The sequence below is a fragment of the Rhizobium sp. NPDC092011 genome (genome assembly GCF_044756305.1).
GTDB lineage: Bacteria > Pseudomonadota > Alphaproteobacteria > Rhizobiales > Rhizobiaceae > Rhizobium.
The window spans coordinates 1-57671 of sequence record NZ_JBIVSO010000010.1; the positions used below are offsets into that span (position 1 = coordinate 1).

General features: G+C 58.4%; 53 protein-coding genes, 1 tRNA gene and 2 pseudogenes (1 of these 56 running past the window's edge). 40 read left to right on the forward strand and 16 right to left on the reverse strand.

Going from position 1 to position 57671, the window contains the following annotated elements; all coding sequences use genetic code 11:
• From ACIQJ2_RS28405 to ACIQJ2_RS28450, 10 genes are all read left to right on the forward strand, one after another.
• A partial coding sequence (locus tag ACIQJ2_RS28405; protein ID WP_400672208.1) for a hypothetical protein occupies positions 1–195 on the forward strand: 195 nt, incomplete at its 5' end.
• Between the two features lie 436 nt (positions 196–631).
• Complete coding sequence (locus tag ACIQJ2_RS28410; protein ID WP_400672211.1) at positions 632–1546, forward strand: LysR family transcriptional regulator; 915 nt, start codon at positions 632–634, stop codon at positions 1544–1546.
• Between the two features lie 164 nt (positions 1547–1710).
• Positions 1711–2655 (forward strand): ABC transporter permease, encoded by a 945-nt coding sequence (locus ACIQJ2_RS28415; protein ID WP_400672213.1) that lies wholly within the window; start codon positions 1711–1713, stop codon positions 2653–2655.
• A complete protein-coding gene (locus ACIQJ2_RS28420) occupies positions 2652–3470 on the forward strand; it encodes an ABC transporter permease (RefSeq protein ID WP_400672216.1) in 819 nt (272 codons plus the stop codon). The genes ACIQJ2_RS28415 and ACIQJ2_RS28420 overlap by 4 nt, the downstream gene beginning before the upstream one ends.
• On the forward strand, positions 3467–5107 hold the full coding sequence (locus ACIQJ2_RS28425) for a dipeptide ABC transporter ATP-binding protein (RefSeq protein ID WP_400672220.1): 1641 nt from the start codon (positions 3467–3469) through the stop codon (positions 5105–5107). The genes ACIQJ2_RS28420 and ACIQJ2_RS28425 overlap by 4 nt, the downstream gene beginning before the upstream one ends.
• Before the next feature lies 1 nt (position 5108).
• Complete coding sequence (locus ACIQJ2_RS28430; protein WP_400672223.1) at positions 5109–5972, forward strand: serine hydrolase; 864 nt, start codon at positions 5109–5111, stop codon at positions 5970–5972.
• Between the two features lie 29 nt (positions 5973–6001).
• On the forward strand, positions 6002–7543 hold the full coding sequence (locus ACIQJ2_RS28435; protein ID WP_400672226.1) for an ABC transporter substrate-binding protein: 1542 nt from the start codon (positions 6002–6004) through the stop codon (positions 7541–7543).
• A gap of 126 nt (positions 7544–7669) precedes the next feature.
• On the forward strand, positions 7670–9109 hold the full coding sequence (locus ACIQJ2_RS28440) for a M20 family metallopeptidase (protein ID WP_400672229.1): 1440 nt from the start codon (positions 7670–7672) through the stop codon (positions 9107–9109).
• A 677-nt stretch (positions 9110–9786) separates the two neighbouring features.
• Positions 9787–11967, forward strand: coding sequence for a GAF domain-containing protein (locus tag ACIQJ2_RS28445; protein ID WP_400672231.1), 2181 nt, complete (start codon positions 9787–9789; stop codon positions 11965–11967).
• Positions 11968–12401: 434 nt separating this feature from the next.
• Positions 12402–12536 carry a hypothetical protein gene (locus ACIQJ2_RS28450; protein WP_400672234.1) on the forward strand — a complete coding sequence of 45 codons (135 nt, stop codon included), beginning with the start codon at positions 12402–12404 and terminating at the stop codon, positions 12534–12536.
• A 122-nt stretch (positions 12537–12658) separates the two neighbouring features.
• Here ACIQJ2_RS28450 and ACIQJ2_RS28455 read toward each other — a convergent pair whose 3' ends face one another.
• Together ACIQJ2_RS28455 and ACIQJ2_RS28460 are read right to left on the reverse strand one after the other, a co-directional pair.
• The gene (locus tag ACIQJ2_RS28455; RefSeq protein WP_199143290.1) at positions 12659–13561 is read right to left on the reverse strand and encodes a hypothetical protein; all 903 of its coding nucleotides are present in this window, start codon (positions 13559–13561) and stop codon (positions 12659–12661) included.
• A 9-nt stretch (positions 13562–13570) separates the two neighbouring features.
• Positions 13571–14062, reverse strand: coding sequence for a hypothetical protein (locus ACIQJ2_RS28460; RefSeq protein ID WP_400672237.1), 492 nt, complete (start codon positions 14060–14062; stop codon positions 13571–13573).
• Positions 14063–14077: 15 nt separating this feature from the next.
• On the opposite strand from ACIQJ2_RS28460, the gene ACIQJ2_RS28465 reads away from it, so the two are divergent.
• Positions 14078–14980, forward strand: coding sequence for a DNA topoisomerase IB (locus tag ACIQJ2_RS28465; RefSeq protein ID WP_400672239.1), 903 nt, complete (start codon positions 14078–14080; stop codon positions 14978–14980).
• Between the two features lie 512 nt (positions 14981–15492).
• On the opposite strand, the gene ACIQJ2_RS28470 is transcribed toward ACIQJ2_RS28465, so the two are convergent.
• From ACIQJ2_RS28470 to ACIQJ2_RS28480, 3 genes are all read right to left on the reverse strand, one after another.
• Positions 15493–15816 (reverse strand): hypothetical protein, encoded by a 324-nt coding sequence (locus ACIQJ2_RS28470; protein ID WP_400672241.1) that lies wholly within the window; start codon positions 15814–15816, stop codon positions 15493–15495.
• Between the two features lie 560 nt (positions 15817–16376).
• Positions 16377–16622 carry a DUF2934 domain-containing protein gene (locus ACIQJ2_RS28475; RefSeq protein ID WP_400672244.1) on the reverse strand — a complete coding sequence of 82 codons (246 nt, stop codon included), beginning with the start codon at positions 16620–16622 and terminating at the stop codon, positions 16377–16379.
• Positions 16623–17804: 1182 nt separating this feature from the next.
• A complete protein-coding gene (locus ACIQJ2_RS28480; protein ID WP_199143550.1) occupies positions 17805–18056 on the reverse strand; it encodes a glycine zipper domain-containing protein in 252 nt (83 codons plus the stop codon).
• Positions 18057–18504: 448 nt separating this feature from the next.
• On the opposite strand from ACIQJ2_RS28480, the gene ACIQJ2_RS28485 reads away from it, so the two are divergent.
• A complete protein-coding gene (locus ACIQJ2_RS28485) occupies positions 18505–18879 on the forward strand; it encodes a response regulator (protein ID WP_199143300.1) in 375 nt (124 codons plus the stop codon).
• Here ACIQJ2_RS28485 and treZ read toward each other — a convergent pair.
• Complete coding sequence (treZ, locus tag ACIQJ2_RS28490; RefSeq protein WP_400672247.1) at positions 18863–20662, reverse strand: malto-oligosyltrehalose trehalohydrolase; 1800 nt, start codon at positions 20660–20662, stop codon at positions 18863–18865. The two genes, ACIQJ2_RS28485 and treZ, sit on opposite strands and share 17 nt — an antisense overlap.
• 131 nt (positions 20663–20793) lie before the next feature.
• Here treZ and treY point away from each other — a divergent pair, with 131 nt between their 5' ends.
• The 5 genes from treY (at position 20794) to ACIQJ2_RS28515 (ending at position 27757) form a co-directional block, all read left to right on the forward strand.
• Positions 20794–23280: a malto-oligosyltrehalose synthase gene (gene treY / locus ACIQJ2_RS28495; RefSeq protein ID WP_400672249.1), complete on the forward strand. Its 2487-nt coding sequence runs from the start codon at positions 20794–20796 to the stop codon at positions 23278–23280.
• Between the two features lie 86 nt (positions 23281–23366).
• Positions 23367–25442, forward strand: a complete 2076-nt coding sequence (glgX, locus tag ACIQJ2_RS28500; protein WP_400672251.1) for a glycogen debranching protein GlgX — start codon at positions 23367–23369, stop codon at positions 25440–25442.
• A gap of 116 nt (positions 25443–25558) precedes the next feature.
• The gene (locus ACIQJ2_RS28505; RefSeq protein WP_199143308.1) at positions 25559–25933 is read left to right on the forward strand and encodes a hypothetical protein; all 375 of its coding nucleotides are present in this window, start codon (positions 25559–25561) and stop codon (positions 25931–25933) included.
• A 258-nt stretch (positions 25934–26191) separates the two neighbouring features.
• Entirely contained in the window at positions 26192–27355 is a 1164-nt protein-coding gene (locus tag ACIQJ2_RS28510; RefSeq protein ID WP_400672656.1) for an NAD(P)/FAD-dependent oxidoreductase, read from the forward strand.
• Between the two features lie 168 nt (positions 27356–27523).
• Positions 27524–27757, forward strand: coding sequence for a DUF2171 domain-containing protein (locus ACIQJ2_RS28515; protein ID WP_199143310.1), 234 nt, complete (start codon positions 27524–27526; stop codon positions 27755–27757).
• Positions 27758–27956: 199 nt separating this feature from the next.
• Here ACIQJ2_RS28515 and ACIQJ2_RS28520 read toward each other — a convergent pair.
• Positions 27957–28157, reverse strand: a pseudogene (locus ACIQJ2_RS28520) (hypothetical protein); the annotation flags it as partial.
• Positions 28158–28443: 286 nt separating this feature from the next.
• Between ACIQJ2_RS28520 and ACIQJ2_RS28525 the strand changes: the two are divergent.
• The 5 genes from ACIQJ2_RS28525 to ACIQJ2_RS28545 all read left to right on the forward strand — a co-directional run bounded on the left by ACIQJ2_RS28525 (position 28444) and on the right by ACIQJ2_RS28545 (position 35734).
• On the forward strand, positions 28444–28761 hold the full coding sequence (locus ACIQJ2_RS28525) for a PepSY domain-containing protein (RefSeq protein ID WP_400672255.1): 318 nt from the start codon (positions 28444–28446) through the stop codon (positions 28759–28761).
• 45 nt (positions 28762–28806) lie between these two features.
• The gene (locus ACIQJ2_RS28530; protein WP_400672257.1) at positions 28807–29418 is read left to right on the forward strand and encodes a general stress protein; all 612 of its coding nucleotides are present in this window, start codon (positions 28807–28809) and stop codon (positions 29416–29418) included.
• Between the two features lie 680 nt (positions 29419–30098).
• Complete coding sequence (locus ACIQJ2_RS28535; RefSeq protein WP_400672260.1) at positions 30099–32294, forward strand: mechanosensitive ion channel family protein; 2196 nt, start codon at positions 30099–30101, stop codon at positions 32292–32294.
• Between the two features lie 715 nt (positions 32295–33009).
• The gene (locus ACIQJ2_RS28540) at positions 33010–33588 is read left to right on the forward strand and encodes a biliverdin-producing heme oxygenase (RefSeq protein WP_400672262.1); all 579 of its coding nucleotides are present in this window, start codon (positions 33010–33012) and stop codon (positions 33586–33588) included.
• Positions 33578–35734: a histidine kinase dimerization/phosphoacceptor domain -containing protein gene (locus ACIQJ2_RS28545; RefSeq protein WP_400672264.1), complete on the forward strand. Its 2157-nt coding sequence runs from the start codon at positions 33578–33580 to the stop codon at positions 35732–35734. The genes ACIQJ2_RS28540 and ACIQJ2_RS28545 overlap by 11 nt, the downstream gene beginning before the upstream one ends.
• Before the next feature lie 126 nt (positions 35735–35860).
• Here the strand turns inward: ACIQJ2_RS28545 and ACIQJ2_RS28550 are convergent, their stop codons facing one another.
• The 5 genes from ACIQJ2_RS28550 to ACIQJ2_RS28570 form a co-directional block, all read right to left on the reverse strand.
• Complete coding sequence (locus tag ACIQJ2_RS28550; protein WP_199143331.1) at positions 35861–36262, reverse strand: PRC-barrel domain-containing protein; 402 nt, start codon at positions 36260–36262, stop codon at positions 35861–35863.
• A 240-nt stretch (positions 36263–36502) separates the two neighbouring features.
• A complete protein-coding gene (locus tag ACIQJ2_RS28555) occupies positions 36503–36652 on the reverse strand; it encodes a hypothetical protein (protein ID WP_199143333.1) in 150 nt (49 codons plus the stop codon).
• Between the two features lie 138 nt (positions 36653–36790).
• Positions 36791–36952: a DUF1328 domain-containing protein gene (locus tag ACIQJ2_RS28560; RefSeq protein ID WP_199143335.1), complete on the reverse strand. Its 162-nt coding sequence runs from the start codon at positions 36950–36952 to the stop codon at positions 36791–36793.
• A 74-nt stretch (positions 36953–37026) separates the two neighbouring features.
• Positions 37027–37554 (reverse strand): hypothetical protein, encoded by a 528-nt coding sequence (locus ACIQJ2_RS28565; RefSeq protein ID WP_400672267.1) that lies wholly within the window; start codon positions 37552–37554, stop codon positions 37027–37029.
• Positions 37555–37758: 204 nt separating this feature from the next.
• Positions 37759–37974, reverse strand: coding sequence for a hypothetical protein (locus ACIQJ2_RS28570; protein WP_199143337.1), 216 nt, complete (start codon positions 37972–37974; stop codon positions 37759–37761).
• 235 nt (positions 37975–38209) lie between these two features.
• Here ACIQJ2_RS28570 and ACIQJ2_RS28575 point away from each other — a divergent pair, with 235 nt between their 5' ends.
• The 4 genes and pseudogenes from ACIQJ2_RS28575 to ACIQJ2_RS28590 all read left to right on the forward strand — a co-directional run bounded on the left by ACIQJ2_RS28575 (position 38210) and on the right by ACIQJ2_RS28590 (position 40866).
• Positions 38210–39508, forward strand: a complete 1299-nt coding sequence (locus ACIQJ2_RS28575) for a divalent metal cation transporter (protein WP_246761636.1) — start codon at positions 38210–38212, stop codon at positions 39506–39508.
• Between the two features lie 96 nt (positions 39509–39604).
• Positions 39605–40105, forward strand: coding sequence for a hypothetical protein (locus ACIQJ2_RS28580; RefSeq protein ID WP_199143579.1), 501 nt, complete (start codon positions 39605–39607; stop codon positions 40103–40105).
• 95 nt (positions 40106–40200) lie between these two features.
• Positions 40201–40434: pseudogene (locus ACIQJ2_RS28585) on the forward strand (response regulator); the annotation flags it as partial.
• An 81-nt stretch (positions 40435–40515) separates the two neighbouring features.
• Positions 40516–40866: an ethanolamine utilization protein gene (locus ACIQJ2_RS28590; RefSeq protein WP_400672659.1), complete on the forward strand. Its 351-nt coding sequence runs from the start codon at positions 40516–40518 to the stop codon at positions 40864–40866.
• A 504-nt stretch (positions 40867–41370) separates the two neighbouring features.
• On the opposite strand, the gene ACIQJ2_RS28595 is transcribed toward ACIQJ2_RS28590, so the two are convergent.
• From ACIQJ2_RS28595 to ACIQJ2_RS28610, 4 genes are all read right to left on the reverse strand, one after another.
• Positions 41371–41446 (reverse strand) — tRNA-Lys (locus tag ACIQJ2_RS28595).
• Positions 41447–41554: 108 nt separating this feature from the next.
• Positions 41555–42298, reverse strand: a complete 744-nt coding sequence (locus tag ACIQJ2_RS28600; RefSeq protein ID WP_400672271.1) for an AcvB/VirJ family lysyl-phosphatidylglycerol hydrolase — start codon at positions 42296–42298, stop codon at positions 41555–41557.
• A gap of 223 nt (positions 42299–42521) precedes the next feature.
• Positions 42522–43301 carry a pyrroline-5-carboxylate reductase gene (locus tag ACIQJ2_RS28605; protein WP_400672273.1) on the reverse strand — a complete coding sequence of 260 codons (780 nt, stop codon included), beginning with the start codon at positions 43299–43301 and terminating at the stop codon, positions 42522–42524.
• Between the two features lie 3 nt (positions 43302–43304).
• The gene (locus tag ACIQJ2_RS28610; protein ID WP_400672275.1) at positions 43305–44024 is read right to left on the reverse strand and encodes a GntR family transcriptional regulator; all 720 of its coding nucleotides are present in this window, start codon (positions 44022–44024) and stop codon (positions 43305–43307) included.
• 197 nt (positions 44025–44221) lie between these two features.
• On the opposite strand from ACIQJ2_RS28610, the gene ACIQJ2_RS28615 reads away from it, so the two are divergent.
• The 14 genes from ACIQJ2_RS28615 to yjfF all read left to right on the forward strand — a co-directional run.
• Entirely contained in the window at positions 44222–45055 is an 834-nt protein-coding gene (locus ACIQJ2_RS28615) for a substrate-binding periplasmic protein (RefSeq protein ID WP_400672278.1), read from the forward strand.
• A 61-nt stretch (positions 45056–45116) separates the two neighbouring features.
• A complete protein-coding gene (locus ACIQJ2_RS28620; protein ID WP_199143347.1) occupies positions 45117–45893 on the forward strand; it encodes an amino acid ABC transporter ATP-binding protein in 777 nt (258 codons plus the stop codon).
• 11 nt (positions 45894–45904) lie between these two features.
• A complete protein-coding gene (locus ACIQJ2_RS28625; protein WP_400672281.1) occupies positions 45905–46567 on the forward strand; it encodes an amino acid ABC transporter permease in 663 nt (220 codons plus the stop codon).
• A 10-nt stretch (positions 46568–46577) separates the two neighbouring features.
• Positions 46578–47243 (forward strand): amino acid ABC transporter permease, encoded by a 666-nt coding sequence (locus ACIQJ2_RS28630; protein ID WP_199143351.1) that lies wholly within the window; start codon positions 46578–46580, stop codon positions 47241–47243.
• A 30-nt stretch (positions 47244–47273) separates the two neighbouring features.
• Positions 47274–48152 carry a 4-hydroxy-tetrahydrodipicolinate synthase gene (dapA, locus tag ACIQJ2_RS28635; RefSeq protein ID WP_400672284.1) on the forward strand — a complete coding sequence of 293 codons (879 nt, stop codon included), beginning with the start codon at positions 47274–47276 and terminating at the stop codon, positions 48150–48152.
• A 62-nt stretch (positions 48153–48214) separates the two neighbouring features.
• Positions 48215–49453 (forward strand): NAD(P)/FAD-dependent oxidoreductase, encoded by a 1239-nt coding sequence (locus ACIQJ2_RS28640; protein WP_400672287.1) that lies wholly within the window; start codon positions 48215–48217, stop codon positions 49451–49453.
• A 34-nt stretch (positions 49454–49487) separates the two neighbouring features.
• Positions 49488–50978 (forward strand): aldehyde dehydrogenase family protein, encoded by a 1491-nt coding sequence (locus ACIQJ2_RS28645; protein WP_400672289.1) that lies wholly within the window; start codon positions 49488–49490, stop codon positions 50976–50978.
• Positions 50975–52009 (forward strand): proline racemase family protein, encoded by a 1035-nt coding sequence (locus ACIQJ2_RS28650; RefSeq protein ID WP_199143359.1) that lies wholly within the window; start codon positions 50975–50977, stop codon positions 52007–52009. The genes ACIQJ2_RS28645 and ACIQJ2_RS28650 overlap by 4 nt, the downstream gene beginning before the upstream one ends.
• Positions 52010–52017: 8 nt before the next feature.
• Positions 52018–52785, forward strand: a complete 768-nt coding sequence (locus tag ACIQJ2_RS28655; protein WP_400672291.1) for an SDR family NAD(P)-dependent oxidoreductase — start codon at positions 52018–52020, stop codon at positions 52783–52785.
• 12 nt (positions 52786–52797) lie between these two features.
• Entirely contained in the window at positions 52798–53553 is a 756-nt protein-coding gene (locus tag ACIQJ2_RS28660) for an SDR family NAD(P)-dependent oxidoreductase (protein ID WP_400672293.1), read from the forward strand.
• A 129-nt stretch (positions 53554–53682) separates the two neighbouring features.
• Entirely contained in the window at positions 53683–54645 is a 963-nt protein-coding gene (gene ytfQ, locus ACIQJ2_RS28665; protein WP_400672295.1) for a galactofuranose ABC transporter, galactofuranose-binding protein YtfQ, read from the forward strand.
• A gap of 128 nt (positions 54646–54773) precedes the next feature.
• Complete coding sequence (gene ytfR, locus ACIQJ2_RS28670; protein WP_400672297.1) at positions 54774–56297, forward strand: galactofuranose ABC transporter, ATP-binding protein YtfR; 1524 nt, start codon at positions 54774–54776, stop codon at positions 56295–56297.
• Positions 56294–57322: an ABC transporter permease gene (locus ACIQJ2_RS28675; protein ID WP_400672300.1), complete on the forward strand. Its 1029-nt coding sequence runs from the start codon at positions 56294–56296 to the stop codon at positions 57320–57322. Before ytfR ends, ACIQJ2_RS28675 begins: the two co-directional genes overlap by 4 nt.
• On the forward strand, positions 57319–57671 hold the start of the coding sequence (gene yjfF / locus ACIQJ2_RS28680) for a galactofuranose ABC transporter, permease protein YjfF (protein ID WP_400672302.1). It continues 616 nt past the right edge of the window; 353 of the gene's 969 nt are visible here — the first part of the coding sequence; its start codon is at positions 57319–57321; its stop codon lies off the right edge, out of view. Before ACIQJ2_RS28675 ends, yjfF begins: the two co-directional genes overlap by 4 nt.

Here is a 57671-nt window from a genome sequence, read left to right on the forward strand (position 1 = left end):
AAGGTGACGCCGAAGCTCGGGGTGACCGGCGGCTTCTCCGGGCTCGACGGCTCGGGCGCCTTCGCGGCCGTCACGGTGGGCATGAGCCTGCAGACGCAGAACTTCTGGATGCTCGATGCCAGCATGCTCTTCAACATCGAGGGCGATGGCCAGAAATCCGTCGGCGCTAAACTCGCTGCAGCCAAGAAGTTCTGAAGCAGCAGACGAAGCTGAGCCCACGCAGCAAAGGCGCCCTCGCATGATCATGCGGGGGCTCTGTTTTCGAAGCGGGATGTGATAATTTCTACCTGATTGTTCATACCCTTATACCGTCATTGTTCGACAGTGGACATTACGTCCCGTCTTGCCGATCCGTATGAGCGAAATGAGCGAAGTTTGCCGATGACGATGCATGTCTGCATCGGGCCCTGCTGCTTGAACGGTGCTGGTGAGCTGGCTAAGTTGTGGTCTGCACTTATCAGGTTACACTCACCGAGCATGGCGATGAATACCTTCCTTGCATTGATGCGATTTATCCTGTTCGAACCAAATCGGTGACTTGTTACCATCGCCGCGATAAAAGCCCCTTTGCCGAAGGCACCTCAGCCTTCTGTCGCGACATCGTCGAGTGACCATTGGAGGGGGACGGTTGATGAATATCAAGCAATTGGAAGTGCTGCGCACGCTGCTTGCCACCGGTTCTACCATTGCAACAGCAAAGGCGATGGGTTTCAGCCAATCCGGCGTGAGCCGCATGTTGCAGCAACTGGAAAGTGATCTCGCCATCACGCTCTTCGTTCGCGACAAGGGGCGATTGATCGCGACGCCGGAGGCGATGGTTCTCTCTCGCGATGCTGAGAACATCCTGCTTGCAGTCGAGCGCATGTCTGGCCATGCTGAAGATTTACGCAACGGCGCCTCGGGGCCAGACATCGTCCGCATTGGCCTGCCGAGCAGCATGTGGGAAAATTTCGCGCCGGCTATGCTGATAGACTACGTGCGTGATTTCCCCGGTGTGCGCATAGAAACCTTCTTTGAATCGACAATGGCCATCAGCAAGCTGGTCGAGGAGCGTGTCATCGATCTCGGTTTCCTCAGAATGGAGGGCGAGATCGGACCGGGCATCGACATCGAAAAGGTCGCCAGTGGCGAAAGCGTGTGTGTCGTTCCCAAGGATCATCCGCTTGCCGAACTCGACGAAATCACGGTCAAGGACCTCCGTAACATTCCCCTTATACTGATCGGTCGGCAGCGGCCGAACCGCATGGTGCTCGATCAGGCCTTTGCCCGCGCCGGGGTCAAGCAGATGGTCAAGGTTGAGACCCACACGAACAGCTCCGCCTGTTCCTATGTGGCGCATGGCCTCGGGGTTACCATTATCAGCAGCTTCTATGCCAACCTCTACCGCCATCTTCCTGTCGTGCATCGTCCCTTTGTGCCGCGTTCCACACAGGCCTTTGGACTGGCCAAGGCTGCCGGTGTTCCGCTCTCCATCGCAGCCCAGGCGTTGAGCAACGCGCTGAAGAAACAGATCCTGCTGTCCCAGAGCGCGAATGGCTCTGCTTGACGCGACGTGCCGGCGTCCGACATTGATGCACAGGCTGCGTCGGAGTCTGCATAAGCCTATGACAGAATCGCATAATATTGCGCCACTTTCCGCAATCCGTCATAGTTACGAATAATGAAATCGATGGTGGCCGACGAAAAGCGACCTCCAATCGTGGGGACAGAATGCTGAGATTTATCCTAAGCCGTCTAGTGATGGCGCTTCCGACAATCGCGCTCGTTGCGGTGACGGTCTTTGCGCTGATCCGTTTCATTCCCGGCGATCCCGCAGCACTCATGCTCGGGGATATGGCACAGCCCGACCAGATTGCCGCGATGCGCACCGAGCTCGGTCTCGACAAATCGATGCCGCAGCAATTCGTCATCTGGGCAGGCAATGTCCTGCATGGCGACTTTGGCAAATCGATCGTCAATGGCGAAGCTGTGTTGCCACTCGTCGCATCGCGTTTTCTGGTCAGTGCTGAAATCGTCGTTGTCGCCGTTTTCCTGGCCAGTCTGATTGCCGTTCCGGCCGGTTTGATCGCGGCGTGGCGCCAAAACAGTTTGACCGATCTGGCATTGGTCGGAACCGCGACCGTGCTGCTTTCCATTCCCACCTTTTGGCTGGGACTACTGCTGCTTCTTCTCTTCGGCCTCAAGCTCGGCTGGCTGCCGGTCTTGGGCTACGTGTCGATCGGCGATAATGTCGTCGGTGGCCTGCTTTATCTCGTCTTGCCCATCATGACGCTTGTCATCCATGAGATGGGTGTGCTGATCCGCATGGCGCGCGCCTCGACGCTGGAAGTGCTGCGGCTCGACTACATCACCCATGCACGGGCCAAGGGGCTTTCTGAGAGCGCAGTCCTTTGGCGCCACGCCTTCAAGAACGCGTTCGGGCCGACCTGGACGATGATTGGTCTTATCCTCGGCAACCTGCTGGGCGGAATTGCTGTGATCGAGACGGTGTTCACCATTCCTGGTCTTGGCCGGTTGATGGTCGATAGCATTTTTGCGCGCGACTACCCGGTCATTCAAGGCTGCCTGCTATTTGTTGCGCTGTCCTACGTTCTGGTCAATGTCGTCGTCGACCTTCTCTATCCCCTGTTTGATCCGCGTGTGGTTGCCGAATGAAGACCCTTACTCTCAACGGCCTGGTTGGCGGCATCCTCGTAGCTATCCTGCTCGTCACCGCCGCGGTCGGATTGTTTTGGACGCCCTTTGATCCGACAAAGCTCTCGTTTACCGCGCGGCTTGTCGCACCGAGCGCCGTCCATCCTCTGGGGACTGACGAGTTTGGCCGCGATGTGCTGAGCCGCCTGATGGTCGGCGCGCGTGCAAGCGTCTGGATCGGTGCGCTCACGGTTGTTTTGGCAACCGTCTTCGGCACCTTGATCGGTCTTGTCAGTGGCTATGTCCGCGGCTGGGCGGACGGCGTGATCATGGCGATCAACAATGCACTCCTGGCCTTTCCGGGCATTCTCCTGGCGCTTGGCCTGCTGGCGGTGTTTGGCGCCAATCAATACGGCATTATCTTTGCGCTTGGCATTGCTTATACGCCGTCGATGGCGCGTGTCGTTCGGGGAGCGGTTCTTTCCCTGCGTGAGCGCGAATTCATCGAAGCCTCGCGAGTGATGGGCAATGGGGAACTCTACACGATGTTCCGTCATGTCTTGCCGAACTGCCTGGCGCCGATAACCGTGCTGGCGACATCGATGTTCGGCTGGGCCATTCTGTCCGAAAGCGCACTGTCCTTCCTCGGCCTCGGCGTGCCGCCGCCGGCTCCAACCTGGGGCAATATGTTGGCGGCCGGACGGCCACTCATTCAGCAGGCCGTTTGGCTTGGTCTCTTCCCTGGTCTCTGCATCGCATTGACGTTGCTCGGCATCAATCTTCTGGGCGATGCCTTGCGTGACAAGCTCGATCCGCGCATGAGGGGTCTGAAATGACATCTGAAACGACAGCGGACACGCTACTCAGCGTCCGTGACCTTGCACTTGAGGTCGTAAGATCAGGCCAAAGGGTCGTCAGGGACGTCAGTTTCGATGTCGCGGCCGGTGAGATCTTCGGCATTGTTGGCGAAAGTGGCTCTGGCAAGACACTTGCGACCCGTGCGCTGATATCGCTTCTGCCACAGGCGATCGGCGTTGCCGGCGGTCGCGTGATCTACAAGGGACGCGACGTCTTCGCGATGAAGAACCGAGAGCTCCGCGATCTGCGCGGCGCGGAAATCGGGGTCGTCTTCCAGGAGCCGATGACATCGCTCAATCCGTCGATGACGATCGGCCGGCAGCTGGAGGAGGGGCTCATTCTCCATACCGAACTGTCGCCCGATGAGCGCCGCATAAGCATTCTCGACATGCTGAATAGGGTTGGGATCCGCGATCCGGAAGGGGCGCTCGTCTCCTATCCGCACGAGTTTTCCGGCGGCATGCGTCAGCGCATCATGCTTGCCTCTATCATGCTCCTGAAGCCGGCGCTTCTGATCGCCGACGAGCCGACCACGGCACTCGACGCAGTCATCCAGCGTGATGTGATGGAACTGATGGTTGACCTCACGCGGGCGGAAGGAACGGCCGTTCTGCTGATCAGTCACGATTTGCCGATGGTGGCACGCTACACGAACCGCATCGTCGTGATGGAAAAGGGCGCGGTCATCGAGCAGGGGCGCACGGAAGATCTCTTAGACGCGCCAAAGCATGCCTATACAAAGAAACTTCTGTCTTCTCTGCCTTTTCGCACCGAGGCGCGCCATATCGATGCATCGCGTGCGCCAATGGTGTCCGCACGCAATGTCGTTGTCGACTACGCCGGCCGCAAATCGCTGATGAAGAGAGGCAAGCCGAAGCGTGCGCTGCATGGCGTCAATGTCGATATTCATGAGGGCGAGGTTGTCGCGCTCGTCGGCGGATCAGGGTCTGGCAAGACGACGCTTGGCCGTACGATTGCCGGTCTCGTCACGGAGAGCGGCGGCGAAATTCTCTTCCAGGGGCGGTCGCGCAAAGAGAATTGGCACGACTATCGCCTGAACTGCCAGATGGTTTTCCAGGATCCTTACTCGTCGCTGGATCCACGAATGACGATCCTCGCGCTTGTCGAAGAGGCGCTCAGGTTTGTCCCTGACCTTGAAGGCGGCGCCAAGCGCAAGCGGACGCTGGAAACGCTGGAGGAAGTCGGACTCGGCGGCGACTATGCAAACCGCTATCCGCATGAACTGTCTGGCGGGCAGCGTCAGCGCGTGGCAATCGCTCGCGCCATTGCCAGACGTCCGCGCTTTCTGATCGCGGATGAGCCGGTTTCCGCGCTTGATGTCACGGTCAGAGCCCAGGTGCTCGACCTCTTCTCCAACCTGCAGAAACGCTACGGCTTCTCGTGCCTGTTCATCAGCCACGACCTCGGCGTCGTCGAACAGGTCGCCGACCGTGTCGTCGTCATGCAGGACGGCCGGATCATTGAAGAGGGCGACCGCGATACGATTTTCGATTATCCGAAGGAGGCCTATACGCGCCGGCTCCTCTCGGCCATTCCCGCCCTTGGTCAAAATGACAAAGGTGGCGTGGCACTCAAATGGCGCCTGGAGAACTGATGTGAGCAATTCTTCCAACTCCGCTTCGGTTGCCGAGCGGCTCGCAGACATCTGCGATGCTCAGCCATTCGTGACCCGCTTTAGCGTCCTCAACCTTCGGACTGGCGAGACGATCGAACGCGGCGCTGACGATGAAACCCCTTCGGCAAGCACCCGCAAAACCTCGATCATGATGGCGGCACTGAAGGCCGCCCAGGACGGACGCCTTGATCTGGACGAGCCCGTCACCTACGAAGCGCGCTTTGCGGAGGAAGTGGCATCTGGCATGTTCCGCTATCTGACGCCTGGCATCGTCATCTCGCTACGCGATGCCATTACCGGCATGATGGTGCTAAGCGACAATGTCTGCACCAAGATGGTGTTCGAACGGCTGACGCTTGAAGAGGTGGGCGGTTATTGCAAGTCGATCGGCCTTGTAGGCACGCACCACCGCTTCCTGATCCCACCACTGGCTCTGTCTCCGGATCACGCACTGAAATCGGTGACGACGACAACCGCGCGAGATCAGGCCGTGCTTCTGCAGATGATCCTCGATGCGCAGACGTCATCGGCCGTGCGAGAAAAGCTCGGCGTCTCCGCCGAACTTTGCGCCTATGCGCTGCAGACACTGAAGAACCAGATCCTGCGCTATGCCATTCCCTCGCGCCTACCGTTCGGCACGGTCGTTGCCCATAAGGGTGGGACCGGCAAGCGTGGGCGAATGAATGCCGGCATCGTCTATCGTGACAGTGCGCCGTACTACATCATATCTGCCTATACGGACGAGGTTCCGCTTGCCATGCCGGACGGTACGCCCGGATATACGATGGCTCTTGAGACCATCGGCAGGCTATCGCGCGCCTGTTGGGACGGTTTCGCATTATGACGAAGAACGACAAAACAGAGGGCACAACAGTGAAAAAGCTTCTTCTCGCAGGGACGATCCTGCTCGCATTGGCGCATGTCGCAGTAGCTCGCGATATCACCGTTGCCCAGAGTTCCGATCTGCGTAGCAACAATCCCGGTGTCAACCGCGACGGCAACACCGACGGTGTCATTCTGCATATTGTCGAGGGGCTCGTTGGCTACAATAACAGCGGAGAGGTCAAGCCGCTGCTTGCCAAGAGCTTTGAGACCTCCGCCGACGGATTGACCTACACATTCAAGCTCAGAACCGATGTCAAGTTTCACAATGGCAAGTCGCTGACGGCGGATGATGTCGTCTGGAACTGGACGCGCTACCTGAAGCCCGAGACAAAGTGGACATGCCTCTCCGATTTCGCCGAAGGCGGTGCCGCGCATGTGACAGGCGTCAAGGCTATCGACGCGTCAACCGTCGAAATCAAGCTCGAAAAGCCGTCCGCAGTTTTCCTCGGCCTGATGTCACGTCCGGAGTGTGGATATACAGGGATGATTTCTCCTGATTCCGTTGGTGCAGACGGCAGCTTCATCAAGCCGATTGGCACCGGTCCCTTCATGTGGGACGAATGGAAGAAGGGCGAATATATACATCTCAAGAAATTCGTCGACTATGTCTCGCCGCCCAACGATGGCAAGCCGGATGGCATGGTCGGCTCCAAGCGACCGCTTGCCGACGGCATCAAGTTCATGGTCATCCCCGATCCTTCAACGGTGAAGGCAGGATTGGAATCGGGTGTCCTCGATACGGCCGAACTCTCGCCTGATCTTATTCCGGAATTCAAGACGAACCCGAAGATGCAGCTCATCGTCGCCCGCAACAACGGCAAGAACCTCTTTTACATCCAGACCCGCGACAAGCTGCTTGGCAAGCCCGGCGTTCGTCGTGCCATCGCGATGGCGCTCGATCTCGACGAACTTGTCGCCGCTGCATCGAATGGGACCGGAGAGGCGAACGGCTCGATGGTATCGCAGGATTCGGTCTATTTCGACGCAACGCAGAAGAAGCGCCTTCCCTATGACGTGGAAGCGGCAAAGAAGGAGCTCGATGCCGCAGGCTATAAGGGCGAGCCGATCTCCATCATCGCCAACAAGCGCGGCAACGTACCGAGCTTTCCTGTTGCGGTGATGGCGCAAGCCATGCTGCAGCAGATCGGGCTTAACGTGCAAATTGAGGTGCTTGACTACGCGACACAGGTCGATCGCCGTCGCTCTGGCAACTATCAGATCATTTCGCAGTCGGTGGCGCCGCGTCTCGATCCGGCACTGATGTACTCCTTCTACGTCGGCGACAAGGACAAGAACGCGTCTCTGATGTGGGATGACCCCAAGGCAATCGAGCTGATGAAAGCGGCCTATGTCGAGGCCGATCAGGCAAAGCGGCAAAAAATCTTCGACGAGTTCCACGAACTGATGCTGAAGGACATGCCCGGCATCTTCCTCTACGACATGGTCGATGTCTGGGGTGCGGCCAAGACGCTGAAGGGGCAGCCGGTCTGGCAATCGAACGCGCGCCTCTGGGAAGTCTCGGTCGACTAGGCCAGCCTTCCGCGCCCTCTATAGGAGCGGTGCTGGAACAATCCTCTTCAGTGTTGTCCGGGGGCTTTCCGCCGGGCGACGCATCACGCCCTGCCGCCGGGTTAAATTGCAATGCAAGGACATGCCATGAACCATGACGCCCTAGTAGCGATCGCTGAGGCGATCGAGGTGATGAAGCCGGACTTTACGAAACTCAGTGACAGCATCTGGGATTTTGCCGAGGTGAAATTCGAGGAGAGGCGCTCTTCGGAACTCCTGGCAAGAACGCTCGAAGATAACGGCTTTGCGGTGCGTCGTGCAGTTGCCGGCATGGATACGGCCTTTATCGGCGACTTTGGCACCGGCAAACCTGTCATCGCCTTCCTCGGGGAATTCGATGCGCTGGCTGGCATGAACCAGGTCGCGAATATTGCTGTCCACGAAGCTTTGACCGAAGGAGCGACAGGACACGGGTGCGGCCACAACCTGCTTGGCGTCGGTTCGCTGATGGCGGCGATTGCGCTCGCCAACGAAATGAAGGCGAACAATCTTCCCGGAACAGTGCGTTATTACGGTTGCCCAGGCGAGGAGGGCGGCTCGGGCAAGACCTTCATGGTGCGGGCTGGTCTGTTCGACGATGTCGACACAGCGCTGACCTGGCATCCGGCACCCTTCAACGGCGTCCGCTCGACAAACAACCTTGCCGTCCTCGAATATTACTATCGCTTCAAGGGGATAGCGTCGCATGCATCAAACGCCGCCCATCTTGGGAGGTCGGCGCTCGATGCAGTCGAGCTTATGAATGTCGGCGTCAACTTCCTGCGCGAGCACATGCCGCAGGACTGCCGCGTGCATTATGCAATCACCGACGCCGGCGGCAAGGCCGCAAACGTCGTCCAAGCCAAGGCCGAGGTTCTCTATCTGATCCGTGCTCCGGAAATGCCGCAGGCCCTCGATCTTGCCAAACGGGTCGAGAAGGTCGCGCGCGGTGCCGCCATGATGACGGAGACAGAGGTCGAGGTCGTCTTCGACACCGCCTCAACCAACCTTCTGCCCAACATCGCTCTCGAGACCGTCATGCACGAGAACATGGTCGCGCTTGGGCCGATCGCGTTCGACGAGGCGGACCTCGCATTTGCGAGGACCATCCAGGAGACCTTTACGGACGAGGCCATAAGGAGCTGCATTCGGCTCTATCAGATCAAGGGCGATGTCTTCTCCAACACCAGGATCGACGGGTCGACGCCGCTGCACCTCGGCTTGCGCGCATTTGAAGGCTATTCGCATTTCCGCGCAGGCTCGACGGATGTCGGTGATGTCAGCTGGGTGACGCCGACGGTGCAGTGCTGGACGCCTGCCTGGGCGATTGGCACTAACCCTCATACCTGGCAGGTCGTCGCGCAAGGGAAAAGTGCGGCGGCTCACAAGGCGATGGCGCATGCCGCAAAGACCCTTGCGGTCACCGGGCTCTCCCTGATGACGTCACCGTCGCTGCTGGCGGAAGCTCGGGCGGAATGGCGGGAGAAAACCGAAGGCAAGCCCTACATATGCCCCATCCCGGAGAATGTCATGCCGGGCAAAGGTTGATCTCGCTGCAAGGCAAGGTGAAGCCACGGCAACGTGTATTCTCCGGGTCTCTACAAATCTTCCTTTGTTCGCAAGATATCAACATTGCAAGCTCTGACTCAGGTTGGTGGCAAAGTGACCAGGCGCTGCTGCTACTTGGAAATTCCAATGTCCTTTCACTGCTCCAGAGAACGCGATTCTTGCCGTCAGCCTGTCCATGGCGCGACAGGCTTTGGCAACTATAGTGCCGGCAAATATGTCTGTGCGCTTCACACCGGGCGCGGACTGCGCAAGCCGTATCGTCGACGCGATCGACGTTACCGGCTCTTTCATAAGGTTCCCCTCGTTTCCAATTACTCATGCTTGGCAGCGAGCAGGGACACGGGCGTCGCAGCGCTTGCTGTTCTCGACAAGACGAATGAGAAGAAATACTCGGCCCGTATTTCTCGCAGCCGCCGCCTTCCCGGTCCGGATCGACAATGAACCGGCGACTGCTGACGACAAGATCTTCTTGTTCAATGGCGAAATGCGATCGGACACCAATACTTTTATGATTTTGCGGCGTGAATGGAACAAAGTAACGTTACATGCGTTAAAGGCAGTCACCGACTGCCATTACACCAGCTTTCCTTAATGACTCCGATCTGCGAAGCTCGCGGACGTCCAGTTAAGGGCGCGTTTCCTGCGAGGATCCAAGTTTGCGTCCAAGAACCCCATCAGAGGCCCTTACCCCTAGCGTCGGTTTTGGGCTCACCAGCGAGCGGGCGTCTGAGGAACTCCGCAGTCGCGAGATATGGTTATCCGGCCAACGGCGAGCGTTCGAACTGGCGCTAGGCGAAGCGCCGCTCGCAGAGCCGCTACAGGTCCTGGTCGAGACTGCGACAGACGTCCTAGCAGGGGAGGCTCAAGCGGCATTTTACCTGACAGCGGCGGATGGCAAAACGCTTCGTCACGTTGTCGGCATGTCCGATGATCACATACGGGCTGTCGACGGCATCGAAATCGGCCTCGAATCCATTACTCGCGATCGCGCACCACATGGCGGTGAGGTCGATCTAACTTCAGTCCTCCCCACCGACTCCCGGCGGGAACCATGGATCTGGATGGCGGAAAAATTCGGATATCGCGGTTGTTGGAGGCTCCCCATCCATACCACGGCCGGAAATTTCGTCGGAGCTTTGGCGCTTTATTGGCCGGAGCCACGCGAGATCTCGGCTGATGACCTTGATCGCGCCGAGTTGATCACCCAGACCGCGGCTATCATCATCGCGCGGTACAAGGAAGCGGAGAGGCGCAAGGCTACTGAGGAGCGGCTCAGGGAAACGCAGTCGCAACTTCAGAAAGAGTTGGAGGACAGCGAGCTTCTCAGGCAGATCAGCGTCGAGCTTGCCGTCGCGGATGATGAGAACGCGCTCTACAGGAAACTGGTGGAGGCTGCCGCCAAGATCATGCACTCGGACGTCTGCACCGTACAGATATTCCACCCGGAACGCGGGCCTGCAGGTGAACTGCAGATGTTGGCGTCCACAGGATTGAACGCCGAGGGCATGCGTTACTGGGAATGGGTCCGTGGCGATTCCGGATGCACCTGCGGCGAGGTGCTGCGGACCGGGCGTCGCGCCATTGCAGAAGATGTCGAGACCTGTTCCTTCATGGCGGGGACACCGGACCGCGAGGTACTGCTCGCGGGAGGAATCCGTGCCGGGCAGAGTACGCCGCTGGTGACGCGCAACGGCAAGCTGGTCGGGATGATTTCGACCCACTGGGGTAAGCCGCATCAACCGTCAAGCCGTGACCTTCGCATGCTGGACATTCTGGCGAGGCCCACTGCGGATCTGATCGAACGCAAGCGCGCGGCAGAAACCCAGCGATTGCTACTCAACGAATTGAACCATCGAGTGAAGAATACACTGGCAGTCGTGCAAGCCATGGCGACCCGTACTCTCTCTCGAACCAGCGATCCGAAAGAGTTTGCCAAAAGCTTCGGTGGACGCGTCCAGGCACTCGCGCGCATCCACGACATGCTGGGCGCAAAAAGCTGGGAGGGCGCGGATCTGCGCGATCTGATCCAGGCGCAAACCTCCTCTGGTTCGGTGGATGAAACCAGATTGACGGCGGTCGGCCCAGACGTGCGCCTGGACCCGCAAATGGCGCTGCACCTCGCGCTCGTCTTTCACGAACTGGGCACCAACGCCATAAAATATGGGGCCTTGTCGATGGCCGCCGGAATGGTAACGGTCGAGTGGACGGTCGACGATGCACTACGTATTTGCTGGACTGAGCGAGGCGGCCCTCACGTCATGTCGTCGTCGTCAAAAGGTTTCGGCAGCATGCTGATCGACCAGAGCATCAAAGGACAAGGAGGCGAAGCGATGATGACTAGCGAACACGAAGGGGTCCGGTGGGACATCACGCTTCCCTATGCTTCAGGCATAGCCGACAGGGATCGGTCGGTTCAGGCCATTGCGTTGCCTCTTAAGACAAGTGGCGATGACTATCCCGGCAGTCTTAAAGGTCGCCGTTTGCTTGTGATCGAGGACGAGCCCTTGATTGGGATGGACATCATTGCCGCGCTTGAAGATGCTGGCGCCGATGTCGAGGGTCCCGTAGCCTCGATTGATGAGGCGTGCGCTCTGATCGAGCGCTTGCGCTTTGACGGCGCGCTGGTCGATGCCAATCTCCGCGGACAGCCGGTCGATGCGATCGCAATTGCATTGTCGGCGCGCAACGTTCCATTTGCTTTCGCCACCGGCTATGGCAAGGACGGTCTTCCACAAGGATTCCGGGATATTCCAATCCTGAGCAAGCCTTTCGGTCCAGAGCAGGTGGTCGCGGCGGCTATCCGTCTTCTCACGCCGGGAATCGCATCGAAGCGCTGAGGCATTATGCCATCGGATCTGAATATGTCGCTCGTCGATCCGGCACCCTAGCCCGCGCGGACCGTGCCGTTGTGGCTGCCTTGCAATTTGCATCAATGGTTGCTGATGCGTAGGGTCTCTATCACAGCAATGAATTTGCATGGCCAGCCGGTTCGCGGCATGAGGGATTTCGTTCGAAGAGCAGCCGCGTCTGGGGCGGACAATCGAAAATGCGACCGCGGCTTCTTCGTGCGTGAACGAACGTCCTTTGATGTTCGCAGCAATTTGAAATTTCGCTATCGGGGAAACTATTGATTTCCGCACGGACGTGAACCCGTCATGCTGTAGCCCTCTTGAGTTGCGTCAAGCAAGGCACATCAAACCAGGCCGCCTTCTGGATAAATTGAGTCTCAACTTCCTCTGGTGATCGATATCCGAGTGCCAGGTGTGGATGCTTGGAATTGCAGATCCGTTCACTGGACCGCGACAGACGCGCGGTGATGTTCGCAAAGATCGCAGGCGGCGTGACAGACGCCTTTAATGTTCCAGGCCTGCGCATCGTAACAAGGGTTGCCAAAGGCATCGTCTAAGTCTTGTCGGCAACCATCATCATCGTGGTGATTGTCGCCTGGTAGGGGGCGGCCTGTTGCGAAATCACGGCCATCGGCCGTGATCTCCTTGTCATGATCAGAAACCTAGAAACGTGCGCCGGTCATGCCCGGACGCGACCGCGGCTCACGGACGCTCCGGTTGCGATCAGGTCCTCGTCCTCGTCACGCTGCGACCCGCCGAGCGCCGCCGCAGCCGACGCGATGAACGCTCCGACAAGCAGCGAGAGCGCGCCTAGCAATGCCGTTGTCGCCGCCGTTTTGCGCGCGGTGTCGGCAGCCTTTTGAGTTGCGATCTTTGCGTCGTCGATGCGCTTTAAGACCGAGTCGACACGTGCTTTGGCGTCGGGTTCAGATAGTCCCGTTCGGGATGCGACGACCGTGGCGATGTAGTTCTTGTCGTCATCAGGCAACTTTCCCTCAACGGCTCCATTGATCAATATGCGCGATATCTCGGCAATTGCTGCGCGGTCATCGCCTGTTGTGCGTTGCTGCCCTTGACCGGGACGCAAAAGTGCATCGGTAAAGTAAGACATTGATCCGTTCATGTCAGAAGACGCGGTTGAGGCGGCAGCCGCGGCCGTAGCACTCACGGCCTTCGAACCGGATGCTGCAAGTGACGTCAACGAGAGCGCGAGGAAGCTCGCGACAACTAGCGTCGCCAGCGCCCAACTGATGAAGCCATGGACAGTATCTCGAAAGAAGACTTCGTCCGTGTGGACTGCGGCCCATTTGGTGCGAAGCCGGCCCGTTAGATAGCCACCGAACGCCGATGACAGCCACTGAACGATGACGAGCCATATTGCCGACGTAACGGCCAGCGACCCGACCGATGCTCCCTGGCCTTGCCAGGGTGACACCATTGTCAATCCCAAACCGCTTCCCAACAACAGAAGGATGAGGCTGATGCCGGTTGCCGCCACGGCACCGCCGATCACAGGCCCCCATGAAAGCGCAGACTGCGAGGATTCAATCGGCATGACGTCCGATGTGCCTGGAACTGACATTGCCGCCTCCTATCGCATGAACAGGACGAGAAGGATGACGATCGGCAATGGAATACCCAACAGCCAAAGAAGAATACCACGACCCATGATTAAAACTCCTCTCGAATTCTTGATTTCATGCGTATCTGCAACGCGGCCGTAAACCTGTTGTTCCTTCCGCCAAGTGCGATTGTTGCGCTCAACCTTCACGATCGCTTCAGTGAGGCTGTTCCGCTTGTCGCCAGATGAGAGCTGCGGATGGATTGCTTGACTTTGGTCAGTGCCGGGCCGGCACGATGGACTGCATTTCCCCGTCATGGCCAAGGAACCCGCACATCGGTGGGGCGTTATCGCGACATGACCAGGTTGATTTCCAAGCAAGATGCGGCCGCTGTTGCAGCACAGGTAAAACTTGCCTGCGGCTTGACTTGGATTGCCGGCCTCGAAACCGGAATCAGTCGAAAAAAAGGGAAAAGAGGGTTTCTCTACTATTCGTCGGATGGCGAAAGGATTGCCGACCAAGTGGAGATTGCACGTTTGAACGCTCTCGCCATCCCACCCGCCTACATCGACGTGGTGATCTCCGAGAATCCTCGCTCTCATCTCCAGGCCGTTGGAACCGACGCACGGGGCCGAAAGCAGTATCGCTATCATCCTGATTGGCATTCAGAACGCGGGCGCGCCAAGTTCGACCGTCTCGTCGAATTCGCCGGGCATATTCCGACGATCCGCCGGCAAGTTGATGCAGATCTCCGATCCCGCGGCCTCACCATGGACAAGGCCTTGGCAACCATCGTCTGGATGCTGGACAATCTCTATATTCGCGTCGGGAATAGGGAATATGCCCAGGAAAACCGATCCTTCGGCCTGACGACGCTTCGAAACCGTCATGTTCGCGTCGATGGAGGGCGCGTCAAGTTCCGTTTCAAGGGCAAGTCCGGAAAGGAATGGAATCTCGTCCACACCGATAGACGGATCGCCAATGTCGTGCGTCGGCTTCAGGAATTGCCGGGGCAGCAGCTCTTTCAATATGTCAGCGAGAACGGCGATTGTCGCCAGATTACCTCGCAGGATGTCAACGCCTATATTCAGGAGACTTGCGGTCGCGATTTCAGTTCGCGTCAGTTCAGAACATGGGGGGCGACCTGCATGGCGGTGTCCGAACTGGCTTCACTTGAAGCCGCTTCATCGCAGAGAGCGGTTGCATGCCAGATCAATGACGCGATTGATGCCGTAGCAGCGACACTTGGCAACACACGTTCGGTCTGCAGGTCGTCCTATATACATCCCGCAGTTTTCGAGGATTTCAAACAAGGGAAACTCGCCGACATTCTGAAATTCAGAACCAGGAGCGCGACGCGCCTTCGCTGGATGGAGCCCGAAGAAATTTGCGTGGAGCGGTGGCTTGCGGAGCGTGCGTCGACGCTCTCGGATCGATGATCGCCGCAAAAAGCCGCTCGGATACATTTAGGCCACAGGTCGCCTCCATTCTGGCCACCCCGATTGTCAAGCCCTTTACGTCAGATCACGGTCAAGATGCGGCCGGAATAACACATGGCCTCACGGAGCCGCCCGAAGCCAACCGTCACGAGGATCTTCACCTTTTTGGCTGATGATCGCTCTGTGTCTCACCGGGCCTGATGACTGGCGTGTCACCAACTCTCGGTGCTGGTTTCTCTATCTGGCTGTCGCCCACTGCGGGTGGCTTTAGTACTCCGGCGCAATCTGACAGCTTTTTGCTCGGGTTGCTTTCTGTTGCTCTCGGAGCTTGATCGTTGCCCTGATGCTTACCGTTACCGTATTGACGCGTGTCCATCACTTTGCAACGGTCGTTGTTTGAGGTTGATTGCGCGAGGGCCAAACTTGATAATGTCGTCACTGACAGCCCGGCTGCCAGCACCATATTGCGGCAAGCCGCCGACAAGGTCAGCCCATTCATAGACAGTTGCCGGTTAAACCTGCGTTGAGATGATCGTATCAACGCTGATCGTGCCCTCAACGACACCGCGTGTCTTATACTCTCTGCTATTGCTCACCTCGATGACCGTATAGAGCTTTTCGTTGCGGAAGACGCTTGCCATATTAGTCGTTTTGTCTTCGGCTGGCGCGGCATCGATTTCCATGAAGTCCAACTCTCGCTCTGACGCCACAATGCGTGCATCGCCGGACGTGCGTGCGGCAACCAGGATTTCGCCATGTGATCTGGCACCGAGCCAATTGGGATCATTGTCGGCGGCAATAGGAACCAGGCGGTACAGCTTGAGGGGATCATCCATCACTTTTGCTCCTTGAAGACTGAAAAAGGCCCCAGATCGGATGGGTAAGAAGCTCGTCTACCATTTCGTTGGTTATGGAGAGAAAGCGGAAAAATCTCCATATTCTTCAGCACCATCGCGTCCGCTTGGCACAATCTGTGACCTCATGAATCCAACGTTTGGTGGCGTAGATTGTTCCTGCCGATCCCATGCCTTGAAGCAACTCGCTGGAACCATAGACATCCACTCCGATTGCTAGCGCATGGGATCTAAACCAAGAAGCATTCTATGCCGACCGGACAACCGAGAAGCAAACGTCCAGCACCGTGGTCATACACGCACGCATCTGTTGACGATCCTGGTCGGCGCCGCTCGCCGCAATTTTATGGGGCGGTCTTGAAGCCGGGCACTACGTGAGACCCGTCATCGTCGGTAGGCTAGGCGGCCAGTCAGCCGCGACGGCCTACAGAACTAACGCGTGCCGACGCGTTTCCCATGGTTTGCGCGTTGTCGTTTGCGTGACAGCCTTGATCTTCGCCGAAATGAGCGAACTTGTGCCACGAGCTTCAAATGACTTTTGATCATCCAAAGCGACGGCTATCGTCGCTCGTGTCCCCGCTGCCATCATGCAAATCGTCTGGCCTGGTGCCCCCTCGTCGCATGACAAGCACCTCTCGCCCGTCTGCGGATGCTTTCGTTCGCTCCTTCATGTCCCATTCCTTGGCGGCCTGTTCCCAGTGAAGTTCGCTTGTTCCTGACGGCCGCCCGGCCGCCTCCCATATCGAGTAGGCTCTCTTGCTGATCCATTCGAACCGTTCGTCGGCCATCGTCTACTCCTTGTTTTGTTGAGTCTTCGAACCGCGGTCATGGGCTAAAGGTCCCCAACGCGGAACAATTTTCCGATCCAGATTTAGGTCCTGAAAGTCACAGGGGTTTGAACATGCTGGGGAGGCCTACAGGGGGCAGACCGGCATGGTCTTTTGTTTTGTCTCCGTGCAAGGGTCTCGATCTCCGCTTCCGGACGAGCTGGGCGTCAGGCAAATTTTCTGCAAAGGTCGTCCGGGTGGATAGGTTCTGACCGCGGCATCGACACGGGTCACCGCGTGCAATTCATATCGTCTTTCCACTGACTGCGTTGGGTGCTGTCATCGTGGTCAGCGTCTTGCTGCCTTCACAGCATTGCGATCCTGCTTCTGGCCATTGGAGTTTGATAAACTGTAGGTGGAGCCATCTCTGTTCGCATTGCCATTTGCAGTGAGCTCCCCTTTTGTGTTCCCATCATTTTGAGGCGGCAACCAGCCGTCGAACTCGGCTAGGCCCGAAGACTGTTTAGGACCAGGCTGGGCGTATCATGGGCCGGGTATCACGCAAGTCGGGCGTCTTCCGACCCCGGCAGAATCAAGTTCTGCGGGCGCTGGAGGTTGATGCCACGACCGATACCAGGAGTGGTCTCGCAGCGATTGCGAGGAGACCGAGAGGCATGTGGCGCAAGAGTCTTCCGGTGATAAATGCCGCGAGCGATGCCGCACTAAGTTTCAGCCATGGATGATTTCCGAGCTGGTCTCGCGCAGACGCATCAATCCATCGAACGCTGCCGCCGGCCACCCGCCGGGTCTGACGTTTGATCGCTCGAATGCGTGACTGAAGAATCTCCAGTTCTATCCGAAGCTCCTCCAGTCGCATCGTCAGCTCCAGATGGGACCGAGCACCGTCGGACATCCTCTCCTTGGCCAGGAGTGCGGTTTTCGCGGGAGGGATGACCGCAAGGGCTCTGCTCGAACCCGCGTCCACCGTTCGGTTCGATAGATCATGGTCGTGATCCATTGGTAAATCCTTCCTACGAGGGTGGTGAGCACCCGCTCTCAGCTCTTGTTGCCGCCTTCCGGACCATCAGGTTTCTCACCCGTGATCTCGCAAGGACGAGCGAGCGGCAGTGCCGAGGCATCACGTTATCTCGTTCTTCCGCCCGTCGGCATGGCGGCGTTCCTGCTCAAGCTCAGTGTCGACGATCAGCAGCGGTCCACATAGCGGCGGCCGTAACTGTCGCGGTAGTAGCATTGGCCCGGTTGACCGGCGACATTGCCGATCAGTGCGCCGGAAACGCCACCGATCGCGGCTCCAACGGCAGCCCCGCGGACATTACCGGTCGCGACGCCTCCGACGACGGCTCCCGTGGCTGCGCCAATGCCTGCGCCCTGCTCGGTTGGCGAGCATGCCGTCAGCAAGCCGACCACAATGCCTGCGGTGAACAAATGTCTCATCATCGTTTTCCTTCTGAAACGTGCATTCAATCTCATTCCACTCTGTCTAGTAGCTCCCCAGCGGACTCATCAGATACATTCCGATCAGCACACCGGCCTGGTTGCCGAGGCAATCTCAGATCCGGATGAACCGCCACCTCCAGGATCCATGCTGATCGCGCCAAGACGCGGCAGCAGGGCCCAAGACTGCACGGGAGCTCATAAAGCCCTTACTGAACCCTTTCGAGCGGTGAGAGTTCCCGAAATATTTTTCCTTTCTTATGCCGACCGGACGCGGCGCTAGATGCCTGGGGTGCAGCGCGGACATGCGGGTGGGGTTTTCCACGGCGGGCAAAGACATCCGGAAGGCAATATTCTCGCCTGAAAGGAACATCGGGTGGACACGCTCGTTCCAAGGCCGGAGGGAGACGCTGACGCTCTCGTAAGCTCATGTGCATGAGGTGAACCGATGAAGATCTTGATTGTTGAAGACGAAGCCATCATTGCCTTACATCTCAAGACAATAGTAACCGATGCCGGTTTCGACGCGCTTGGCCCCGCGTCGACCATGGAGCAGGCACTCGCCTACGCGCCACAGGCTGAAATCGCATTGATCGACGTCGGCCTCGCCGATGGAAAAAGCGGATTTCAGCTAGCGCGCAGATTGATCGATCGCCACTACACGACCGTGATCTTCATCACCGGTATTTCGAGCGTGATCGACACCGGATTTGCCGGCGCTTTCGCGATCATCGCGAAGCCATTTGCCGATGACGCTGTCGCGGAGGTTTTGCGTCGCGCCAGCAGTATGCGGCTGGCAGGCGGCCTCACCGTTCCGAGCTGACCGCTTGCGCTTCTTGATGGGCAAATGTCAGGCTCCAAATGACTGACCAGGCATCTATAGCGTCATTTGACCTCCGGCCAGACACAAAGAGCATCTCTTCCGGGCATGGTAGTGCAGTAGCGACGATCGCATCGGATAGATTGGCGACCAGACGCAGGATTGCGCCACCGAATTGCCATTTGACGCGGATCAGCGGGCCCTCTTGGTCCGAGACCGCCGATTGACCCTGCGCCCGTGCGAGGAGTGGAATGATTGCCCGGTGCCTGACAGCGATCAGCTGCCGATAGAATTCTTGGAATTGGCGGGCAGACCCGTCATCGCACCAGGGAAGCTTGGCTCTGAGAAAGGTCTCTTCAAGGGTCGGATCCGGCGCATCGTCTACGTCAAAGCCCGGCAGACGCTTCAACTCTTCGCGGCGGCCAATTTTGACGATGCTGTTGAGTGCCTGATCGAAGTCGCAGAAGAAGGGGAAGGGGGTGGCGCTCCCCAGTTCCTCGCCCATGAAAAGCATGGGGATCTGAGGCGAAAGCAGGTAGATGGCAGCGATGGCCTTCATAGAAGCCATCGGATGCCCGGCAACCATGCGATCGCCTTTTGCCCTGTTGCCGATCTGATCGTGATTCTGAATGAACGATACGAAGGCCGTTGGCGGGAGGTCCGCACTCGGCATTCCCCGCGACCGGCCACTATAGGCCATCGTTTCGCCCTGGAATGCGAAGCCCTCGGTAAGTGCCCGGCGAAGCCGCGGTCGGTAGTCCGCATAGTCGCCATAATAGCCGAACGTCTCACCGGTCGCTGCCACGTGAAGCGCATGATGAATATCGTCGTTCCATTGGGCTGTGAAGTGGCGGGGCCTATTGGCGGCATCCCGGGCGAGAAGTGCCGAATCATTCTCTTCGTTCTCCAGGATCAGATGAATTTGTCGGTCCGGAAATGCCTTCCGCACGCAGTCGGCGAGTTCGATGAGAACATGCGGGTTGCTATCGTCCTTGATCGCGTGCACGGCATCAAGGCGCAGCCCGTCCATGCGAAATTCGCCAAGCCAGTAAAGGGCGTTCTGAATGACGAATTCCCGCACGAAGCGGCTGCCTTCGGCGTCAAAGTTGAGGCCGTGGCCCCAGGCGCTCTTGTGGTGATCGCTGAAAATTGGCGCATAGGCCGTCAGGTGGTTGCCATCTGGCCCGAAGTGATTGTAGACGACATCGAGAAGGACGCAGAGGCCACGGGCGTGTGCGGCATCGACAAGCCTCTTCAAATCCTCTGGGCGACCGTAGCTGCTGTCGGGCGCATAGGGCAACACTCCGTCATAACCCCAGCCGCGACGCCCCGGAAAGTCGCCGATGGGCATCAACTGGATTGCCGTGACGCCGAGCCGCTTCAGGTAGTCAAGTCGCTCGATCACCCCTGAGAACGTGCCGGCGTGCGTGAAGGCCCCGACATGGAGCTCATAGATGACGCTCTCCTCCCAGGGTCTGCCCGTCCAATCCGACGTTTGCCAATCGAATACCGGATCGATCAGCTCACTTGGCCCGTGCACGTCGCGCGGCTGGAAGCGAGATGCGGGATCGGGAACCGCGCGGCCGTCGGGAAGGATGAAACGGTAGAGCTCGCCGGGCAAAGCCTGGGGCACCTCGACCGCTTTCCACCCATCTCCCCTCGGAAGCATCTCCCATTCTCCGCGCCCCTCGATCCTTAACCGAACACTGTCGGCAAGTGGGGCCCATAGGCGAAACTCGACCACATGCTCCGCGATTCTGGGTCCGAATGTGAAACTGTCGCACATGTGGCTTTATCCATGGCTGTTCAACGCTTCTGGCATGACCAAACGCCATCTAAGCGCAAGTGTTCCCCGACACCGGAACAGATCGCCCGCGGCGCCGTTGATAGGAGCAAGCCTGTGGCCAAGAGGACGCCATGACAATTCCAACATCTACCTATCGCCTGCAGTTTCGTGGCGACATGTCGTTCGACCGGGCAGAGAAGCTTCTTCCTCAGTTGGCAGACCTTGGCATCAGCCATGTCTACGCGTCGCCGATCTTCACCGCAACGTCGGGATCGACGCATGGCTACGACGTCGTCGATCCCAACGAAATCGATCCGTCGATCGGCGGCCGCAGGGGCTTTGACCGATTTGTTCTTGCCTTGAGGCGAGCGGGCCTCGGGCTGATCCTCGACATCGTCCCGAACCATATGGCTGCCTCGGTCGAAAACCCCTGGTGGAGGGATGTGTTGCGCCATGGCCGCGAAAGCGCCTATGCCGGCTATTTCGACATCGATTGGCGCCGCCGCCTGACATTGCCGGAGCTTCGAAAACCCTTGGACGAGGCTTTGGCCGCTGGGGAGTTCAGTCTCGTCGCCGCCATGTCCGGAGGTGTGGTTGAATTGGCTTATCTTGACCTCCGGCTTCCGCTTTCGGATGAGAGCATGCGTCAGCTGCGGGCGAAGATGGAGCAGTATGCGCAGGATTTGCGCACCTTTTCGCACGATGCCGTCAAAATGAACTGGCTGCTTGCAAAACAGCATTGGCAGTTGATCCATTGGAAGGACGCGGCTCGGAATCTCAGTTATCGCCGTTTTTTCGAGGTTGCCGGACTGGTCGGGCTGAAAGTGGAGGATGCGCAGGTTTTCGCAGACACCCACCGCACGTTGATCGAGATGGTTCACTCAGGCCAGGTGCAAGGTCTGCGCATCGACCATATTGACGGGTTGGCTGACCCGAAGGCCTATCTCGATCGCCTTCGCAAGGCTGCCGGCCCGGATGTCTACATTGTCGTGGAGAAGATCCTCGCACGGGGCGAGACGTTGCCAGCGGATTGGCCGGTTTCCGGCACGACCGGATATGAATTCATCGATGCATTGGCCGATCTCTTCGTGTCAGAGGCGGGATTGGAAGGCATCGATCTGGCATATCGCGAGGTCGGCGGCGACCACGCTGATTTTGCTGCGGGCATGCGCAAAGCGAAGCTGTTGATGGTCGAGCGCAACTTCAGTGGTGAGGTCTTACGGCTGACCAGACTTGTCGAAGAGATTTTCCCAGACTTCGACGCAGCCGACATCTCGGCCACAATCCGAGAATTGCTCGTCGCGTTTCCCGTCTATCGCCTCTATGGCGACAAGGAGACCTTGTCTGCCCGGGACGAGACAGTCTTGGCCGCCACGGTCAAAGCGGCGCAAGCTACGGTCCCGAGGACCTCTGCCTTGGGGGCGATCGCCAGCCTGTTGCAGGGAAGCGTCGCGGACGCGAAACCGCGAGAATTCCAGACGAGATTTCAGCAGCTCAGCGGCCCTATCATGGCAAAAGCCGCCGAAGACACACTGTTTTACCGGTACAATCGCTTCATAGCCTTGAACGAGGTCGGCGGCGAGCCTGCCGCATTCCCGGCAGGTGTCGCCGCCTTCCATCAATCGATGACGGATCGGCTTCTGCGGCAGCCCCACGGCCTGTCCGCGACCACGACACACGACACGAAACGTGGAGAAGACGCACGTGCCCGACTTTACAGCCTGACGCAAAGGCCTGCGGACTGGATCGAAGGGTTCGAGCGCTGGCGTGTTCTCAATGCCGCCTTTCGCCCCACTCTTGCCCGAGGGCAGGCACCGGAGGTGAATGTGGAATGGATGCTTTATCAGGCATTGGCCGGCATCTGGCCGGATGGCGCGGAGACCACCATCGACAGAGATGAGCTGAAGCAGCGGTTCAGGACCTATGCCTTAAAGGCGATCCGCGAGGCGAAACTTGGAACTGACTGGGCGGATGCGGATGCCGCCTACGAACGCGCCGTACTCGATTACGTCGATGCCCTGGTGTCACCTGGCAACGAAGCGTTCGCCAGTGATTTCGACAGGACCCTTCGTCCCTTCGTTCTCCTTGGCTACCGCAACAGCCTGTCGCAGCTGCTGATCAAGCTCACAGCGCCTGGTATCCCGGACATTTATCAGGGAGCTGAAAGGCTCGATTTCAGCATGGTTGATCCCGACAACCGTCGGTCTTTCGCCCATGCGTGGGGCGATGTGTTGCCTGAGGACACCTCAGGCGAAAGGAAGATCGCATCGCTGAAGCGGAAGATCACATCCGCGGTGCTGCGTCATCGCCGCGATCATCCGCATCTATTTCTCGAAGGCGACTATATGCCGCTCGAGGTGGCTGGAGCCCGCGCTGACAAGCTTGTTGCTTTCGCTCGGGTCTTCAAAAGAGAGATCGCGGTGACTGTCGCCCCGCGGCTCGTCGATGCCGAAAGTCTCGGATTGGACTACTGGCAGGACACCACGCTCATCCTGCCGGCCAAGCCTCCCCGGTACATGCGCGATCTTCTGACGGGCAGGCGGCACCTGACCGGCGATGTTCCCGTCGCGCAACTGTTTGCGGATCGTCCCGTAGTTTTTCTCGTCAGTCTCGAGTGACGCGCCGCCAGACGCACCGAGTTGGCAGGCCGGCGGAACAATCATGTCGTTGCAGTGTTTCTGCTGCGCATCATCACGAGGACCCCATGACAGACGAGACAAAGCGATACGGCGTCGAAACGGGAGACTTCACCCGGCTCGGCGCCAATTATGATGGACATGGCGTCAACTTTGCCATCTTCAGCGGCTATGCCGAAAGAGTGGAACTCTGCCTCTTCGACGAGACGGGCAGCCGTGAAATCGAGCGGATCGTCCTTCCTGACTATACCAACGAGATCTGGCATGGTTACATTCCCGGTTTGCAACCAGGCACATTGTATGGCTATCGGGTTCATGGGCCATTCGACCCTGAACAGGGGCATCGTTTCAATTCGAACAAGCTGCTTGTAGACCCCTATGCCCGCGAACTGGTGGGCAATATAGAATGGTCCCAGGCGCAGTTCGCCTATGGTCTGCATGACGACCGCAAGGATCTTTCCTTCGATGAGACCGACAGCGCCGCGCACATGCCAAAGGCCCGTGTCATCGATCTCGTCAAACGGGGAAACACGCCCAGTCGCAAGCCGCTCGTTCCTTGGTCTCAGGTGATCTTCTATGAGACCCACGTCAAGGGAATGACGATGCTCAATCCGGCAATTCCTGAGCAATTGCGTGGCACCTTCGAGGGACTGGGGCATAAGGCGATTGTCGATTACGTGAAGAGCCTCGGAATCACCGCGATCGAACTGCTTCCCATCCACTATTTTCCCGATGACAGTCACCTGTTGGACAAGGGGCTGCGAAATTATTGGGGATACAACAGCCTCGGCTTCTTCGCGCCGGCGTCGCGCTACTACGGTCCAAACGGGCTCGCAGGTTTTCGCGACATGGTTCGCGCCTTCCACGATGCTGGCATCGAGGTGATCCTCGACGTCGTCTACAATCATACGGCTGAAGGAAATGAGCTCGGTCCGACGCTCTCGTTCAAGGGCATCGATAATTTTTCCTATTATCGGACCTTGCCGGACCAGCCCCGCTACTACATCAACGACACTGGCACCGGAAATACCATCAACACCTCGCATCCGCGTGTGCTGCAAATGGTGACGGACTCTCTGCGCTATTGGGCCGAGGAAATGGAAGTCGACGGCTTTCGTTTCGATCTCGGCACGATTCTCGGCCGCGAACCGAACGGATTTGATCAGCGTAGCGGCTTTTTCGATGCGGTCGGTCAGGATCCGCTGCTCTCTCGGATCAAACTGATCGGGGAACCATGGGACATCGGCCCGGGCGGCTATCAAGTCGGCGGCTTTCCACCGGGTTGGGCGGAATGGAATGACAAATATCGCGACACGGTGCGGGACTACTGGAAAGGCGATGCCGGCACGACAAGAGATTTCGCCGCCCGTTTCCTCGGTTCGGGGGACGTCTATGATCTGCGCGGACGCCGACCATGGGCAAGTGTCAACTTCATCGCGGCACATGATGGATTTACACTCAACGATCTCGTCTCCTACAGCGAAAAGCACAACGACGCCAATGGCGAGGGCAATAATGACGGGCACAGTGACAATCGCAGCTTCAACTACGGCGTCGAGGGACCGACCGAGAACGAAGGCATCAACGCGACGCGCGAGCGACAGAAGCGCAACTTTCTCGCAACGTTGTTTCTATCGCACGGAACGCCAATGCTGCTTGCAGGCGATGAGGTCGGCCGCAGCCAGATGGGCAACAATAATGGCTACTGCCAGGACAGTGAGATTAGCTGGCTTCATTGGCCGCAGGCCCATGAGAGCAATGATATCCTCTTTGCGTTCACCAAGCGCCTGATTGCGTTACGGCAGGAGCACTCGATCCTCAGGCGGGAGAATTGGCGAGACGGACTGATCGTCTCCTGGCTCAACCCTGGAGGCGGCGAACAAGCAGACGAACATTGGGACGATGAGAGCACGACAGCGATCGGTTTACGCCTGTCGCGGAAACAGTCGGCCGAGGAGGGGTGGGACGATGTGCTCTTCCTGTTCAACCCCTGCGATGCCGGTGTCGAATTCAAGCTGCCCGATCACACAAGCTGGAGTTTGGAGCTCACAACGTCGGACCCTTCCCATGCGGAAGCAAAAGCGGCGGACTTGCCTGGCATCGAGATGGTGGGTCGCAGCCTCATGCTGCTGCGATCAACATAAGCCCTATTCAGAAGTGAGTCCTCGTTGCTTTTCGATCGGTTTTAAAACGGGAATGCCTATCGGCTTGCTCTTGCCGCCATGCCTATTCAACCCAAGCCCAAATATGGGAGATCGCAATGTTCAAACCACTAATCCTGTTCGGCTGTGCCCTCCTTCCGACGGCAGCCTTTGCGCAGTCGGCCGATCTTGAAGCGACCTGTAAAACGGTTGCCAGAAACTTCTTCCTCTCTGACAAATTGGCTATCGGGACCACTCAATCCTTTCCGGAACTCAAGCCACCGGGCGTCCGCATGGCCTATTCGACACGTCAGGGGACCGCGCCTGCCGACATGACCGACACTTTCGAATGCGAGTTCGAAAAAGCGGACAAACCGCATAATCTCACCAAGTTCTGTGTATCGAGCACCTGCTATACGCCCAATGATGGTGATGCCGATCGTAAACGGCGGTTTGAGGAACTACGCATTCTCCTGCAGCGAGCCGAACAGTAGTCGCTGCGGCAAATCCTATGGCTTCCATTGGAATGTTTGTATGCCGGTCTCGGCGATGTGCGGGCTTTTCCAAAATCGAGGGCTGTCACCGGCATCACTACCGATCCTGATGGCGACCCCGAGGACCCGGCGAGTTTGACGCCCTGGTTCACGGCGAAGCCGGTATTGTGCTCCCAACGACGGGTGATCTCCTTGGACAAGCATGCGCCCTTGACACAACATCATGCTCTGCGCCGTGACCAGCCACTATGGGCCGCTATGCCCGGCGGCTCGCTGAGAACATCCGGTACCATCGCTGACAAGGCCTATGATGTGATTATCGTCGGCGCCGGCATCAGCGGTGCCCTGATGGCGCATAGCCTGGCGGGTCAGGAGATGAAAGTCCTGATCGTAGACCGTCGACGGCCGGTGAGGGGCAGCAGTCTCGCGAGCACGGCGATGATCCAGCACGAGCTCGACGTGCCGTTGCACGTTCTTCGGCGATCGATCGGCGCCGAAAATGCCCGCCGCGTGTGGCAACGGTCAGCGGCAGCTGTCGAGCGGATCGGACAGATCATAGGCGATCTCGACCTCAGATGCGCGTTCCGCAAAAAGAGGACCCTGTTTCTCTCGGGCGAGGACTTCGGCGCACGGGCGTTGACGACCGAGGCTGCGGCAAGGAACCAGGTTGGCATCGAGGCAACGCTCCTTGACGGAGCAACGCTTCGGGGTCGCTTCGGGATTGATCGCACCGCGGCGATCGATAGCTCAATTTCCGCCTCGGCAAACCCTGCTCAACTCACAGCCGGCATTTTGCGCAGTGTGAGGACACGCGGTGTCGAAATAGTTTCCGATGTCGAAATCACCGATGTGCGGGCCTTCGACGACGTCGTCGTGCTTTCGACCTCGCAGGGAGCACTATTGTCGGCACGCCACGTGGTATTCTGCACCGGCTATGAATTTCTGGAAGCACTCGCCAACAAAAGCCAAAAGGTCATTTCCACCTGGGCACTTGCCAGCCGCCCCAGACTTCAGCGGCCGCAGTGGTTGGATCGCTACCTGGTCTGGGAAGGGTCGGATCCGTATCTCTACTTCCGGTCGACGCATGACGGCAGGATCATCCTTGGCGGCGAGGACGAGGATGCCGAGGGAGCCTATAAGGACGAAGCGAAGCGTGATCGCAAAATGCGGACACTCGTCGAAAAGCTCGCGGATCTGACGGGGATCGCTATCGGCAAGCCGGAGTTTGAATGGTCCGCCGCCTTTGGCGTCACACCGAATGGTCTGCCTATGATCGGACGCGTTCCCCAGATGCAGAATGTGTTCGTCGCGATGGGTTTTGGGGGCAACGGCATTACCTTCAGCCAGATCGCCGCGGAATTGATCTCCGGCGAGATCCTGGGGCATCGCGACGCCGACTGGGATTTGTTTCCGATCGTCTGAGGAGGCGATCTCAGGGATTGCTGATCATGGAGATCAATGGAGCTCAAGCCCTCAGTCGTGGTGAGGCTCGTGCACGGCCACATGTGCATCGTTGTCACAAGGCCCGTGCGTCGGGAACCATCTGTATCGGGAGACGTTCGACAAGGGCCAACAGAAAAGGAGGCAACTATGAATTCCGCACAACAGATTACCGAACATATGGAAGTGATTGCTGCGGACGGGATCCATGTCGGAACCGTCGACCATATGGATGGCGAGAGCCGCATCAAGCTCACCAAGCGCGATTCCACGGATGGCCGCCACCACCTCATTCCCCTTGACTGGGTCGACCATGTTGATGCGCACGTCCATTTGAAGAAGAAGTCGGACGACGTGAAACAGCAATGGTCTGTGGCCAACTGATCCGTAAGTGAGGGGCCGCCATCGAGCGGCCCCATCTATCTACCGTCGTCAGGATGCCCTGGCAAAGACACGAACGGGCCAATGGCCAATCGCGCCAAGGCTGACGCACCCCCCCTGCGCATCGGGTTATCTGACCGAAGACGCAGAGTCGTCCACGCCCATGCTGACTGGATCCTCACGCTTTCCTTTTGACTGAGCGGTCCGGGCCTTTCTTCACTCGATCTGCTTCCGCCGCATCCGTGCGGCCCGATGGAATGCCGGTCGAGGTGGTGGAAACTGGATCCGACGCCGGAAAACTGTCTTCCAGCCCTTTCTCGAGTTGGCCCTTGGCGGTCTTTTCGCGCTGTTCTGCCTGTTCCTGTCTCATGGATTCAACTGCGGGTGATTTGTGATTGGACATTGCCGATTTCCTCCAGTGCCCAGATTAATCCCTCCGGTGGCCGGAAGTTCCCCTGGCGAGTGGCGCGAATTGAGGCGCAGTGGTGCCGTCTGAACGCTGCGTTGCTTCACGTGGCGGTTGAAGGTTTAGGCTTTTCGAAAAGGGGAGCCGCTTCTGGTCAGGCGTATGCTCGGATCGCGTTCCCACGCGCCGAAACCCGAAACCGCTGCAGGCCGACGGAACATTCTATCCCTCGACGGGTTTCTTCTCCGTAGACGAAACCAGCTATAAAATTCGGAGCAACCACATGAAAATATTGGCTTTTAGCCTCGCCGCCGCATGCCTTGCCGCCTCTTCTGTATTCGCGCAGAGCCAGACGCCGACCACGACGCAGACAACCCCAGCGCTGTCCACCTCCAGTGATACCAACCCGGGTGCGCCAGTCGCCGGCAAGAACAGCTTCACCGAGGCACAGGCGAAGTCGCGCATGGAGGACGCAGGCTACAAGGACGTCTCCGGGTTGAAGCTAGACGACCAGGGTGTTTGGCGCGCAATGGCGACCAAGGATGGGAAACAGGCGAAGGTCTCATTGGACTTCCAGGGCAATGTGGTGATGGCGAAGTAAGCCCCTCGACCGCACGGCCAAGACAGCAACGAAGAGGAAATACCTATGAAAAATGTCAGCGCACTTTACGATAACTATGATGACGCAAAAGCAGCCGTAAAAACCCTGGAGGATGCAGGCGTTCCTTCGGATCATATCAGCATCGTTTCGCGCAAGGACGGCAAGCAGGAGGTTGAGGGTCAAGGCAACAATGCCGCCGAAGGCGCGGGTACCGGTGCCGGTATCGGTGCTGTGGCAGGTGGGGCGGGCGGCCTGCTCGCGGGACTTGGCATGCTCGCTATCCCGGGTATCGGTCCGGTGGTCGCAGCGGGATGGCTGGCTGCGGCCGCGGCGGGTGCTGTCGCTGGCGCGGTCGTCGGCGGGGCGGCCGGCGGGATCGTCGGTGCGCTGATCAAGGCTGGCATTCCTGAAAAGGACGCGGAGGTCTATGCGGAGGCCCTGCGCCGCGGCGGCTCTGTCGTGATAGCCAAGGTCGAGGACGACAAGGCGGTCACATCGCAGACAATCCTGAACAATGTGCGCCCGGTTATCCTCGATGACCGGCGGGAGAAGTACGCCGCCGAGGGATGGTCGCGCTTCGACGAAACCGCGGACCCCTACACGTCCGACCAGATCGCCGCCGAACAGCGGCGCTATCGCATCGACCCGCGGGTCTGAGTTAACTTTGGCGGGGCGGCTCTTAGTGCCGCCCTTTTTTTGGGGCTCATGTCCTGCCCTAGGAAATCCTATTGGTGCTCTTAAAGGCACCGGATGTAGCGAATTGATCTGTGACGTGACGGGCCCCGGTTAGCGGGGCCTCCCCGAGCTCGCTCCTTCGGGTGTGTGGATCCCACCCTGGCCTATTCTTCAACGCCACCATTCATCGAACCTCGTGGTGCGGCCTTCGGGTAGATTTATCATCCATCGCGCCGAAGCCGTAATGTTTTCGCAATCGCCGCGAGTTCAATTGCGTCGTTTGGACCACTTTTGACCGCCACCTCGCTCGATGCCGCACGTATAGTCTTGCGCTAAAGCGATGGCATTCGTCGATCTTGAGTGAATGGGGGCCGATGCTTTGTGGTGAATTCGCGTTTCTGTCAGGACAGGTTTGGGCTGCGCTACTTTCTGGCTGCGGGGCTCAATCCGTGTTGGCGACCGAGGACTGATGGTCAATCAGACCTGTTCTTGCCGAAGCCATCCGTTCTTGCCTTCACGCGAATGGCCCTTACCTATCGAGGGGCTAGCGCGCGAGGACTGGGTCTGGTCGGTCGCTGGCGGCAGCCTCAGATGATGGGGCAGGGCAGGATAGTCGCGGCGGCCAACGCATGGTCGGCGCCAAAACACAAATGGAGCGCATCTTGAAACAAGTCGCTTACGCGTTCGTGGCGCTATTTTTCCTTTGCGTTGGAGCGACGGCACAGCAAGCCGCCCCGCCGCAACCGGCGGCGAGCGCGGCTCAAAGCCAGGTGGCGAGCGATCCGCTCGCAACGCTCGTCGAGATCATGAAAGATGAAAAGCTTAGAAATGAACTCATCGGGCAGATCGAGGAAACGAGATGGGCGCGCCCTGCCGGCATTGCGTCAAGTCCGTCCCCGGCTTCGGCCGCCCCAGTGTCCGAAGCATCCTCGGCGCTGGCAAAAAGCAGCGCTGAGGATGATCCACCGCGCGCGCAAGGGCTTGTGGCCGCGCTCACCGACTCAGTCCGCGAGCTTGGTGATCGGCTTCCCACCGCAGCGCTCGGCGCCCCCGTCGATATCAAGATTAGCGAAGCCCAGGCTCAGATAGAGCGACGACTGTCCACGCCGGAAGCTGGGACAAACTTGCGATCCTTCGGCCTGAGATCTGTTGCAGGATGGGCGCTGATCACGGGAGCCGCACTACTGCTTCTTGTCGTCGTTCGCAAACGGATACGCCTGCGGGTGGGAAAGGACGCCCGTTTCGCCTTCCTCGCGCGTGAGGCCGTTTTCCGTGGACTGCTCGGATTGCTTCCGCTCGTCTTGTGTTTCGTCTTCGCGTCGGCGTGGTTCCTATTCCTCGATTACGGACCGCAGGCGCGCCTGATATTCGTGCTGCTGACCACGCCCTTTGCCTTTGCACTGGCAACGTCCGAACTCACATCCTGCGCCCTTCTGTTCCTCGTGCGGTCAAAAGGCTGGCGTCTCGTGGCATATGCGCAGAAGCGGCTCGCACCCTTGATTGGCGTGCTAACCGGTATCGCCGTTGCAAGTTCGCTCGCGACCACGCCCGAAATTCGCATCGCCATCGGTCCTGCCGCAGCAGACATCGCCGCACTGATCCTTGACTTGACGGTGCCTTTCTTCGCTCTTTACGTCATCCTGCGTCACCGACGAACGGTTCGCAGCCTGATCGTCAAAGGCCGGACAAGCGAGGAAAACCCAACCTCATGGAACCGGGCAATTGCCTGGGTGGCGGCGCACTGGCACCATCTTGGCGTGGCGTTCGTGATATTGAATGTGTGCGCCAGGTTGTTTGGAGCGCGCAACGGCAGCTTTCTCAGCCAGTCTTTCATGTCGGTCGCAATCATCGTCGTGGCGCTGATTTCGTCCGGTACGCTTGGCCGCCTGCTGGAGGCTCGCAAGACCCGCTGGCGTCGGCCCGTCACTGGAATGCGCCAGGTCGTCATAGATCGCTTTGGCTCATTGCTGTTCCGCCTGGTCCGGATAGGGATCGCGACCGTCGCCGTGATCCTATGCCTCGGGCTTTGGGGGGTCGATGTCATCGGCTGGGGGAGTCGCGACGGCGCGACCGTCCTCCAATCCATTTTTTCCATTGCGGCAGTCGTCTTCGTGACCTGGGCGTTGTGGGTTGTTCTCGACGCTTGGATATCCGACGTGCTGTCTCCCGCAACCAACCGACAAAGATCGGCGCGCGTGATGACGCTCCTGCCGTTGCTGCGCAACATCGCCTTTGTTGCCCTTACCGGCCTGACGGTCATTGGCGTTCTGTCCAACCTTGGGATTAACGTCGCGCCGCTCATCGCCGGAGCTGGCGTGGTCGGGCTTGCCGTCGGCTTTGGCTCACAGCAGCTCGTCCAGGACGTCATTACCGGGATGTTCATGTTACTCGAGGACACGATCGCCATCGGCGACGTTGTCGACACCGGTGACCGGGCGGGAACTGTCGAGGGGATGACCATCCGCACCGTCAAGATCCGCGACGGCGACGGAGCGCTTCACTCCATTCCGTTCTCAACCATCAAGGCAATCAAGAACCGGTCGCGCGGCTTCGGCGTCTATACGGCCAGCATCACGCTGGATGTGCAGGCCGATATCGAACAGGCAATCCAGATCTTCAGGGCGGTTGGTGAGGAGGTTCGGACCGATCCGGCCTTCGCCCCGAAAATCGTTGCAGCCTTCGATGTTTGGGGTGTCGACCAGGTCGGCCTTGACGGTGTCGTTCTCAAGGGGGCGATCAAGACATTGCCGCTGCAACAATGGAGCGTTGGTCGCGAGATCAATCGGCGCTTCAAGGAAAGGCTCCAGGCTGCCGATATCAAGCTTGCAACCAGATCGGCATTGCCGGCTCCCTTATGAGGCTCTCTCCGCGCCCGTAACGCGCCCGTCTTGCTTATGTGGAGCCACGATGCCGGGCCGCAGTGACACCAACCAGAGTATTTCGAGTTTTTTCTCGCGGCTGCGCAACATTTGAATCAGTCGAGCGTTTAGCAGCCGAGGAATGTTAAGATGAGGGACCAATGTTTCTTGTTCATATTGCCACTCGCAGGGCCGGAACCATCGACCTGACGAGCGGTGCCTTTACGCGCGACGATGCCATCGCACATATTGTGGCGACGATCCCCTCGTCTAGGCTTGAGGCGGATCGGATACTCCGTGATGCTGGCCGGCTGGGACTATGCAGATGGAGCGGCGGGAATTTCGAAGTCCGGGCGAAGCTGCTTGCGACAGACAAAAGCTGCGAGCCGCAAAGACGGAGCCAGGAAGCAGCCCTTGAGACGATGGTGCAGAGAGCCTAAGCGCCGCATCTAAACGACACCTCGCGGTCGTCGGCTCGGTTCGATCGGCCGTTGATCCGTCGGCCGATACCAACCTCTTGCCTCCAACGATTTGGCGTCTATCGTGCGACCGTATGGCCGCCAATGCCGATCATCTCGTTGTTGCGGCAATGGCGAACGCGCAGTCGTTACTTATTCGAACTTTGACGTTGTTGGAACAAATTGCGGCCCGATCGAGTTAAGAGGCTGAATTCGTGCAACAAACGCAACGCTCGAAAAAAGGGTTTATTCTTTAGATGCTGCAACGGGTCTCGCCAGGCCGCCGCTGGCGCTTGAAATCGGCAACAGAGCCACATCATCATCGGCTCGACGCTTTGAACAATCAATTCGCCATGTTCGCGTCAGTTTCTTCCTACAGACAATATTTGGCGGCTACGCTCGCAAGTCGATCGCAATTGGAAGCGATGCTCGCAGCCGCCCAAATCGATGCACTGGTGCCGAATTGGAACCGCATCCAAATTGTGCCGCGGCTCCTGGAGGATCTCAGCGATCTCGGAGGCGATGACCCGGCATGGGTCGAAACGACCGGAACGGTGATCGACAGCTCCACTGTCATCGGTACGCTATACGTATTGGAAGGTTCTGGTCTGGGGGCCGCCATTCTACTCAAGCGGGCGATCAAGCTCGGCATGTCTGCCACCTTCGGTGCGCGCCATCTCGCGCAGCAGGCCGCCAACCTGTCATCGTGGCGGGAGATGCTTCACCTCATCGAGACGACACCGATCGACGACGAAGATCGCTGCGAACGAGCGGCAATTGCGGCCTTTGATGTTTTCGAAACCAATTATCGGAAAGTATTTGGCAATGTCCCATGACATCTCCGTCGATCAGACTGCATGTGATCGCGAGCCGATCCATATTCCCGGATCGATCCAACCGCACGGGCTTCTTTTCGTCGTCGAGAGAGAGACCGGCACAGTCATCGCCGGAGCCGGCGCGATCGAGGCCTTTTTCGGCAAGGACTGGATGAGGCGCTCAATTTGTGACCTATTGGCTTTTGACCTGCTTGAAAGGGCGCAACAAGCGCCGCGTGCGAGCGAAATCATTCTTGGAAAGCAAGAGATAGCCGGCAAGGTTCACGATATCCTCGGTCATATCACCGATGACTTGATCCTGGTCGAGCTTGAGCCCGCACCAATTTCGCAGCTGACACCGGAGCAGTCACTATCCAATCTCGACGCAATCGCCCAGAAGTTCGAAGCATCGCCCGACATGGCGAGCCTTTTTCAAAACGCGGCGGTGGCCTTTCGCGAGCTGACAGGTTTCGATCGGGTGATGATCTATCAGTTCACGGAGGATGCCTCGGGCGTCGTCATTGCCGAAGATCGTAATGCGGCCTTTCCACCGTTCCTGCATCATCACTTTCCCGCAAGCGACATTCCGAAACAGGCCCGCGCGCTCTATCTGCGCAATCGCGTTCGTGCCATCCCTGATTCCACCTATACAGCCGCTCCTCTTCGTTTCGCGGACGGCATCCCGTGGACGATCGATCTTAGCGATGTGGCGCTCAGAAGCGTTTCGCCCGTTCACCTGCAATATCTTCGCAACATGGGAGTGGCTGCGAGCGCATCCGTCTCAATCATCAAGGATGGAGTTCTCTGGGGTCTGATCGCTTGCCATAATTCTGCGCCGCTGCGGATGCCGTTTGCAATACGATCGGCCGCGATGGCCTTGGCAGGCAGCCTTGCCAGGCAAATTAAAGCGAAGGATGAAGCGGAAAACGCGCGCGAGCGCCTGAGGCTCAGGGCGCATGAGGACCGGTTGATCGATAACCTCCGATTGAATGCTCCGTTGCAGGAGGTGCTGACGAGCGCGGCGTCGAATTTGCGGCAGATGATGTTGGCCGACGGGTTTGCTGCTGTAAGCGGGGAGGCGCTTTTTGCTCATTCCGGGCCGGTTCCCCACCTCGACGATCTGCGCTCCCTCATCGGATTTGTTTTGCCGAAAATGAGGGATGGGATGTACCACTCGCATCAAGTCGGCCGATTGCCGGAACTGCCGCCACATCTGATCGCGGTTGCAAGCGGCCTGGCGGTAATTAAGCTCCCACTTGAGGAAGATCTGTTTCTCGTCTGGCTGCGGGCGGAACAGGTGCAGATCGTGGAGTGGGCGGGTAATCCGCACAAGGACGCGTCACGGGCTGCGACAACGCCGCTGACGCCACGGGCCTCGTTCGAAGCCTGGTCGGAAGAGGTCCGCGGTATCGCAAAGATCTGGAACAACAATAAGATCGATGCCATGAACAGGGTCGGTCGCGCCATCTATGAAAGCCATCAGCGTCAGCGCATCGCTCGGCTCAATCGCGAATTGGAGAAGACGCTCGCACAGAAAGATGAGTTGCTCGAGCAGAAGGATTTTCTGATGCGCGAGATCAATCATCGCGTCCAAAACAGCCTGCAGCTTGTCTCGACCTTTCTCAAGATGCAGGTCCGAGAAACGGACGATCCGTCGATTGTCCAGCACTTGACGGATGCCCGTGCGCGCATTGCGGCCGTCGCGCTTGTTCACAGGCGCCTCTATTCGGACAATTACGTCGGAACCGTCGATCTTGCTCGCTACCTGAGTGAACTTTCCCACGAGCTTTTTCTGTCAATGGGAGAGGAGTGGCGCAGCCATCACCGGCACGATTTCGCACCCGTGCTGATGGACGCCGACCGTGCGATCAATCTCGGCCTCATCTTTTCGGAACTGATCACGAACGCAAACAAATATGCCTATGGGGGCGCTCCCGGTCCAACAAGCGCTGTTCTTGACCACCACCTAAACGCCGTCCGCCTGACTGTGGCCGACAGTGGCGGTGGCAGGACGCGCATGGCAACAGGATTTGGAAGCAAGATGCTGAACGCGATTATCGGTGGTCTCGGCGGTGAAATGGAAGAAACCGACAACAATCCGGGGCTGAAGACCATTGTCACCGTGCCCATCCAGTTCACCCCTCGTAAAGAGAGTTTGGACGGATGACCTCAAGAGAGTGTACAGGCGGAGGAGCCGGACAGAGAATATCGGAGCGCGAAACGCTACCCAACATGATGGGAAAATAGGCGCCGCATTTGCGGCGCCCCTTGTATCAAACGGTAGATCTGTCTGTCACTTCCCCCAGCGACCTTCATACTTGAACTCGGGGGCTTCCTTGAGCTGCTCTTTCGTGGCGGGCATCGACGCCGACCACTTCTTGTCGCTTTCGTTATATGTCACCTTGATGGCAGTCGGGGAAACGATGACATAGTGCTCGCCGATACCGAGGAACCCTCCTACGGAGACGATGTAGCCGGCAAGTTGGCCGCCCGAAATGATAAGATCCTTGATCTCGCCGACATTCTCCTTGTCGCCGTTTTGAATATTCAGGCCAATGAGATTGTAACTCAGAACATCGGTGGGTTTGGCGGTCAGGAACACGTCGGCAATAGTTGTTGTCGCCGTGGCACTCTGAGCGCTTGCGGTCGTTGCAAGCATAGCGGATGCAGCCAAGGCAAGAAGAAGGCGACGCATATATATTCTCCTAAATATCGGATTATGTTAGCTTATTTAACATTGATATAATGAACCGGAGACCGAAAGGTTCCCTCGCTGGCATGCATTTTGCAGACATCGCCGCAATGGCCGTTCAGGTAGGGAAAAGCGCCACGCACGATCGAAGGCGACATGATGCTCGTAAAATCATGGGCAAAGATTTGATTTGGACAAGGACTGCAGCGAGCCTCTTGATAGCTCGAAATTGGCGACTGCCCGCTAATGATGCTTGAAATACTGAACCTCACGCTCATGCTTTTCGGCCGCTTCGCGCGAGTTGAAAGTTCCAAGATTCTTGCGCTTGTTTGTCTTCGGGTCGACCTTGCGGGAGTAAAGGCGATATTCGCCTGATTTCAGTTTACGGATCATTTTCGCTTTCTCCTGCCAGCAGGGAGCCGGCATATGAAAACACGCTTGGCGCCCGAGGGAGAGGCTGACAGAGCAGCCCCACCTCATTAGGTCAGTACAGCCGACCGGCCGCCAAACGCCGCGGGAATGGTTCCCATATTATCGTCTCATGACATTCATGATCAGAGACACGACGAAGAAGATTAGAAAGATAAAGAACAGAACCTGGGCAATCGATGCGGACGCACCTGCAATACCGCCAAAGCCGAGGGCACCCGCGACGAGGGCGACGACCAGGAACACAAGGGCATAGTAAAGCATCTTTTTCTCCATCCGTTGCTATTGCTGTATGCACAACGGAACGGACGGTGCTTTGTTCCGCCTGTCGACACTGGCTATGCGGGGAACATCGCTCGCCGTGCGTGCGCCAGTGCATCGCCGCTATCGGGCGGCGGCGGTTCGGCGGCATCCAGATATAATTTCGCCGGCGCGGTCAGCACGAACCAAAGACTGGCGCCGAAGAGAAAAAATCTCGCGGATCGATCGTCCGCGTAAACGCAGAATGGAAGAACGGCTGACGTGAACAAGACGGTCAGCCGTATCGCCCATTCGGCATCGCGCTTGTGCGCGGCCTGCGCGGCCAAGCCACGATAGGATCTCATATCGTAGTTTCGGCTTCCTTCCCCGAAAATTAGCAGGCGAATAGACGGAAATGCCAGCATCATCAGGGTGCCGACAGCGAAACCATAGACGGGACCCTCAAGAAAGAGCCGGGCGGCTGCCGCCAATGCCAGGATGACAGAGACGTGCCATAGCGGCGCGAGCTTGCGGGGAGAATGCCCCGTCTGCCCATGCCAAAACCACATGGCCCTCGATCCGAGGAGTAGCAGCGGTCGATCGACAAAGCGATTGAGGAAATCCATGATGCGCCCTTCCGAGAATGGCGCAAGGTAACAGCAGAGAAATTCGGCGTCAGCATGGCGGCCGCCCCGTAGGTCCATTCGAACGCTGCGGATTTCGTCACCTGCGATCCCCGTCATGGTCACCATAGCGGTGCAAGATGATTCCTCGCCGCCTCGGGATAGGCTTTTCGATGGGATGCGAAAGAGACCAGGAAAACACCAGGTTTATCGGACCTCCATGTCTTTCGTCAGATCGCGAAAAGACGGAGTGCGCTGTTTGGCCGCCATGAGCAGATCAAGTTCGATAGAGGACGGGCCGAAGCGGACAAAAAGGTCTTCCGCCATCCTCTCGTCCAGCCTGTATTTTTTCCGGAAATCCGCCAGAGAATAGGCGGCACCTCGTAGAAGTCGTCGCCGCTCGAAAGGACGCTGTGTTTCCATTGATCAATCTCCTCATTGTTCCGCTCAGCTAAAGCGATCTGGTAGCGTAAAGTTCCATCGCAGTCGAAATACAACCGAAAGACACGCAAGCCCCGAACCGATCCCACATCCAAGCTCCTGCAGTTGCATTCTTTTTGCTACTTATGACTTTCGGGAACAAACGGGCATGTCGTGCGCTTCGTTCGCACCGCGACTGACAAAATGTCCAAGTCCCGGCGCCTGCTGGGAGGCAGTCATGAGCGGCTATCAGATGGATGACAAAAGCGCTGTCGTGGAATCGTCGAAGCCACGACTACTGGAAATTCTCGGGCCGGGCCTGGTGACCGGCGCCTCGGACGATGACCCGAGCGGAATAGCAACCTATTCGCAGGCCGGGGCACAATTCGGCTACACTGCCAGTTGGACTTTGATATTGACCTATCCGCTGATGGTCGCCGTGCAGGTGATCAGCGCGCGGATCGGACGGACCACTGGCAGGGGATTGGCCGGCAGCATGGCAAAATGCTATCCGGGCTGGGTTGGCGTGGCTGTTACGGTTCCCCTGCTGATTGCCAATGTCATCAACCTTGGCGCCGACCTCGGCGCAATGGGCGACGCGGCAAAGCTGCTGATGAGCGGTTACGCGCTCCTCTATGTCGCGGCATTCGGTTTCATTTGCGTCATTTTGCAGATGCTTCTCAAATACAAGCGCTATGTGGCTGTCTTGAAGTGGCTGAGCCTTGCATTGCTTTCCTACATTGCAACATTGTTCGTCGTTCATATCGACTGGTCCAATTTTGCGCGTGGGCTGCTGCTGCCGACATTCAGGCTTGACGCGAATTACTGGTCGATGATCGTTGCAATCTTCGGGACGACTATCAGCCCCTATCTGTTTTTCTGGCAGGCCTCCCAGGAGGCTGAAGACCTGAAGGAAAAGCCTCGCGAGGAGGCATTGATAGAGCACCCTCAGGAAGCAAGGAAAGCGAACACGCGCATCACGCTTGATACCCTGATTGGCATGGCAGCCTCCAATGTCGTTGCACTCGCCATTATCACGACGACTGCCGCCACTCTCAACAAGGCAGGGAAAACCGATATTGAGAGCTCCGTCGATGCGGCCAAGGCGATCGAACCGCTTGCCGGGCATTTCGCCAAAATCATCTTCGCAACGGGCATCATCGGAACAGGTCTTTTGGCCGTGCCGGTTCTTGCTGGTTCGGCGGCCTATGCCGTTGGCGAGGCGGCACGATGGAAAGTCGGGCTGTCACGTGAACCGAGCGAAGCAAAGGCCTTCTACGCGACCCTCGGTCTGGCGACCGTCGTCGGCATGCTGTTGAACTTTACGCCAATCCCACCGATGAAGGCATTGTTCTGGAGCGCAGTGATCAACGGCGTGGTTGCTGTTCCCGTCATGGTGATCTTGATGCTGATCGCCTCCAATCAAAAGGTCATGAAGCAGTTTGTTATCGGCGGTGGGTTGAAGGCGCTTGGCTGGGCGTCCTGTCTAGCCATGCTTCTGGCGGTTGTCGGCATGGCGGTGACCGCGTTCTTGTAAGGAGCAGCCAGGATCGAAAACGTCCGGCTTGGCAAAGATTGGTACTCCTCTGGAACAGAAGGGTTCGACAGGGATTACTATCCGAAGGAGAATTCGATGGCCGAGGAAGACAAGATTGTAGAGGTGACCGTAATCACGGATGAGGGAGATCGGGTTCCCGTCGGTATCATGAATGCAAAACAGGCTGCGTCGCTACCCGACGAAATGGACGTCAATGTTTGTGATCCGAACCGGGAAGCGGTTGCGACCAGTGGCACTGCCGATCCGCAGAAGCAACAGCTCGAAAGGCGTCATGTCGTTCGTGCTGACGGACGTGAGCAATTCTCACGTTTCCCGGCGCCGACAAAAGAAGGGCCAGCGGCACGCGTTACAGAGGCAAGGATCGCTGCGCGCGAGGTCTTGGACGAGCTAGTGGCTTTGGCAAACGAGGCGGGCTGGGGAACCCGGGAAATCATCTCCGCTATTATCGGTGCAGCACAAGAGGTGATGGACGCCAATGAGCGTGATCCTGATCCGGCAGACGATCCCATCACGCCAGACCCTTTGCCGAAGAAGTCGGCGCGAGGAGATGAAAGCTTGCAGCCAAGAACCCGATGAACCCCTGGTGGATTTTGCGGCCGATGGAAATCAAGAACCTGAATGGAATTGCATACCCCATAGCTCTTGTCGTCGATGACGAACCCCTTATCCGGATGGACACGGCGGACATCATTTCGGAGGCCGGGTATCATGTCATCGAAGCGGCTTCGGCCGACGAAGCGCTAAAGTTCATCGAAGACTACGGCGCGCTGGCGCTGCTCTTCACTGACGTGAATACCGGAGGCGACATTGACGGGTTCGAGCTCGCCCGCACAGTCACCGAACGCTGGCCCGAGACCCAGATCGTCGTTGCGTCGGGTGAACGGCTCCCCAGAGACGAAGACATGCCGAGGAATGCGCGCTTCATTCGCAAACCGTTCGCCGCGCACGCGGTACTGGAGGCGTTGCAGGAACAAAGGAAACAAACGATGAAAGTTCGAAAATTCAGCTTCACCGACGCGAATCTCGTTCGATCTCCGGGACAGGATGGCGACATATATGTTGGAAATCTGGTGGATGAGCGGCATGGGGGCCCGATCACCATCGGGTACGGTCGCTACGCACCTGATCAGACGTTGACCGAAACAATGGCCGTCGATGACGTCATGATTGTCCTGGAGGGGCAGCTTGCCGTGTCGACGGGCGCCGGGACCGTGACAGCGGGGCCGGGCGATATCGTCTACATGCCCAAGGGTGAGGCGGTGACCATTTCGACGAACGGGGAAGGGGCACTCACCGCCTATGTAACCTATCCGCATTGGGCCGTAGCCCACGACTAGGCCGCACGGCGCCGCTCTTGCGACCAAAAGCGGCTTGGAGGCACGCACATCGGTCGTAGACGGGAGGGGTAACAGGCAGGGTCGGGCCGCGAGGCCGAGCTTTGGCCGTTTGCAACGATCAGACGACAACGACCTTTTATTCTATCAGCGCATCGACTTCGGCGATGGCTGCGGACGTTTGCTTGGTTTCGGTCTAGGGCCGCATCGAGCCTGTATTGAAAACATGACACTGATTGCCGATGTCGATACGATCATCTCTTGATCGCCGGCTTTGTGACTGCACTTTGGTCAAGGACGTGGTCTCGGAAGCTAGAGACAGAAGCGAGATTGACTAAATTGAGTTTCGGGCTTCCTTCCGAGAGTTCGCAACGTAAACGTTGATGCGCCTCGTCAATGCCGATGGCCGGTCGATCCAAAGTGGATAAGCTTTCGAATCGCAAGCCGCGCAGATTGATCTGCTGAATGGCAAATTAAACCATGGCACTGAGTAAACAGGGGCCGTCCTGGTGGGTGATGTAGGGCTCGAACCTACGACCCGCTGATTAAGAGTCAGCTGCTCTACCAACTGAGCTAATCACCCGCACTGCGACGTTTGCGTCTGTCGTCGGCGTATAAACAGGAGAAGCGCCATTGTCTAGGCCGGAACTTGCAGATTTCTGGCCATCTCATCGATGGAATGCGGGAAGCCTTATTTGTCCGGGCGTGTCTTCAGGCCCGCAACAATATGTTGAGCTAGTCTGTCGTAATCGCCACCAAAATGATGGCCACCGGGCATGCCGATCACCTTTACTCCCGTGCGCAGCAGGGCTGGGCAGGCATTATCGTGGTCATCATCTTTGCCGTAAACGCATTGGACTATCCCCGGGCTGATTGACCTGACATCATTGACCGGATTGCCACCCTTGCCTTCGGTTTGAAACCCAAGCCAGCCCTTAAGGGAGATCACATAGTCGACCTTGTGCGACAGGGACAAGAGTGAAATTGCCCTGACTTTCGCCTTCTGCTTTGGGCTCAGCCTATTGTAGCTCGCCGGCATCACATCTGCGCCAAAGGAGTAGCCGACAAGAAGAACATGGTGCACCTTCAGCCGCTTGGTATAGTAGTCGATGATGCGGCCGAGATCTCCGGCCGTCTTCCGGGCGGTCCGCCCGGACCAGAAATAGCGGAGCGAATCTAGCCCTACGACCGGAATACCCGCGTTCCGCAAAGCGCTGCCGACCTCCTCATCGAGATCTTGCCATCCACCATCGCCCGAATAGAGGATGGCGAGCGTATCCTGGGTAGGTTTGCCGTTGATGACGTGGACCGGAAGATCTGGCGGCACGGCTTCGCGAGGCAGTCGCTTGGCTGCTGTCCCGTCTTGTTGCGCATTTGCGGGCCCGCCCACGATCGCAAGCATGGCAATCAAAACGGCTGCATACTTCAGGATCATCTGTAGAGGGCCTCGTTAAATGTAACCTCTCTATATCGCTAGACGCTTGCGGAAAATATGGCCCTCCTGATATCGGCCGATGTCGCGCCGTCATCGGCTGCGCGCTACATCGCCAATCCAATGCGCATCCTGGAAAACACATCTATCTGACATTGCTGTTGCTTTTGCGGAGATGCGACCGTTCACATCCCTCAAGAGCAAATCATACTTTCAGGAGCCAATGCTACGCCCCCTCGATGCGAGCCAGGACGCGTTTCAGAGCCGCGGCCAGGGCTTCACGACCGCCTTTCGTCTCGAAATCCGATAGAACTTGTTCGTTCAGACCGCCAATCGTCGCGAATTCCGTGCTGAGTGCCGCGAAAGAGGTCACGTCAGGCCGGAGCGCCCGTTGTGCAAGGCTTGCAAAAAGTGGTGCGATATAGGCTTGGCCCTTTGCCCTGTCGAGCCCATGAGCCGCCAGCCAATCCGTCGTCGTCTCCATAATGCCGAAATAGGTCGACATCATCGCGCTGGCTGCGGCGAGCAGATCATATTCTCTTTTGGAGCCGCATTGGACAGCAGTCCCGAGTGCATCGAAGAGCGCGGCGACCTCAGTGTCAGGGGGGTAGAGGGCGGTTACGCCCTGCCGATCTGCGACGAATGGCAATGGGATGGCCTGGACGATCTTGACATCGGCTGCGATCCAGTTCCGCAATCTGCGGTGCTCTGTCGCTGCGATGACGCTGATGACCAACTGACCATCCTTGAACACAAGTCCACTCACGACCTCTTCGGCGATTTGCGGCCTTATGGCCAACACGAGGGCGTCGCTTCGGTTGACGACGTCCTGGTTGTCGGATGCGACAAAAACGGCTTCGAACTCAGCGTCAAGTCTAGCGGCAATCTCCGCGTTGCGCGGTGAAACGTAGATCTCGGAGACATAGGCTGGCGCGGTCAATAGACCGCGTACCATCGCTTCGGTAATCGCGCCTGTTCCGACAAAGCCAATGCGTTTTATGGTCACGATCTACTCCGCAGCTCGCAATGGGCCGAGCGCGACGTCGGTCGTATAGTTCTCGCGCATGAAATTGATGAAGTTGTCTTGAAACTGACGGGTGTGAGCATGCGCAAGCTCGTCGGCGAGGTCGACGTTCTTGTCGCGGATGGCTTCGAGCATGTAACTGTGCTCATCCGTCAGAAGATAGCCTTCGTGGGTCCTTTCGAGATATTCGAAATGCAGATGAAGCATGCGCTGGCCCTGTGACAGCAGCCTTTCGTAAAACGAGGCCAAATACTGGTTCTTGCCCGCATAGGCGATCGCCATATGGAATTCCTTGTTCGCCTCCGACATCGCAAGATGGTTTCCCGTCTTCACCGCGGCTTCGAAAGACTTCTGCCGTTTGGCGATGAGCTTCAAGTCGGTCTCCGTCCTCAACGCCGCCGCGAGACGCGTGTTCATGCGCTGGGCAATGTCGAGCGCTTCGACATATTTCGGAAAGGTCGCCACCTCGATCGGTGCGACGATGGTGCTGCGGTTGGAAAGCGTCACCACGAGCTCGTCCGCGCCCAGGCGGATCAGCGCCTCCCGCACCGGTGATCGCGACATGTCGAAACGTTCGGCCAGGCTCATCTCGTCGAGGAGCTGGCCAGGTGGCAGGGTCAGGGCAAGGATCTCGTTGCGCAGCGTTTCATAGACGCTTTTCCATCCGGTTCCCCGGACCCGTTTCACTTCGGAGTCGTCAGACACTTAAGTCCCTTTCATTCGTAGCCGCGGTATTGGGCCAGAAAAACCACACGTCGGCAATGTAATTTTTCTTCTTGACTTTGTCGACACGCTGTTGACATTAATTGCTCAGTCGACACGCAGCCGACAACAAAAACGACAAGAACGGCTCAAGCCGACGAGTGGAACCGCGCTTCGCGCACAGCAAAAGAGGAATGCCGATGCTTTCGAAGATGATGACGTCCGCCTTGCGGGCGCTGCCTGCGCTCGCCCTGTTGGGAGGTCTTTCAACCACAGCAGCTCACGCTCAAACCGCAGAGGGATACTGGCAGGGCGTCCAGAAAGCCGGCGTCTTGAAGTGCGGTGCGGCCGTTGCTCCGCCCTATGTGATGCGCGATCCCGCAACCGGTGAGTATTCCGGTTTCTTCGCCGATCTCTGCAAGGAATTTGCCGACGTCCTTAAGGTGAAGCCCGAATTCGTCGACACCACCTGGGACAATATCGTTGCCGGGCTGCAGGCCGGAAAGTGGGACATGTCTCTCGCCCTGAACCGGACCCCGGTTCGCGCCATGGCCGTTCGCTTTTCGGTTCCGGCGATGGAATACCAGATCTCGCTTGCCTATAACAAAAACAATCCGAAGATCCCCGCCGGCGCCTCGTCCGTGGCGGATCTCGACAAGTCCGGCCTTACAATGGCGGTCATGTCCGGGACAGTTCAGGACAAGGCGATCTCAGCTGCGGTGAAGACCGCGACGATCATGCGCCTTCCGGGGAACGATGAAACCCGGCTGGCGGTCGTCTCCAAGCGGGCCGACGTGCTGGTCGATGCTTCCGACACCAACCAGCTGTTCACCCAGTCAAATCCGGACTGGGCAGTTGCGATGAACCCGAAGCCGGCGCTGGCCAAACAGGGGGTCGCATTTGGTCTCCCACACCAGCTTTCGGACGCCGATGTCGAGGTTGTGAACATCTTCCTGGAAGAGAAGGTAGCCACCGGACATGTCGACGAGCTCATTCGCAAGGCCGTCGATGAAGTCCTCAAGGCCGCCAAGTAATCTCGCCGGGCCGGCGCGATCCGTGCCGGCCTCTTCCAACCTCGATCATCCGAGAGTGGCCATGACTATGTCCTTCAGCCTTCCCCTCGTGAAAATGCAAGGCCTGCACAAAAGCTACGGGCCAATCCAGGTGCTCAAAGGCATCGACATTGAAATGAAGCCCGGCGAGCGCGTCGTCGTCATCGGCCCAAGTGGCGGTGGGAAAAGCACGCTGCTCCGAGTGATGATGGGCCTGGAAAAGATCGATAGCGGTTCGATCAGCTTCGATGGGAAGCCGTACATCTCGTCTGCGGCTATTGATAGCAAGACGGTGATCGATACCAATGTTCGCCGTTCGATCGGCATGGTGTTTCAGCACTACACGCTGTTCCCCCACCTGAACGTGCTCCAGAACCTCGTGCTTGCGCCTTGCAAGGTTCGCGGTGAGCCGAGGTCAAAGGCGGAGGGGCGGGCTCAGGCGCTGCTGGAGCGGTTCGGCCTCGCCGCCAAGGCGAAGGCCTATCCGGCGCAGCTTTCCGGCGGCCAGAAACAGCGCGTCGCGATAGCTCGTGCCCTTATGCTCGATCCCAAGCTCATGCTTTTCGATGAGGTGACGTCGGCTCTGGATCCCGAGCTGGTGAGCGAGGTCGAACAGGTCATCCTGCAGCTTGCGGCCCAGAACATGCCGATGATGATCGTGACGCACGATATGTGGTTCGCCAAGAACATTGCATCGCGTGTGATCTTCTGTGCCGGGGGCGTGGTTGTCGAGGACGGTCCGCCGGAGCAGGTCCTTGGTTCCCCGCGGGAGGAACGGACGAAGGAATTCATCGACCGCGTCTTCCATATCAAGCAGTAGGGAGGCGAAGGATGAGCTATTTGTTCGACTTCAATGCGGTCTCGATCGCTCCGCTGCTGAAGGGGCTTTGGGTTTCGCTGGAGCTGACGGCGGCGGCCAACATCATCGGCATTGTCTTCGGTTTCGGTCTGGCGCTTCTGATCATGAGCCCGTTCAGGGTCATCCGATTGCCCTGCATGCTCTTTGTCGAGTTCTTTCGCTGCACGCCGGCGATCATCCAGATCGTCTGGATTTTCTACTGCGTACCGATGCTCTTCAACGTCTTCCTCGACCCGATCACGATGGGAGTGCTGGCGCTCGGCTTGAATCTGATGGCGTTCAATGCCGAAGCCTATCGCGCATCCATTCAGGCGGTGCCGCGCGAGCAGATCGACGCGGGGATCGCTCTTGGCCTCAATCCCTTGCAGCGCATCCTCTACATCGTTTTTCCAACGGCGTTTCGCGCATCCATACCGGTGCTTCTGACCAATGGCATCGTGATCTTCCAGCAGAGCGCGCTCGTTGCCATCGTTGCGATCCAGGATCTGATGTACCAGGGCAAATCCCTGGCCACGGAAACCTATCGTCCCATCGAGACCTTCACGGTGGTGGCCTTGATCTACTTCGCGGTCTCGTTCCCCGTAACCCAGATCGTCGGCCTGCTCGAGCGGCGCCGCCAACTTCTCGTCAGCTAGGAGCATCGAAATGGCACTCGATTTTTCGGTCCTCCTCAAATTCGAACATGCGCTTCTGCTCGGGCTCTGGATGACCATCAAACTGACGGTGATCTGCATCGTTCTCGGCTGCTCTCTGGGGTTCCTTACCGGTCTTGCCCGGACATCGCGCAGCATTGCCCTTCGTGCGATCGCGGGCATTTATGTCGAGTTCTTCAGGGGCACCCCGGTCCTTATTCAGCTATTCTGGATATTCTTCTGCCTTCCGCTCCTCCTCGGCGTCGAGCTTTCCAATCTGACCTCCGGGGTGATCGCACTGACGCTCTACATGGGCGCCATCACCAGCGAGACGTTCCGTGCAAGCCTGAGATCGATCGGTCCGGAGCAGCTGGACGCCTGCGTCGCTCTCGGATTGCCGCGGAACGTTCAGGTCATCAGCGTCGTGCTTCCGCAGGCGGTGCTCCGCGCGATCCCGACGCTTTTGTCGAACTGCGTGAGCCTGTTCAAAGAGAGTGCGCTGGTTTCGGCCGTCGGCATGGCGGACCTGATGTTCGTTGGTCAAAACATCTCCAACAATACGGCCAGGCCAGTAGAAGTCCTCACCGTCGTTGCTCTGATCTACTTCGTGATCGCCTTCCCGCTGACGCGCGCAGTCTCGGTCGTCGAGGGCCGAATACTCAAGAAACTCGCCATCTAAACGCATCTGCTTCAAATACAGGAGACTCCCATGAAACTGTCCGGCGTTATGCCTGCGCTCATCACCCCCTTCGACACGAATGGCAAGGTCGATTTCAAAGCCTTCGAACGCCATCTGACCGCTTTGCGTGCGGCAGGCGTAACCGGTTGGGTGCCGATGGGATCGACCGGAGAATATTCCGCGCTGTCGAATGCGGAGCGGGACGATGTCCTGAGATTCGTCAAGGATTTTGCCAGGGAAGGCGAGGCCCTGATTGCCGGCACGAACGCGCCCGCGACACGTGAGGTGATCGAGAACACGTTGCGTGCCAAGGAGATCGGCTATGACACGGTTCTGCTCGCGACGCCGTTTTACACGCGTCCGACGCAGGACGAGCTGCTCGCCCATTTCCGCACCGTGCTCGATGAGACGAATATCAATCTCATTCTCTATAGCTATCCCTACAAGGACGGCGTCGAGATTGGTTTCGATATACTGGATGCGCTTGCCGACGATCCGCGTGTTCTGGGTATCAAGGAGAGTTCGGGGTCGCTCCAACGGGCAATTGACATCCACTCCCGTTACAATGGTCGCATCGATCTGATCTCGGGATCCGACGACATCGCACTCGACTTCATGTTCTGGGGTGCCGACGCCTGGATCTGCGGGCCGGCCAATTGCATGGCCAAAGCCTGCGTCGATCTGGATCGAACGTTCCGATCGGGAGATCTGACGAAGGCACGTGAAAAGATGATCGTGCTCTATCGTGCCATGAACATCCTGGAGAGCGGCAAGTTTGTGCAGAAGGTCAAGTATGGCTGTGAGCTGCAGGGCCTGCCGGTTGGCAATTGCCGTGCGCCGCTCCGAGAGCTGACCACCGACGAAAAGGCCGAATTCAGGGCCGCCATGCAGCCGATCTTGAATTGGTGAGCCGACTTCTGTCGAGGCGCAGTAGCGCCTCGACCACCCATCTTTCATTTCGAGGAAGTGAAGTGCCTTCAATCGTTGTCGTCGGCGCCGGTATCATCGGAACCGCCATTGCCCATGAACTACAACGCCGTGGCCAATCCGTGGTGCTTGTCGACAGAAGCGCTCCGGGCGAAGGCGCGTCCTATGGCAATATGGCGAGCATCGCTATCACCGAGTTCATGCCCGCCTCGCGTCCCGGCGTCTGGGCGCAGATGCCAAAATGGCTTATCGACCTCGAAGGGCCAGTGCGCTTGCGCCCCTCCTATATGCCGCGGCTTGCGCCGTGGTTTCTGCGCTTTCTCGCAGCAAGCCGTCCATCGCGGCTGAGAGCGCTGGAAAAGGCCGGTGCGGTGCTATGCGCGCGCGTTCACGACGATCTCGAGGCGCTCCTGAAGGAGACAGGCCTTCAGGATATGCTGAGCGCCGAGGGTTGTCTCAGCGTCTATTCCGATGAGGCGGAATTCCAAGCGGACCGGGATCATATCAGGATCCTTGATCGCTTCGGTTTTCGATATGAGATTCTCGCCGGCAATTCGGCCCGCGATCTCGAGCCTGCATTGACGACGAAGATCGGCAAGGCCGTGCTTTTTCCCGACAATCGCTCGATCTCGGACCCGCACAAACTCGTCGTCGCGTTGTCCGAGCGGTTTCAGGCGCTTGGCGGACACATAGAGAAGGGCGAGGTCGTCGGCTTCGAACATGGTGACGGCGGTGTCACGGCAATTCGGTTGAAGGACGGGCGACGCATGGAGGTGGGCGGTGTAGTGCTGGCGGCGGGAGCCTATACCGCACGTCTGTCATCCATGTTGAAGGAGCCGATCCCGCTCGAGACCGAGCGCGGCTATCACACGCAAATCATGGCTCCCGGCATTTCCATGCGCCATTCGATGATATGGCCGGCGCGGGCATTCATGGTTACGCCGACCGCCGGCGGCATTCGCGTTGGCGGGACGGTCGAAATGGCCGGTCTCGAAGCCGCGCCGGACTATCGGCGAGCCAAGGTGCTGGTGAAGCGGGCGAGGGAGGCACTCCCCGAGTTGAAGGTGGAACAGACAAGCGAATGGATGGGGCATCGTCCGGCGCTCCCCGACACCGTGCCGGTCATGGGGCCGTCGGCGAGACGCGCAAACGTCTGGTACGCAACCGGACACGGCCATCTCGGCTTGACCTATGGCGCGACCACGGCCCGCCTCATGGCCGATCTCATCACGGGGGTGAACCCTCCCGTGGACATGAAGCCTTATCGCGTCGACCGATTTTAAGACGATTGCGACTTACGAGAACAAGGGAATGAAGATGCGCAGAGAACTGTATATCGATGGAAAATGGTTGCGCCCGATCAAGGGCGGGACCTGCCCGGTCATCAATCCTGCGACCGAAGAGGTTATCGGAACCATCGCTGCGGCGACCGAAGAGGATGTCGATATCGCCGTTAAGGCAGCGCGCCGGGCGTTCGATAGGGACGGTTGGCCGAAGCTTTCGGGACCGCAGCGAGCGACGTATTTGCGTGCGATCGCCGATGGCATTCGGGCGCGCCAGGCGGAGATCGCCCGCCTTGAAGTCCTCGACAACGGCAAGCCCTTCCCGGAGGCCGATTGGGACATTGCCGATGCCGCGGGATGTTTCGACTTCTATGCCGGTCTTGCCGAGCAGCTTGACCATCATCCGGAAGAGACGATCCCTCTTGCCGACGACCGCTTCACGTCCAAAGCGGTGCGGGAGCCCATCGGCGTGGCCGGTGCGATCATCCCGTGGAACTATCCGTTGTTGATGGCAGCCTGGAAGGTCGCTCCTGCTCTAGCGGCAGGATGCACCGTTGTTCTGAAGCCTGCGGAACTGACGTCGCTCACGGCGCTGGAACTTGCCGCCATTGCCGATGAGGTCGGGCTGCCGGCCGGTGTCCTGAACATCGTGACCGGCGCCGGATCGGTCGCTGGCCAGGCGATCATCGATCACAAGGGCGTCGACAAGCTGGCGTTTACGGGCTCCGGGCCTGTCGGATCCAGGATCATGGCGGCAGCCGCTCGCGACATCAAGCGGGTGAGCCTCGAGCTCGGCGGCAAATCGCCCTTCGTCGTATTCGACGACGCCGACATCGAGGAGGCGGTCGAATGGATCATGTTCGGTATCTTCTGGAACCAGGGTCAGGTGTGCTCGGCGACCTCCAGGGTTCTCGTGCAAGAAGCCATCTACGAGCGGCTGCTTGGACGTCTTGTGGACGAGACGAACAAGATCAAGATCGGCAACGGTCTGGACGAAGGCGTTCTGCTCGGCCCGCTGGTCTCAAAGCGCCAGTACGAACAGGTAACGGCTGCAATCGAAGCCGCGCGGCAGGCGGGAGCAACGGTTGTCTGCGGCGGAACCCGCCCGGAGGGCTTCGATAGAGGATACTATCTTCGTCCGACCATATTGACCGATGTTCCTCTTAACAGCGATGCCTGGGTCGAGGAAATTTTCGGTCCGGTTGTCTGTATCAGGCCGTTCAAGACGGAAGAAGAGGCCGTCGAGCTCGCCAACGAGTCCCGCTTCGGCCTTGCCGCCGCTGTCATGTCCAAGGACGAAGTCCGGGCTGAGCGCGTGGCTGCCGCCTTCAGAGCCGGGATCGTCTGGATCAATTGTTCACAGCCGACTTTTACCGAAGCGCCGTGGGGCGGCTACAAGGAATCGGGCATTGGCCGGGAGCTGGGTCGCTGGGGCCTCGACAACTATCTCGAGACGAAACAGATCACCAAATATGTCGGCAAGAGTTCCTGGGGATGGTACATCAAGCAGGAGGCAGCCGAATGAACTGGGATCGCACGCTCGACCTCATGCAGGTTCATTGCCAAGGCGAGATCGGCAAGGTCATTGTCGCCGGCGCCCCGGAAATTCCCGGCGCGACCATGCTGGACAAGATGAACCACATCAATGCCGTCGATGACAGTCTGCGTCGCTTCGTAACGTTCGAACCACGCGCCAATGTCGCAATGTCGGTGAACCTCCTGGTCGCGCCCACACGGACCGATGCCGATGCCGGCTTCATTGTCCTTCAGGCGGATCGAGCGCATCCCATGTCCGGGAGCAATTGCATCTGCGTCGTCACGGCCTTGCTCGAGAGCGGGCGCATTGCCATGCACGAACCGGAGACCATAGTTCGTCTCGACACGCCGGCGGGTCTGGTGGTCGCGCGGGCTACCTGCCGCAATGGAAGATGCATCTCGGTCAGTCTGGACAATGTCCCGAGCTTCGCGGAGATGCTGGACAAGGAAATCGAAACGCCGAAATGGGGGCGCATCAAAACGGACATCGCCTTTGGCGGCGTCTATTATGCACTGATCGACGTCGATCAGATTGGTCTTGATATCACCCCCTCGAATGCGCGTGTCCTTGCCGAAGCCGGTATCGAGCTTCGGGCGCAGCTCGCCGAGCAGATCGAGGTTGCCCATCCCATCCTGACGGGAGTGAGTGATGTCGCTTATGTGATGTTCCGTGCGCGTGAGGCAGATGGCGCTGTGAGAACCTGCACGACATTGCAGCCTGGTCGTGTCGACCGATCGCCCTGCGGCACCGGCAGTTCGGCAAATCTGGCCACCCTATATGCGCGGGGGGAGGTGAGGGTCGGGGACAGCAGGACATCGCGTTCGCTCATCGGCGGCGAGTTCCATGCCGAGGCGATCGGGGAAACCGAGATTGCCGGCCGAAAGGCGGTGCTGCCCCGCATTACCGGAAGCGGCTACGTCTATGGGCGCGAACAGCTTCGGTATGAGGCCGATGATCCCTTTCTCAAGGGTTTTGCACTCTCCGATACCTGGGGTCCGCAAGTGAAACTTTTGAGGTAGGAGGCATCATGTCCAGAACCGGCAAATCCATTGAAGGCATGACGGTGCTGGTCACCGGAGCCTCGCGTGGCATTGGGGCGGCAATCGCCGATCGCCTCGCTGCCGAGGGCGCGCAGGTGCTCATTCATTTCGGGCGAGATCGGCAGTCGGCTGAGGCTCTCCTGACGAGGATCGGTGGCAAAGGCGCCGTTCTTCAGGCTGACCTGTCGAGTGCTGAAGGTCCATTCGAGCTTTGGAAGCGGGCAGAGGCGGCGGTCGGCCGGATCGATGCTCTGGTCAACAATGCCGGCATCCGCACGGAAATCTCCGTCGATGCCGATCCGGCAGATTGGAAGGCCGCATGGCAGAGGGAGTTTCAAGTGAACCTCTTTGCGGCCGCGGATCTGTGCAAGGAGGCTATCCTTCATTTCAAGGCCAAAGGCGGCGGCCGCATCATCAACATAGCGAGCCGCGCCGGCCAACGCGGTTATGCGGCGGACGCCATGCCCTATGGTGCAAGCAAGGGCGCACTCGTCAACTTGACGAAGTCGATTGCCAGAAGTTTTGGCCCGGACGGGATCACAGCGATCGCCGTAGCGCCGGGTTGGGTTCGCACCGACATGGCCGACGATTTCGTCGCCAAGCACGGCAAGCTGGCCGCGGTTGCCGATATCCCCATCGGTGAGATGGCCGAGCCGGAGGAGATAGGGGAACTCGTCGCCTTTCTGCTTCGACCGTCCCAGGCGTCGCTGAACGGGGCGACGCTCGACGTCAATGGTGGCAGCTATATTCGTTAGGGAGCAGGGAAAATGAAGAGATTCGTCGAGAAGGTTGCTGTGGTGACCGGTGGTGGTGGTGGCATCGGATCGGCGATTTCCAGCCGGTTGGCGGACGAGGGGGCACTGGTGATCGTCACCGACGCCAACGCGCCAGCGGCGGCGGAAGTTGCGGCAAACATCGAAGCAAGAGGAGGGCGAGCTGTTGCGATTGCCGCCGATATTTCCAGGAAGGAGCAATGCGCCGAGTTGATCGAGAGGGCATTCGGCCTTGAGGGTCGGCTTGACGTTCTGGTGAACAATGCCGGCATCAACCGGCGTGGAAATCTGCTCTCGCTCACCGACGAGGATTGGGACATCAGCTTCGCCGTCAATCTCGACTCGATGTTTCATCTTTGCCGTGCGGTCATCCCGCATATGATCAAGGCCGGTGGCGGCGCCATCGTCAACACCGCTTCGCAATGGGGCCTTTATCCGGCACCCAACCATATCGCCTACAACACCACCAAGGCTGCGGTGGCGGCCTTCACCCAGAATCTCGCTCGCGACTACGCGCCCGACAAAGTCCGCGTCAACGCTGTTTGCCCCGGAGAGATCCACACGCCGATGCTGGAGGCGGGCGTCAAGAGATCCGGGAAAACGATCACCGATCTCGACAGACTTGTTCCGTTCGGTCGAATAGGTCGTCCCGAGGAGGTCGCTGCACTCGTCGCATTCCTGGCCTCGGATGAGGCGGCATTCATGTGTGGCTCGCTGGTCGAAATCACCGGCGCGCAGGCGGTCGCCTAGTCGCGTTAACGGCGCCACGGGCGGCTCCGGCTGTTTTTGCTGCACTGCGTCGTCGAATGTCGGTTTACAAAAGTATTACTATATGATGTTTTGACCATGGGCCTTGGAGATGGCCCTTGGGAGGACATCATGAAATTGAAGACTGCACTGATCAGTGCCACGATTCTTGCTGCCTGCATGTTCACATCGGCATCGGCAAAAAATCTGGTCGTCGGTTTCTCGCAAATCGGTTCGGAATCCGGTTGGCGTGCGGCCGAAACCACCTTGACCAAGCAGGAGGCCAAGAAGCGCGGCATCGATCTGAAGTTCGCAGACGCGCAGCAGAAGCAGGAAAATCAGATCAAGGCGATCCGTTCGTTCATCGCCCAGGGCGTTGACGCAATCCTGCTCGCACCGGTCGTGGAGACCGGCTGGGACGCCGTTCTGAAGGAAGCCAAGGAAGCCAAGATCCCCGTCATCCTGCTCGATCGCACGATCAACGCGCCGAAGGATCTCTATCTGACAGCCGTCACGTCCGATCAGATCCACGAAGGCAAGGTTGCCGGCGACTGGCTGGTGAAGGCAGTGGGCGACAAGAAGTGCAATATTGTCGAATTGCAGGGTACGACCGGTTCTTCGCCGGCCATCGCCCGCAAGAAGGGCTTTGAAGAAGCGCTCAAGGGCCACGACAACCTGAAGATCGTCCGCAGTCAGACCGGCGACTTCACCCGCGCCAAGGGCAAGGAAGTCATGGAAAGCTTCCTGAAGGCCGAGAATGGCGGCAAGAACATCTGTGCGCTCTATGCCCATAATGACGACATGGCCGTCGGCGCCATCCAGGCGATCAAGGAAGCCGGCTTGAAGCCGGGCAAGGACATTCTGACCGTATCGGTCGATTCCGTTCCGGATCTCTTCAAGGCCATGGCCGCCGGCGAGGCGAATGCAACCGTCGAACTGACCCCCAATATGGCCGGTCCAGCCTTCGATGCGCTCGATGCCTATCTGAAGACCAAGAAGGAGCCACCGAAGTGGATCCAGACGGAATCCAAGCTCTACACCCAGGCGGATGATCCGCAGAAGGTCTACGAGCAAAAGAAGGACCTCGGCTACTGAGACGAAAGGGTGATCGCGGCGGATCGGCCTCGCCGCCGGTGCGATCCCCATGAAAGATGCCGGCGCTTCGATGGAAGCGCCGGCTATCGCTTTCTCCCACAGGCTCAATGCAGGGACATCAGTGCTTCATGGCTCACGACGTCGAGCGACTTCTGCTAGCAACAGGCATTTGTAAATATTTCCCCGGCTCGACCGCTCTCGATCATGTCGATTTCACATTGTTGCGCGGCGAAGTTCACGCGCTCCTTGGCGAAAATGGTGCCGGAAAATCGACCTTGATAAAGTGCATGACCGGCGCCTATCGGCGTGATGCCGGCTCGCTTGTTCTCGAAGGGGCCGAGATCGACCCGCATGACACATTGGCGGCACAAAAGCTCGGGATCGGGACCGTCTACCAGGAGGTCAATCTTCTGCCCAATCTGAGCGTGGCGGAAAACCTCTTCCTGGGGCGCCAGCCTCGGCGGTTCGGCATGGTCAGCAGCCGTGTCATGAACAGCAAGGCCCGAGAACTTCTGGCGCAATATGGTGTGGATATCGATGTCACCCGTCAGCTCGATCGCTTCTCAGTTGCGATCCAGCAGGTGATCGCGATCGCTCGAGCCGTCGATCTCTCCGGCAAAGTTCTGATCCTTGACGAGCCCACCGCAAGTCTCGACACGCACGAAGTCGAAATGTTGTTCGGCATCGTCAGGCGACTGAAGCAGCGTGGGTTGGGAATTGTTTTCATTACGCATTTTCTCGAGCAGGTTTATGAAATCTGCGACCGTATCACTGTTCTGCGTAATGGGCGTCTGGTCGGAACACGCGAGGCGGAGGATCTTCCACGACAGACCCTGATCGCCATGATGCTCGGCCGCGAACTCGCGCAGACCGAAAGCGCGATCAAGCAGACCGAGACGGAAAATGGCCCGGTAAAGTATCGCTTCACTAACTTTGGCAAGCGCGGCAAGATCAAGCCTTTCGATATGGAGGTGCGCGTCGGCGAGGTGGTCGGCATAGCCGGTCTGCTCGGATCGGGGCGAACCGAAACCGCCGAGGTGCTTTTCGGCGTCGAGCGCGCCGATAGCGGTGAAGCGAGAATCGAAGACAAAGCGGTGACGTTTCCCAATCCGCGCGCCGCCATCAAGAATGGCTTCGGCTTCTGTCCGGAAGACCGCAAGACCGATGGCATCATCGGTGATCTTTCCATTCGCGAGAACATCATCATGGCATTGCAGGCGCGGCGGGGCTGGGCAAGACCTCTGGCCCGCAGCGAGCAAAACGCGATTGCCGACCATTACATCAAACTATTGGATATACGCACGACCGATCGCGAAAAGCCCATCAGGCTTCTTTCCGGCGGTAACCAGCAGAAAGCGATTCTCGCGCGTTGGCTGGCGACCAATCCGCGCTTTCTTATTCTCGACGAGCCGACCCGCGGCATCGATGTCGGCGCCCATGCGGAAATCATTCGCCTGATCGAAGATCTCTGCCGACAGGGAATGTCTCTTGTGGTGATTTCGTCTGAACTTGAAGAACTCGTCGCCTATAGTTCCCGCGTCATCGTCCTTCGGGATCGTGAGCACATTGCCGAGCTGACTGGAAGCGACGTGACCGCTGGAAACATCGTCGAGGCCATTGCCACGGCTGAGAAGACGAGGGAGGACGCATGAGTCCGCAAATCAAAGCTTCCCTGCTTCGCCTAATGCCGCAGTTGATTGCGCTTGCGGCTATTCTGCTCCTGAACTTCATCATGTTTCCGCAGTTCTTCCATCTGGAAATTCAAAATGGAAGACTCTACGGAAGCTTGATCGACGTGCTCCGACGCGGGGCGCCTGTGGCGCTTCTATCCATCGGCATGACCTTGGTCATCGCCACGAAAGGGATCGATCTTTCCGTCGGTGCGGTCATTGCGATCTGTGGTGCCATAGCCGCATCTTCGAGCGTTGCCGGCTATTCGCTTGCCTATACCCTGTTGTTGACAATCGGTATCGGCCTGGCGTGCGGACTATGGAACGGCCTGCTCGTCGCAGCCCTCGATATCCAGCCGATCATCGCGACGCTGGTATTGATGGTTGCCGGCCGCGGCATCGCGCAATTGATCACCGAAGGTACGATCCTCACTTTCAACAATGACGCGCTCACCTTTCTTGGCAGTGGCTCCTTCGCGGCACTGCCCATGCCGGTGGTGATCTGGCTGATTGCGGCGTTTGTTGTCATCCTCCTCGTTCGCCGCACGGCTCTTGGCATGCTCGTCGAGGCCATCGGCATTAATCGGCGGGCAAGCACGCTGTCCGGCATTCGGACCCCGGTACTGCTGATGGCTGTTTATGCATTGAGCGGCCTTTGCGCTTCGATCGCCGGCATCATCGTGACCGCCGATATCAAGGGCGCGGACGCCAACAATGCCGGTTTGTGGCTTGAGCTCGATGCCATCCTCGCCGTGGTCGTTGGCGGCAATTCGCTGCTGGGCGGGCGCTTCAGCATTGTCGGCTCGCTGATCGGTGCGATGATCATTCAATCGGTCAACACAGGCATCCTGCTTTCGGGCTTTCCACCGGAGTTCAACCTGGTCATCAAGGCGATCATCGTCATCATCATTCTGGTCATCCAGTCGCCTGCCATGCAATCCGCGACCGCGTTTTTCTGGCGGCGCCGCGGCGAGGGGCAGATGGTGCAAAAGGAGCAGGCAAAGTGAATTCGAAATATCTTCCGCTCCTTGCGACGATCCTCATCTTCATTTTGGCCTATGCCGGCTGCGTGACGCAGTATCCGAACATGCTATCGACCAGGGTCGTCGGCAACTTGTTGACTGATAATGCCTTTCTAGGAATTGCAGCCGTCGGCATGACATTCGTGATCATCTCGGGCGGCATCGATCTGTCGATCGGCTCGATCATTGCTTTTACGGGGATTTTTTTGGCGGTCATCCTTCGCGACACGACGGTTCATCCCCTGGTCGCTTTCGTTCTCGTCCTTGTCATCACTACGATTTTCGGTGCCGGCATGGGCGCGATCATCCATTACCTCAGCATGCCGCCCTTCAT

What these genes read in the sequence shown, in the direction of transcription:
- ACIQJ2_RS28515 (WP_199143310.1), top strand. Translation starts at nt 27,524, where the DNA reads ATGAATTCCGCACAACAGATTACCGAACATATGGAAGTGATTGCTGCG.
- glgX (WP_400672251.1), top strand. Translation starts at nt 23,367, where the DNA reads ATGACAGACGAGACAAAGCGATACGGCGTCGAAACGGGAGACTTCACC.
- ACIQJ2_RS28410 (WP_400672211.1), top strand. Translation starts at nt 632, where the DNA reads ATGAATATCAAGCAATTGGAAGTGCTGCGCACGCTGCTTGCCACCGGT.
- ACIQJ2_RS28545 (WP_400672264.1), top strand. Translation starts at nt 33,578, where the DNA reads ATGTCCCATGACATCTCCGTCGATCAGACTGCATGTGATCGCGAGCCG.
- ACIQJ2_RS28540 (WP_400672262.1), top strand. Translation starts at nt 33,010, where the DNA reads ATGCTGCAACGGGTCTCGCCAGGCCGCCGCTGGCGCTTGAAATCGGCA.
- ACIQJ2_RS28420 (WP_400672216.1), top strand. Translation starts at nt 2,652, where the DNA reads ATGAAGACCCTTACTCTCAACGGCCTGGTTGGCGGCATCCTCGTAGCT.
- dapA (WP_400672284.1), top strand. Translation starts at nt 47,274, where the DNA reads ATGAAACTGTCCGGCGTTATGCCTGCGCTCATCACCCCCTTCGACACG.
- ACIQJ2_RS28650 (WP_199143359.1), top strand. Translation starts at nt 50,975, where the DNA reads ATGAACTGGGATCGCACGCTCGACCTCATGCAGGTTCATTGCCAAGGC.
- ACIQJ2_RS28625 (WP_400672281.1), top strand. Translation starts at nt 45,905, where the DNA reads ATGAGCTATTTGTTCGACTTCAATGCGGTCTCGATCGCTCCGCTGCTG.
- ACIQJ2_RS28600 (WP_400672271.1), bottom strand. Translation starts at nt 42,298, where the DNA reads ATGATCCTGAAGTATGCAGCCGTTTTGATTGCCATGCTTGCGATCGTG.
- ACIQJ2_RS28580 (WP_199143579.1), top strand. Translation starts at nt 39,605, where the DNA reads ATGGCCGAGGAAGACAAGATTGTAGAGGTGACCGTAATCACGGATGAG.
- ACIQJ2_RS28555 (WP_199143333.1), bottom strand. Translation starts at nt 36,652, where the DNA reads ATGATCCGTAAACTGAAATCAGGCGAATATCGCCTTTACTCCCGCAAG.
- ACIQJ2_RS28565 (WP_400672267.1), bottom strand. Translation starts at nt 37,554, where the DNA reads ATGGATTTCCTCAATCGCTTTGTCGATCGACCGCTGCTACTCCTCGGA.
- ACIQJ2_RS28425 (WP_400672220.1), top strand. Translation starts at nt 3,467, where the DNA reads ATGACATCTGAAACGACAGCGGACACGCTACTCAGCGTCCGTGACCTT.
- ACIQJ2_RS28480 (WP_199143550.1), bottom strand. Translation starts at nt 18,056, where the DNA reads ATGAGACATTTGTTCACCGCAGGCATTGTGGTCGGCTTGCTGACGGCA.
- ACIQJ2_RS28675 (WP_400672300.1), top strand. Translation starts at nt 56,294, where the DNA reads ATGAGTCCGCAAATCAAAGCTTCCCTGCTTCGCCTAATGCCGCAGTTG.
- ACIQJ2_RS28440 (WP_400672229.1), top strand. Translation starts at nt 7,670, where the DNA reads ATGAACCATGACGCCCTAGTAGCGATCGCTGAGGCGATCGAGGTGATG.
- treZ (WP_400672247.1), bottom strand. Translation starts at nt 20,662, where the DNA reads ATGTGCGACAGTTTCACATTCGGACCCAGAATCGCGGAGCATGTGGTC.
- treY (WP_400672249.1), top strand. Translation starts at nt 20,794, where the DNA reads ATGACAATTCCAACATCTACCTATCGCCTGCAGTTTCGTGGCGACATG.
- ACIQJ2_RS28575 (WP_246761636.1), top strand. Translation starts at nt 38,210, where the DNA reads ATGAGCGGCTATCAGATGGATGACAAAAGCGCTGTCGTGGAATCGTCG.
- ACIQJ2_RS28530 (WP_400672257.1), top strand. Translation starts at nt 28,807, where the DNA reads ATGAAAAATGTCAGCGCACTTTACGATAACTATGATGACGCAAAAGCA.
- ACIQJ2_RS28560 (WP_199143335.1), bottom strand. Translation starts at nt 36,952, where the DNA reads ATGCTTTACTATGCCCTTGTGTTCCTGGTCGTCGCCCTCGTCGCGGGT.
- ytfQ (WP_400672295.1), top strand. Translation starts at nt 53,683, where the DNA reads ATGAAATTGAAGACTGCACTGATCAGTGCCACGATTCTTGCTGCCTGC.
- ACIQJ2_RS28590 (WP_400672659.1), top strand. Translation starts at nt 40,516, where the DNA reads ATGAAAGTTCGAAAATTCAGCTTCACCGACGCGAATCTCGTTCGATCT.
- ACIQJ2_RS28645 (WP_400672289.1), top strand. Translation starts at nt 49,488, where the DNA reads ATGCGCAGAGAACTGTATATCGATGGAAAATGGTTGCGCCCGATCAAG.
- ACIQJ2_RS28570 (WP_199143337.1), bottom strand. Translation starts at nt 37,974, where the DNA reads ATGGAAACACAGCGTCCTTTCGAGCGGCGACGACTTCTACGAGGTGCC.
- ACIQJ2_RS28485 (WP_199143300.1), top strand. Translation starts at nt 18,505, where the DNA reads ATGAAGATCTTGATTGTTGAAGACGAAGCCATCATTGCCTTACATCTC.
- ACIQJ2_RS28415 (WP_400672213.1), top strand. Translation starts at nt 1,711, where the DNA reads ATGCTGAGATTTATCCTAAGCCGTCTAGTGATGGCGCTTCCGACAATC.
- ACIQJ2_RS28455 (WP_199143290.1), bottom strand. Translation starts at nt 13,561, where the DNA reads ATGTCAGTTCCAGGCACATCGGACGTCATGCCGATTGAATCCTCGCAG.
- ACIQJ2_RS28630 (WP_199143351.1), top strand. Translation starts at nt 46,578, where the DNA reads ATGGCACTCGATTTTTCGGTCCTCCTCAAATTCGAACATGCGCTTCTG.
- ACIQJ2_RS28505 (WP_199143308.1), top strand. Translation starts at nt 25,559, where the DNA reads ATGTTCAAACCACTAATCCTGTTCGGCTGTGCCCTCCTTCCGACGGCA.
- ACIQJ2_RS28660 (WP_400672293.1), top strand. Translation starts at nt 52,798, where the DNA reads ATGAAGAGATTCGTCGAGAAGGTTGCTGTGGTGACCGGTGGTGGTGGT.
- ACIQJ2_RS28525 (WP_400672255.1), top strand. Translation starts at nt 28,444, where the DNA reads ATGAAAATATTGGCTTTTAGCCTCGCCGCCGCATGCCTTGCCGCCTCT.
- ACIQJ2_RS28470 (WP_400672241.1), bottom strand. Translation starts at nt 15,816, where the DNA reads ATGGATGATCCCCTCAAGCTGTACCGCCTGGTTCCTATTGCCGCCGAC.
- ACIQJ2_RS28550 (WP_199143331.1), bottom strand. Translation starts at nt 36,262, where the DNA reads ATGCGTCGCCTTCTTCTTGCCTTGGCTGCATCCGCTATGCTTGCAACG.
- ACIQJ2_RS28510 (WP_400672656.1), top strand. Translation starts at nt 26,192, where the DNA reads ATGCCCGGCGGCTCGCTGAGAACATCCGGTACCATCGCTGACAAGGCC.
- ACIQJ2_RS28655 (WP_400672291.1), top strand. Translation starts at nt 52,018, where the DNA reads ATGTCCAGAACCGGCAAATCCATTGAAGGCATGACGGTGCTGGTCACC.
- ACIQJ2_RS28615 (WP_400672278.1), top strand. Translation starts at nt 44,222, where the DNA reads ATGCTTTCGAAGATGATGACGTCCGCCTTGCGGGCGCTGCCTGCGCTC.
- ACIQJ2_RS28475 (WP_400672244.1), bottom strand. Translation starts at nt 16,622, where the DNA reads ATGGCCGACGAACGGTTCGAATGGATCAGCAAGAGAGCCTACTCGATA.
- ytfR (WP_400672297.1), top strand. Translation starts at nt 54,774, where the DNA reads ATGGCTCACGACGTCGAGCGACTTCTGCTAGCAACAGGCATTTGTAAA.
- ACIQJ2_RS28620 (WP_199143347.1), top strand. Translation starts at nt 45,117, where the DNA reads ATGACTATGTCCTTCAGCCTTCCCCTCGTGAAAATGCAAGGCCTGCAC.